Annotated in this window: 55 protein-coding genes and 1 pseudogene (2 of these 56 running past the window's edge); 29 read left to right on the forward strand and 27 right to left on the reverse strand. The window is 51.0% G+C overall.

The annotated features are described in order from the left end of the window. Positions 1–105: the start of a TMEM165/GDT1 family protein gene (locus tag IC617_RS00765; RefSeq protein WP_191143074.1), read on the reverse strand. 492 nt of this gene lie to the left of the window's left edge; the window shows 105 of its 597 coding nt (coding positions 1–105); the start codon lies at positions 103–105; the stop codon falls past the left edge of the window. 137 nt (positions 106–242) lie between these two features. Here IC617_RS00765 and IC617_RS00770 point away from each other — a divergent pair, with 137 nt between their 5' ends. The 12 genes and pseudogenes from IC617_RS00770 to IC617_RS00825 all read left to right on the forward strand — a co-directional run bounded on the left by IC617_RS00770 (position 243) and on the right by IC617_RS00825 (position 16,092). Beyond that, complete coding sequence (locus IC617_RS00770) at positions 243–1,415, forward strand: NnrS family protein (RefSeq protein WP_191143075.1); 1,173 nt, start codon at positions 243–245, stop codon at positions 1,413–1,415. Between the two features lie 206 nt (positions 1,416–1,621). Beyond that, positions 1,622–3,742, forward strand: a pseudogene (nrdD, locus tag IC617_RS00775) (anaerobic ribonucleoside-triphosphate reductase); the annotation flags it as partial. 101 nt (positions 3,743–3,843) lie between these two features. After that, on the forward strand, positions 3,844–4,335 hold the full coding sequence (gene nrdG, locus IC617_RS00780) for an anaerobic ribonucleoside-triphosphate reductase-activating protein (RefSeq protein WP_191143077.1): 492 nt from the start codon (positions 3,844–3,846) through the stop codon (positions 4,333–4,335). Positions 4,336–4,373: 38 nt separating this feature from the next. After that, positions 4,374–4,931 (forward strand): GNAT family N-acetyltransferase, encoded by a 558-nt coding sequence (locus IC617_RS00785; RefSeq protein WP_369410344.1) that lies wholly within the window; start codon positions 4,374–4,376, stop codon positions 4,929–4,931. A 97-nt stretch (positions 4,932–5,028) separates the two neighbouring features. Then, on the forward strand, positions 5,029–8,556 hold the full coding sequence (locus tag IC617_RS00790; protein ID WP_191143078.1) for a VCBS repeat-containing protein: 3,528 nt from the start codon (positions 5,029–5,031) through the stop codon (positions 8,554–8,556). Between the two features lie 266 nt (positions 8,557–8,822). Further along, positions 8,823–9,560 carry a hypothetical protein gene (locus IC617_RS00795; protein ID WP_191143079.1) on the forward strand — a complete coding sequence of 246 codons (738 nt, stop codon included), beginning with the start codon at positions 8,823–8,825 and terminating at the stop codon, positions 9,558–9,560. A 33-nt stretch (positions 9,561–9,593) separates the two neighbouring features. Then, a complete protein-coding gene (locus IC617_RS00800) occupies positions 9,594–10,181 on the forward strand; it encodes an anthranilate synthase component II (protein WP_191143080.1) in 588 nt (195 codons plus the stop codon). Between the two features lie 71 nt (positions 10,182–10,252). Continuing rightward, on the forward strand, positions 10,253–11,281 hold the full coding sequence (locus IC617_RS00805) for a hypothetical protein (RefSeq protein ID WP_191143081.1): 1,029 nt from the start codon (positions 10,253–10,255) through the stop codon (positions 11,279–11,281). A gap of 197 nt (positions 11,282–11,478) precedes the next feature. Next, positions 11,479–12,702, forward strand: a complete 1,224-nt coding sequence (locus IC617_RS00810; protein ID WP_191143082.1) for an aspartate aminotransferase family protein — start codon at positions 11,479–11,481, stop codon at positions 12,700–12,702. Positions 12,703–12,718: 16 nt separating this feature from the next. Further along, positions 12,719–13,744, forward strand: a complete 1,026-nt coding sequence (astA, locus tag IC617_RS00815) for an arginine N-succinyltransferase (protein WP_191143083.1) — start codon at positions 12,719–12,721, stop codon at positions 13,742–13,744. 23 nt (positions 13,745–13,767) lie between these two features. After that, positions 13,768–15,252 (forward strand): succinylglutamate-semialdehyde dehydrogenase, encoded by a 1,485-nt coding sequence (astD, locus tag IC617_RS00820; RefSeq protein WP_191143084.1) that lies wholly within the window; start codon positions 13,768–13,770, stop codon positions 15,250–15,252. Between the two features lie 33 nt (positions 15,253–15,285). Then, the gene (locus IC617_RS00825) at positions 15,286–16,092 is read left to right on the forward strand and encodes a DUF1338 domain-containing protein (protein WP_191143085.1); all 807 of its coding nucleotides are present in this window, start codon (positions 15,286–15,288) and stop codon (positions 16,090–16,092) included. A 17-nt stretch (positions 16,093–16,109) separates the two neighbouring features. On the opposite strand, the gene IC617_RS00830 is transcribed toward IC617_RS00825, so the two are convergent. Both IC617_RS00830 and crp read right to left on the reverse strand, forming a co-directional pair. Continuing rightward, entirely contained in the window at positions 16,110–16,364 is a 255-nt protein-coding gene (locus tag IC617_RS00830) for a hypothetical protein (RefSeq protein ID WP_191143086.1), read from the reverse strand. A gap of 58 nt (positions 16,365–16,422) precedes the next feature. Beyond that, on the reverse strand, positions 16,423–17,058 hold the full coding sequence (gene crp, locus IC617_RS00835) for a cAMP-activated global transcriptional regulator CRP (protein ID WP_087504174.1): 636 nt from the start codon (positions 17,056–17,058) through the stop codon (positions 16,423–16,425). Between the two features lie 582 nt (positions 17,059–17,640). Between crp and IC617_RS00840 the strand changes: the two genes are divergently transcribed. Beyond that, a complete protein-coding gene (locus IC617_RS00840; RefSeq protein ID WP_191143087.1) occupies positions 17,641–19,641 on the forward strand; it encodes a methyl-accepting chemotaxis protein in 2,001 nt (666 codons plus the stop codon). 63 nt (positions 19,642–19,704) lie between these two features. On the opposite strand, the gene IC617_RS00845 is transcribed toward IC617_RS00840, so the two are convergent. The 4 genes from IC617_RS00845 to IC617_RS00860 form a co-directional block, all read right to left on the reverse strand. Next, the gene (locus IC617_RS00845; RefSeq protein WP_087504176.1) at positions 19,705–20,583 is read right to left on the reverse strand and encodes a phosphoribulokinase; all 879 of its coding nucleotides are present in this window, start codon (positions 20,581–20,583) and stop codon (positions 19,705–19,707) included. Between the two features lie 55 nt (positions 20,584–20,638). Further along, positions 20,639–20,875 (reverse strand): YheU family protein, encoded by a 237-nt coding sequence (locus tag IC617_RS00850; protein ID WP_191143088.1) that lies wholly within the window; start codon positions 20,873–20,875, stop codon positions 20,639–20,641. A gap of 79 nt (positions 20,876–20,954) precedes the next feature. Continuing rightward, positions 20,955–21,443, reverse strand: a complete 489-nt coding sequence (locus IC617_RS00855; protein WP_191143089.1) for a hypothetical protein — start codon at positions 21,441–21,443, stop codon at positions 20,955–20,957. An 89-nt stretch (positions 21,444–21,532) separates the two neighbouring features. Continuing rightward, a complete protein-coding gene (locus tag IC617_RS00860) occupies positions 21,533–23,431 on the reverse strand; it encodes an ATP-binding cassette domain-containing protein (RefSeq protein ID WP_191143090.1) in 1,899 nt (632 codons plus the stop codon). Between the two features lie 147 nt (positions 23,432–23,578). Between IC617_RS00860 and IC617_RS00865 the strand changes: the two genes are divergently transcribed. After that, a complete protein-coding gene (locus IC617_RS00865; RefSeq protein WP_191143091.1) occupies positions 23,579–23,773 on the forward strand; it encodes a YheV family putative zinc ribbon protein in 195 nt (64 codons plus the stop codon). A gap of 24 nt (positions 23,774–23,797) precedes the next feature. Here IC617_RS00865 and IC617_RS00870 read toward each other — a convergent pair whose 3' ends face one another. After that, on the reverse strand, positions 23,798–24,022 hold the full coding sequence (locus IC617_RS00870) for a SlyX family protein (RefSeq protein WP_191143092.1): 225 nt from the start codon (positions 24,020–24,022) through the stop codon (positions 23,798–23,800). Positions 24,023–24,031: 9 nt separating this feature from the next. Continuing rightward, on the reverse strand, positions 24,032–25,048 hold the full coding sequence (locus IC617_RS00875; protein ID WP_191143093.1) for a WD40 repeat domain-containing protein: 1,017 nt from the start codon (positions 25,046–25,048) through the stop codon (positions 24,032–24,034). Between the two features lie 131 nt (positions 25,049–25,179). Between IC617_RS00875 and bamJ the strand changes: the two genes are divergently transcribed. Further along, positions 25,180–25,995, forward strand: coding sequence for a BamJ family beta-barrel-assembly machinery protein (bamJ, locus tag IC617_RS00880; protein ID WP_191143094.1), 816 nt, complete (start codon positions 25,180–25,182; stop codon positions 25,993–25,995). 67 nt (positions 25,996–26,062) lie between these two features. Here bamJ and rsd read toward each other — a convergent pair whose 3' ends face one another. After that, positions 26,063–26,518, reverse strand: a complete 456-nt coding sequence (gene rsd / locus IC617_RS00885; RefSeq protein ID WP_191143095.1) for a sigma D regulator — start codon at positions 26,516–26,518, stop codon at positions 26,063–26,065. Between the two features lie 513 nt (positions 26,519–27,031). Between rsd and hemE the strand changes: the two genes are divergently transcribed. Then, a complete protein-coding gene (hemE, locus tag IC617_RS00890) occupies positions 27,032–28,099 on the forward strand; it encodes a uroporphyrinogen decarboxylase (RefSeq protein ID WP_191143096.1) in 1,068 nt (355 codons plus the stop codon). Positions 28,100–28,188: 89 nt separating this feature from the next. Here hemE and IC617_RS00895 read toward each other — a convergent pair whose 3' ends face one another. From IC617_RS00895 to IC617_RS00910, 4 genes are all read right to left on the reverse strand, one after another. Further along, entirely contained in the window at positions 28,189–28,368 is a 180-nt protein-coding gene (locus tag IC617_RS00895) for a hypothetical protein (RefSeq protein WP_191143097.1), read from the reverse strand. Positions 28,369–28,471: 103 nt separating this feature from the next. Next, entirely contained in the window at positions 28,472–29,377 is a 906-nt protein-coding gene (locus IC617_RS00900; protein WP_191143098.1) for a D-hexose-6-phosphate mutarotase, read from the reverse strand. A gap of 124 nt (positions 29,378–29,501) precedes the next feature. Then, positions 29,502–29,804, reverse strand: coding sequence for a hypothetical protein (locus IC617_RS00905; RefSeq protein WP_191143099.1), 303 nt, complete (start codon positions 29,802–29,804; stop codon positions 29,502–29,504). After that, a complete protein-coding gene (locus tag IC617_RS00910; protein WP_369410345.1) occupies positions 29,792–31,237 on the reverse strand; it encodes a protein adenylyltransferase SelO in 1,446 nt (481 codons plus the stop codon). Before IC617_RS00910 ends, IC617_RS00905 begins: the two co-directional genes overlap by 13 nt. A gap of 139 nt (positions 31,238–31,376) precedes the next feature. On the opposite strand from IC617_RS00910, the gene aqpZ reads away from it, so the two are divergent. Continuing rightward, positions 31,377–32,075: an aquaporin Z gene (aqpZ, locus tag IC617_RS00915; protein ID WP_191143100.1), complete on the forward strand. Its 699-nt coding sequence runs from the start codon at positions 31,377–31,379 to the stop codon at positions 32,073–32,075. Here the strand turns inward: aqpZ and recQ are convergent. Continuing rightward, positions 32,072–33,901, reverse strand: a complete 1,830-nt coding sequence (gene recQ, locus IC617_RS00920) for a DNA helicase RecQ (RefSeq protein WP_191143315.1) — start codon at positions 33,899–33,901, stop codon at positions 32,072–32,074. The two genes, aqpZ and recQ, sit on opposite strands and share 4 nt — an antisense overlap. Before the next feature lie 119 nt (positions 33,902–34,020). Here recQ and IC617_RS00925 point away from each other — a divergent pair, with 119 nt between their 5' ends. Continuing rightward, positions 34,021–34,908 carry a fructosamine kinase family protein gene (locus tag IC617_RS00925; protein WP_191143101.1) on the forward strand — a complete coding sequence of 296 codons (888 nt, stop codon included), beginning with the start codon at positions 34,021–34,023 and terminating at the stop codon, positions 34,906–34,908. A 39-nt stretch (positions 34,909–34,947) separates the two neighbouring features. Here IC617_RS00925 and IC617_RS00930 read toward each other — a convergent pair whose 3' ends face one another. The 4 genes from IC617_RS00930 to IC617_RS00945 all read right to left on the reverse strand — a co-directional run bounded on the left by IC617_RS00930 (position 34,948) and on the right by IC617_RS00945 (position 38,517). Beyond that, positions 34,948–35,757 (reverse strand): ion transporter, encoded by an 810-nt coding sequence (locus IC617_RS00930; RefSeq protein WP_191143102.1) that lies wholly within the window; start codon positions 35,755–35,757, stop codon positions 34,948–34,950. 83 nt (positions 35,758–35,840) lie between these two features. Next, on the reverse strand, positions 35,841–36,812 hold the full coding sequence (locus IC617_RS00935) for a GGDEF domain-containing protein (protein WP_191143103.1): 972 nt from the start codon (positions 36,810–36,812) through the stop codon (positions 35,841–35,843). 89 nt (positions 36,813–36,901) lie between these two features. Continuing rightward, the gene (locus IC617_RS00940; protein WP_191143104.1) at positions 36,902–37,795 is read right to left on the reverse strand and encodes a LysR family transcriptional regulator; all 894 of its coding nucleotides are present in this window, start codon (positions 37,793–37,795) and stop codon (positions 36,902–36,904) included. Next, positions 37,795–38,517, reverse strand: coding sequence for a lipoprotein intramolecular transacylase Lit (locus IC617_RS00945; protein WP_191143105.1), 723 nt, complete (start codon positions 38,515–38,517; stop codon positions 37,795–37,797). Before IC617_RS00945 ends, IC617_RS00940 begins: the two co-directional genes overlap by 1 nt. Before the next feature lie 117 nt (positions 38,518–38,634). Here IC617_RS00945 and IC617_RS00950 point away from each other — a divergent pair, with 117 nt between their 5' ends. From IC617_RS00950 to IC617_RS00975, 6 genes are all read left to right on the forward strand, one after another. Then, positions 38,635–39,240 carry an FMN-dependent NADH-azoreductase gene (locus IC617_RS00950; protein ID WP_191143106.1) on the forward strand — a complete coding sequence of 202 codons (606 nt, stop codon included), beginning with the start codon at positions 38,635–38,637 and terminating at the stop codon, positions 39,238–39,240. Between the two features lie 9 nt (positions 39,241–39,249). Continuing rightward, a complete protein-coding gene (locus IC617_RS00955; RefSeq protein ID WP_191143107.1) occupies positions 39,250–40,113 on the forward strand; it encodes a pirin family protein in 864 nt (287 codons plus the stop codon). Between the two features lie 115 nt (positions 40,114–40,228). Next, the gene (locus IC617_RS00960; RefSeq protein ID WP_191143108.1) at positions 40,229–40,693 is read left to right on the forward strand and encodes a thioesterase family protein; all 465 of its coding nucleotides are present in this window, start codon (positions 40,229–40,231) and stop codon (positions 40,691–40,693) included. 84 nt (positions 40,694–40,777) lie between these two features. Further along, positions 40,778–41,680 carry an EamA family transporter RarD gene (gene rarD, locus IC617_RS00965; RefSeq protein WP_369410346.1) on the forward strand — a complete coding sequence of 301 codons (903 nt, stop codon included), beginning with the start codon at positions 40,778–40,780 and terminating at the stop codon, positions 41,678–41,680. A 10-nt stretch (positions 41,681–41,690) separates the two neighbouring features. Further along, positions 41,691–42,125 (forward strand): DUF805 domain-containing protein, encoded by a 435-nt coding sequence (locus IC617_RS00970; RefSeq protein WP_191143109.1) that lies wholly within the window; start codon positions 41,691–41,693, stop codon positions 42,123–42,125. 222 nt (positions 42,126–42,347) lie between these two features. Then, a complete protein-coding gene (locus IC617_RS00975; RefSeq protein WP_191143110.1) occupies positions 42,348–44,021 on the forward strand; it encodes a methyl-accepting chemotaxis protein in 1,674 nt (557 codons plus the stop codon). A 17-nt stretch (positions 44,022–44,038) separates the two neighbouring features. Here IC617_RS00975 and uvrD read toward each other — a convergent pair whose 3' ends face one another. The 7 genes from uvrD to lptM form a co-directional block, all read right to left on the reverse strand. Further along, a complete protein-coding gene (gene uvrD / locus IC617_RS00980; protein WP_191143111.1) occupies positions 44,039–46,204 on the reverse strand; it encodes a DNA helicase II in 2,166 nt (721 codons plus the stop codon). Positions 46,205–46,283: 79 nt separating this feature from the next. Then, complete coding sequence (locus IC617_RS00985; protein ID WP_191143112.1) at positions 46,284–47,009, reverse strand: HAD-IA family hydrolase; 726 nt, start codon at positions 47,007–47,009, stop codon at positions 46,284–46,286. Then, positions 47,009–47,968, reverse strand: a complete 960-nt coding sequence (xerC, locus tag IC617_RS00990; RefSeq protein ID WP_191143113.1) for a tyrosine recombinase XerC — start codon at positions 47,966–47,968, stop codon at positions 47,009–47,011. Before xerC ends, IC617_RS00985 begins: the two co-directional genes overlap by 1 nt. Next, positions 47,961–48,665 carry a DUF484 family protein gene (locus tag IC617_RS00995; RefSeq protein ID WP_191143114.1) on the reverse strand — a complete coding sequence of 235 codons (705 nt, stop codon included), beginning with the start codon at positions 48,663–48,665 and terminating at the stop codon, positions 47,961–47,963. The genes xerC and IC617_RS00995 overlap by 8 nt, the downstream gene beginning before the upstream one ends. Next, positions 48,662–49,492 carry a diaminopimelate epimerase gene (gene dapF, locus IC617_RS01000; RefSeq protein ID WP_191143115.1) on the reverse strand — a complete coding sequence of 277 codons (831 nt, stop codon included), beginning with the start codon at positions 49,490–49,492 and terminating at the stop codon, positions 48,662–48,664. The genes IC617_RS00995 and dapF overlap by 4 nt, the downstream gene beginning before the upstream one ends. Before the next feature lie 35 nt (positions 49,493–49,527). Continuing rightward, the gene (gene lysA, locus IC617_RS01005) at positions 49,528–50,781 is read right to left on the reverse strand and encodes a diaminopimelate decarboxylase (RefSeq protein WP_191143116.1); all 1,254 of its coding nucleotides are present in this window, start codon (positions 50,779–50,781) and stop codon (positions 49,528–49,530) included. A gap of 33 nt (positions 50,782–50,814) precedes the next feature. Then, positions 50,815–50,988, reverse strand: a complete 174-nt coding sequence (gene lptM, locus IC617_RS01010) for an LPS translocon maturation chaperone LptM (protein WP_191143117.1) — start codon at positions 50,986–50,988, stop codon at positions 50,815–50,817. Positions 50,989–51,074: 86 nt separating this feature from the next. Between lptM and cyaY the strand changes: the two genes are divergently transcribed. Continuing rightward, positions 51,075–51,389 carry an iron donor protein CyaY gene (cyaY, locus tag IC617_RS01015; protein WP_191143118.1) on the forward strand — a complete coding sequence of 105 codons (315 nt, stop codon included), beginning with the start codon at positions 51,075–51,077 and terminating at the stop codon, positions 51,387–51,389. On the opposite strand, the gene IC617_RS01020 is transcribed toward cyaY, so the two are convergent. Beyond that, on the reverse strand, positions 51,386–53,887 hold the full coding sequence (locus IC617_RS01020) for a class I adenylate cyclase (protein WP_191143119.1): 2,502 nt from the start codon (positions 53,885–53,887) through the stop codon (positions 51,386–51,388). The two genes, cyaY and IC617_RS01020, sit on opposite strands and share 4 nt — an antisense overlap. A gap of 189 nt (positions 53,888–54,076) precedes the next feature. Here IC617_RS01020 and hemC point away from each other — a divergent pair, with 189 nt between their 5' ends. The 4 genes in view from hemC to IC617_RS01040 are tightly spaced (at most 18 nt apart) and all read left to right on the forward strand, a layout consistent with a single transcriptional unit that may run on beyond the window. Continuing rightward, complete coding sequence (gene hemC / locus IC617_RS01025; protein ID WP_191143120.1) at positions 54,077–54,997, forward strand: hydroxymethylbilane synthase; 921 nt, start codon at positions 54,077–54,079, stop codon at positions 54,995–54,997. 18 nt (positions 54,998–55,015) lie between these two features. Further along, positions 55,016–55,756 (forward strand): uroporphyrinogen-III synthase, encoded by a 741-nt coding sequence (locus IC617_RS01030; protein ID WP_191143121.1) that lies wholly within the window; start codon positions 55,016–55,018, stop codon positions 55,754–55,756. Further along, on the forward strand, positions 55,753–57,117 hold the full coding sequence (locus IC617_RS01035; protein WP_191143122.1) for a uroporphyrinogen-III C-methyltransferase: 1,365 nt from the start codon (positions 55,753–55,755) through the stop codon (positions 57,115–57,117). The genes IC617_RS01030 and IC617_RS01035 overlap by 4 nt, the downstream gene beginning before the upstream one ends. Next, positions 57,114–57,671, forward strand: the beginning of a protein-coding gene (locus IC617_RS01040; protein ID WP_191143123.1) for a heme biosynthesis HemY N-terminal domain-containing protein. 609 nt of this gene lie beyond the right edge of the window; 558 of the gene's 1,167 nt are visible here — the first part of the coding sequence; its start codon is at positions 57,114–57,116; the stop codon falls past the right edge of the window. The genes IC617_RS01035 and IC617_RS01040 overlap by 4 nt, the downstream gene beginning before the upstream one ends.

Here is a 57,671-nt window from a genome sequence, read left to right on the forward strand (position 1 = left end):
CCTTGGCGGTAGTCTGGCAGCCAAAGCCATACAAACCAGCTGGCTCTTGTCTCCCATTTCCGCCAAGGTGACGATTAAAAAGCTAATTGAAAACGCTTCGAACATATTCGGCCTACCGCCGCACCTGCAGCTACTTTTTGTTGCAAAATTAATGAAGTTTAACGCCAGTGTGATCTAAGTCATGTCTTGTCCCAGCTAAACTGATAACTATTAGCATCAAGACTTTTTGTTAAATCGCTGTTATGCAAATTACCGATCGAGCCATTGAAGAAAAAACCATCCCCTTGTTTCGCCTCGCCTTCAGGCCGCTATTTCTGTTCGGTACCGCCTACGCGGGCTGGTTGATGCTGCGTTGGATATTAACCTTAACAGGCGTTTTAACATGGACCCATCCGGTCGCTTTATTTACCTGGCACGGCCACGAAATGCAGTTTGGCTTTGTCATGGCGATCATCATCGGCTTTCTATGCACCGCAGCGCAAAACTGGACCGGTATTCCCGGCCTGCGCAGTTGGTCGCTCGGCATCATCACCGCATGCTGGCTCGGAGGCCGCATTGTAGCCAATATCGATCCCAGTTCAATGGCGTTATATGTGTTTGATGCCGCCTTTATTGGCCTGGGTGCAACTGCCGTTGCGCGGCAACTTGTTCTGTCTGGCAATAAGCGCAACTTGATATTTTTACCCATCCTAGCGGTCTTCCTTGCCCTTCATCTAGGCCAAGTGTGGGCCATGCAATCAGCGCCACAATATGGTCAGGCATTAGGATTTGCCGGTATTTGGTGGATTGCGCTGCTGGTCAGTTTGCTGGCTGCCCGAGTCGTGCCCTTCTTTATCGAACGCCGGCTAAACGACAAACTACCCCGCGATCCGGTGTGGTGGCTAGCAGGTGCTCAATTCAGCCTGTTGGCGCTGGCGCTACTCAACGTTTTCTCTCAACCGGCGATTGCCATGCAATTGGCTGCGCTCATCGCCTTGGTATTCCAGCTACCACGATTATGGCGTTGGTACCGCGTCGGGATTTGGGCCGAACCGCTGTTGTGGTCGCTGTATTTAAGTTTTGCTTTCCTTCCCGTAGCCTTGCTAATGCTTGCTGCCACCGGCACTGACTATCTCAGCATGGTGATGCATTTACTCGGCGTCGGCCTGATCGGAGGCATGATTATGGCGATGATGGCTCGGGTCAGCCTCGGCCACACCGGCCGGATGCTCAATGCGCATCCATTAACGGTTTTTGCCTTTGCCGCCATGCTGTTGGCTGCAACCGCCAGAACGCTATTACCAGCGCTAGGTTTTGAATGGACTCGCTTCGGTTATCAGCTCTCGGCAATTGGTTGGATGCTGTCTATTGGCTGCTTCTTGTGGGTTTACGCACCTATTCTGTGCAAGGCCCGCGCTGACGGAAATCCCGGTTAAAGTGCAACCAAAGTGCTGCTTCACATAACAAAAAAATAACATGGATAGTTATCCCTCAGACCGAATATAAGCTTGATCCAGATCAGTATTCATTGGGGACAAATCTCGCCTAATACACCAGATATAGTGCCAAGCACACATGCACAACCACATATATTGTGCATAAAGCTAAAATAACCTGTGTATAACGTTGAGAGGAGACTACTGTGAAACCTGTGGTGATCAAGCGCGATGGCTGCCGAGTACCTTACGACAGCGAACGCATCAAGGAAGCTGTGATCCGCGCCAGTATTGCGGTCAATTGTAAAGACAACGCATACGCCGATCTGGTAGCGCACGCCGTGACATTGGAATTCGAAGATCACGACGAAGTCGACATCAATGAGATTCAGTCAGCAGTCGAAAATCAACTGATGCAAGGCCCTTACAAGGGCTTAGCTCGTGCTTACATCGAATATCGCCATGACCGCGATATGATCCGCGAACGCCAAAGTCGATTAAACAACGAAATTCAGGGCCTGGTCGAGCAAAGCAACTCCGACTTGCTCAACGAGAATGCCAACAAAGACAGCAAAATCATCCCAACGCAGCGTGATTTGCTTGCTGGTATCGTCGCCAAGCATTACGCCTTGCAATATATGCTGCCCAAGGAAGTGACCCGCGCCCATCAGCTCGGTGATATTCACTACCACGATCTCGATTACGCGCCATTTTTCCCCATGTTCAACTGCATGCTGATTGACCTTAAAGGCATGCTAACGAACGGCTTTAAAATGGGTAATGCCGAGATTGAAACGCCAAAATCGATTGCCACGGCAACAGCGGTCACGGCTCAAATTATTGCCCAAGTAGCGAGCCACATTTATGGCGGCACTACCATCAACCGCATTGATGAAGTACTCGAGCCGTATGTGCGTGCCAGCTACAAAAAGCATTTAGTCATTGCTCAAGAATGGCAGATTGCCGACGCCGAGGCCTTTGCCCGCGCTCGCACCGAGCAAGAATGTTACGACGCATTCCAATCATTGGAATATGAAGTCAACACCTTGCACACTGCCAATGGCCAAACTCCGTTTGTCACCTTCGGCTTCGGCCTAGGAACAACGTGGGAAGCCAAGCTGATTCAGCAGTCGATTCTGAAAAACCGCCTCGCCGGTTTGGGTAAGAATCGCCGCACTGCAGTCTTCCCGAAACTGGTCTTTGCCATCAAAGATGGTTTGAATCACAAGCAAGGTGATCCCAACTACGACATCAAACAATTGGCGCTGGAATGTGCTTCCAAGCGGATGTACCCAGACATTCTCAATTACGAGAAAGTCGTCGAAGTCACCGGCTCCTTCAAGACCCCAATGGGTTGCCGCAGCTTCTTGTCAGAATACAAAGATGAGAACGGCGAGCAAATACATGAAGGCCGCAACAATCTCGGCGTAGTTAGCCTTAACTTACCTCGAATCGCCTTGCAGGCTAAAGGTGACGAGAAGCGCTTCTACAAGCTACTAGAGAAACAGCTGAAAGTGGCTCGCACGGCGCTGGATACTCGTATTGAGCGTTTGCAAGATGTCAAAGCCCGTGTCGCTTCGATTCTTTATGTTGAAGGCGCCGCCGGTGTTCGGCTTAATCCAGATGACAGCATTGCTGAGATCTTCAAACATGGCCGCGCATCCATTTCACTTGGTTATATCGGCATTCACGAAACCATTAATGCCCTGTATGGCAACAGCAAGCACGTTTATGACGATGCCGAGCTGCGTGACAAAGCAATTGCCATTGTTCAGCATTTGCGCGACGCGGTGGATCGCTGGAAAGCAGAAACCGGCTATGGCTTCAGCTTGTACAGCACGCCAAGTGAGAACTTGTGTAGCCGCTTCTGTAAACTCGATGCCCGCGAATTTGGCGTGATCGATGGAGTCACCGACAAGGGTTACTACACCAACAGTTTCCACCTCGATGTGGAAAAGAAAGTGACCCCATACGAGAAGCTTCAATTCGAGCAACAATATCCGGCAATCGCTAACGGCGGCTTCATTTGCTACGGCGAATATCCCAATATTCAACACAACGTTGAAGCCTTGGAGGACGTTTGGGATTACAGCTACAACCGCGTACCATACTACGGCACCAATACGCCAATTGATGAGTGCTACAAATGCGGCTTTACCGGCGAATTCCACAGTTCAAGCAAAGGCTTTGTTTGCCCGCAGTGTGGCAACTCCGAACCAGAAACCGTATCGGTAACGCGCCGCGTTTGCGGTTACCTCGGCAGCCCAGATGCACGGCCATTCAACCATGGCAAGCAAGAAGAAGTGGTCCGTCGGGTCAAGCACTTGGATGAACAAACCACGGCGCCAGCGAGCGGGCCAGAGTATGTTCCTGAGTTGCAGCCAGTAGAGGCGAGCACCACAGCGCAGCAAGAGATCACCGCCTCGGCATGAACTACCACAAGTACTTCCCGGTCGACGTGTTAAACGGGCCGGGAACCCGCTGCACTTTGTTCTTGTCAGGCTGTGAACATCATTGCCGTGGCTGCTACAACCAATCCACCTGGTCACCTACCTCAGGGCATCGGTTTGATGAGGCGCTGCGCCAGCGCATTATCGATGATCTCAATGATCCTGAGATTCGCCGTCGAGGACTCACGCTGACAGGCGGCGATCCGCTGCACCCAGCCAACGTTGACGAAGTAGCAGAGCTGGTGACATTGGTTCGGGAACATTGCCCAGGCAAAGACATTTGGCTGTGGACTGGCTATACCTTGGCAGAGTTAAACCCGAAACAACTGGCCATTGTTGAGCAAGTGGACGCCTTTGTGGATGGCAAGTTCGAACAAGAGCTGGCCGATCGTCGCTTGAAGTGGCGCGGCAGTAGCAATCAAGTGGTTTATCGCGTTAGCGATGGCGATATTAGCGTTGTCGAAGTCTAATCAAACGAAATCGGCACTATAATCCAACGATTAAAACCGTGAAAACGACTGCGCCTGTGATGAACTTCCACTCCTTCGACCAACAACAAGCGGCAGATGTCGAACAACTGTTCGGCCAAGTCTTTAGCGATTCTGAAGGCGAAGCAGAGGGTCAACTGCTCGCCACCTTGGTAAACGAGTTAATCACCACAACCAAGGCGGCAGACCTAAAAGGCTTTGTCGCCTCAGACGATCAACTACTGATCGCTGCCATCTTCTTCACCCCACTGAAATTTCAGCAGCCGATTCAGGCATTTTTGCTATCTCCGGTGGCCGTGAAAACGAGCCATCAGGGCCAAGGCATCGGCCAGCAACTGATCAAATTCGGTATCGAGCAACTAAAACAACAAGGCGCCGAATTGTTAATCACCTACGGTGACCCGAACTTCTATGGCAAAACCGGCTTTCAGTCGCTACCTGAGTCAGTGATTCAAGCGCCACTGGCACTGAGCTATCCCCATGGCTGGCTCGGCCAATCACTTCTATCGGATACCATCCCCACCATTTCCGACAAACCAAGCTGTGTGCAAGCGCTAAACAACCCAATTTATTGGTGAATGCTTCTTCTGGGCAATCGGATATCCACAAAGCATCACACATTCGGTATACTCGCCTCGATACGGATATAGCTTTAAATTTAGTCAAGGAGAGACCATGTTCAGAACATGCTTATTTGTCATGTCTTGCGTTTTGCTGTCAGCTTGTGGCGGCGGCGGCGGAGGTAGTAGCAGTACGCCAAGCAATGGCAGCACAACCCCACCAAAAACTCAGCCTTCCTCCAAATGGGACGTTAGCAAGCCCAATTACTCTGGCTTAAGGAGCAATTACCCCATTGATGAGGTCAACGTAGTTGAGACCCTCTACTCAACGCTCGAGTCGATCGACTTGCTAACCTCCATGGCCTTTTCATCAAGTAAGCGCTTGTACTTCATTGAAGAGGATTCCTCCAGCGCGTTAACTGGCGATGCACAATGTGAATCTGGCTCGTTTACGGAGAAGGAAGTAGAGCCATCTAAAAAGCTAGAACTGACCTTTTCAGATTGCCGCACTGAAGGAGCAGAGATTGATGGCACAATCCGAGCCGTCGTCGAAAATGACGACTCGATAAGCGCCATTCTCGATTTGTCGATGAAAGATCTAGAATCGGCAGAAACGGTCACATTCAGCGGATACTACAATTTGTCGTCGCGCACCGAAGCTACTTTTAATTTGATGTTAGAAGCCAGCGATGGCGAGCAGTTGTGGTTTGACGGCCTATCGTTATCACAGTCAATGAGTGGAGACGCCTTTGGCACATACATTGACGGCAATATATACATTTCCGACTTGGGTAAATTGCGAATAAGCACGATCTCCCTTGGTAAGCAGCCGACCCCGAACGATATGGAATATGCTTTTACTCAACTTCAGATAGAGGGGGATAAAAGGGTAACCTTTGACGTTGAGCTACAGCATCAATTGAAATTGCTTTACAGCGCCGACGTACTGCCAGTGGAGGTGCCGCTCGATTCCAGTGTAGTTTTCGACTCGAACAAACCAAATTCCAGCCCAATTGCTAAAACAGAACAGGATAATTTTGTCACGAGTCGTTCAGAAACGATAAAAATATCAGCCACCCCATCAACTGATCCTGATTATGATTTAATAAAAGCTAGCTGGGAAATATTGAATCAGCCAGAAAGTAGCAATGTCACCTTGGTTCAGGGAAATACGTTATCATTGAGGGCAGAAATACCGGGAAATTACACCATCAGATTGACGGTATCTGATACTCAGGGAAATCAATCCCACAAAGATGTGGATTTGTACGTCCGTCGCAACGCTCCCACCGGCACCATTAACAATCTTCATGACTACCACATTTCTGAACAAGTTAAGGCCCAAGTGTCGCTTGAAAATGACGAATTTGATGGTCCTTTCAGTTACCACGTTAAATATGGCCCAGCCAACATGTCTATTGATAACTCCGGTTTGATTAGCTGGGATGGGGCGATACCTGATTACGGACATGATACAGAAGTCAATTTTGCAGTTGTAGCGAGTAATGCTGACGCTTACCAAACATTGGAGCATTCGCTGGTCATTCAATCGAAGTCAAAACCGACCATTAATAAACGAACTAATGCGAGCCTCGCAAAAATCCCTCTACATCAAGGCGAATCTGGAAAATGGTACTATTTCGACAATCCAACTACTGAATGGGTTGTTGAAGATAATTTAATTACCGAAAAATACCATAATTTCATTATCCCCGGAATGAAATCAGATATCGAGCATCAAGCGACCTCTGATGTAAACAACGATGGAAATGATGACTTTTGGTATTCGAAATATGATCAGGAGAAAAACCAACACCAAATCTATTGGCAAGATGGACTAACTACTGAATCCAACCTTTTCATCACTCTCGATAAAAACACCGACAGCGCCGTCAATATTTACGCTATAGACTACGACCAAGATGAAGTGCGCGAAATTGTCGTTCAAGACGAAAGCCAAGGCTATCGCATTTATGAGCCACAGACTGGTGAGTTGGCCATAGAAGTGAGCTCCGAAATCAACATCGATTTTTCTGCTGTTCACCTCTGCGACTTCAACAATGATGGCTACCTAGACTTCTTCAATGAACTCTCTAAACGGGGAAATCAATTAGGCGTCAACTCTATAACTGGTGACGCTTTTTCAGGTATGTCAGTTGGCGACTGGTACCTGACTGCGGAAAAAGGAACGACTTACGCCCAGTTTGTCGACACGGATGATAAACCAACTTGTGAGTACTTGATTAGCAATGATGACCAGTTGATCTACCTTAGTACAAAAACAACTGAAGGTATAACCCTTCTGGATCAATCTGATTTATTCAGGGAAGCAGTCAATGTTGCAGATATTGATGGCGACGGTGAGCAAGAAATTCTCGTTTACGGTCAAACTTCCTCTGGTGGGCAAATAAAGCAAGCGGCTTACATTATCAATAGAGATTCCGGCAACCAATTCAGCACTAAACAAACCCCGTTTGACATGCCAATCTACGATCACTTGAGGTTTAATCACTTGCGAGTGCTGGATATTGATCACGACGGTACCGATGAGTTAGTAACCTTCGAATACATATCCAAAACTCTCGATGATGGCACGTATATTTCTAACGTGTCAGATTCACACGGCACAGTAAATCCGGTATTCGTTCAATACAAAGCCTATAACATTGAATCTGACACATTGGTGTTGGTATCACTTACTGAGGAACACGCCGAATGGGTAACGTATGAGCTCGCGTATTGGAACGACGATGGCGCATTATCACTCTTTGCTGAGTTGCATCGTGGCTTGGCAATCAATACAGACATTACTCTCAATAGCGATGTTACCTATAACGGATTCGACTTTTCCACTACTTACGATTTTGCCATAGAGGACTCTAGCCCCGTTTTTTATCAGGGTGGAGCACCAAGAGGCACGATTAATAAAACCGATCAATTTGGCAATATACTTTGGTCTCAAGATCTCACATCGAACGGCTATGATGTTGAACGCATTAGTGCGCTAGGCAGCGGCCCGATATTTGTAGAACAAGATAACGCGTCGAGCATACTTCACCCTGAATCTGGCGAAGTATTAGCGACAGATGCCGGATATAAGCACATTCGTGGAAGCCACTTTAGCCATTATCAAAATGCTGATGGCAGTAGCCTCTTTGCGTCGCTTCTAAGCGGGCGGCTATTCAAAATATCCAGAACGAACTCAATCAGCAGCATTGATTTGCAAGCCCTTGAAGCACCTTTTAACTATTACTACTATGCGTTTGCCCAAATCGATGATGATCCACAAGCGGAGTTAGTTGCTTACAGTCGAAATCTACAAAACTACAGTGTCATCGACACTGAAAGCTTAATTGAACAAGAGGCTGGTCGCTATTTTTCAGCAACTAGCGAGCTTTCAGAAGAGATATGGGAATCCGTTTTTTTGCAATGCTTTGAATGGGACTCAAAATGCAAGAATTTCGTCAGCATCTCTAACGATGATGGCTCCAGCTATCAGGTTATTGACAAGTTGACAGGTAAAACGATTTGGAAAAGCCCTGTCTTAGCGACCTCTGGTAGTAAATTCTTCTTCAAACGCCAAGATAGCTCTATCAAGACATTGGTTAGCTCTCGTGGAGAACAAATTTTTACCATCGAATAGAGAATCATTCCCCCATAAACTGGGGTTCAAAACACGAACCCCAGCTTAACTCCCTGTAGATACTCTCTCTTTTTCCTTCGCTCATGCCTTATTTTTGTGGGCTTCCACAGCCGATTGAATCATTAGATACAAAGCTGCTTCTTCAGTGCCGGTCAATTAGGGTAAGATGCGGCAGGAGAAGTCATCAGCTCCCGTTTTAATGATTAGCTGCGCTGATGGCCTTGAGTCTTTGTCTCGAATTCACCGGTAAAAAAGCAGCACGTTATATGTCTCGTAAAACCCCTCGTATTGAACCCACACTTTTTGGTGATGGTGAATCGCACGAACCTATTGTCACAGACGAGTATTCGCCGAAAGAGTCTTACTCTGATGAGCGCAGCGATACTGCCCAGTTTGCTGACTCGGTTAAACAGACACTGAATCGAAGCTACCAAAGCGCCCGTCAAATTGTCCGTGACCATATTTTAGCGAGCCGCAAAAATACTCTGATCGCCAGCGGCATATCATCCATTTTGGTGTTGGCGGTGTTAGTTAGTTTGCTAAGTTTGTCAGAGCATGAGGCAATCGAGTCGCCTCCACAAGAGCAGTCAGTCGAGACTGATTCGCCACAGCACAATGCCGCTAACGTGACTGTGTCTCGCTCTCACCAAGTGGAGTTTCCTGACAACTTTTCACTATGGGCGACAGCGCACAACGGCATGGTGATCAGCTGGAAAGCAGAACAAAGCTCAGAAACGAAAATCTGGGATATCGCCACGGCAGAAGGCGATCAAACCTGCGAGCAGATGATCTTCAATAACGGCGACAGTTACCGCTCGTTAGATGTGTTGATCGAACACGGCTCCCACTATTTCGCCAGTTTCTCACCGCTTGATAACGTTGCCATCGTAAACAATATTGCCCTACGAGGCAGTTTTAAGCTCTGTGGTTATCAGTTTTCGCTAAAAGGGAGCCAAGCTATCTTGAATAGGCATCCTCACTACAGCGAATTATTGACCAATTAAGTGCCCGAATAGCAACCAAGGCTTAATGTAACAATGCTCCTGATGATCGATAATTACGACTCTTTTACCTACAACCTGGTGCAATATTTCCAGAAGTTGCAGCAAGAAGTGGTGGTAAAACGTAATGATGAAGTCGATATTGAGTCGGTGGCGGCACTCAACCCTGGCTATCTAGTGATCTCTCCAGGCCCGTGCAGCCCTAACGAAGCAGGGCAATCGTTGGCTTTAGTGAAGCACTTTGCCGGCAAGATCCCACTACTCGGCGTCTGTTTGGGCCACCAAACCATCGGACAGGTATTTGGCGCCAGCGTCGTTAAAGCATCGAAAGTCATGCACGGTAAAACCTCGTTAATCGAACATGCCGGCACCGACTTATTTCAGGGGCTGCCCAATCCATTGCGAGTGACCCGCTACCACTCGCTGTTGCTGGAGCCAGAGTCAATGCCAGCTGAACTGGAAGTAACCGCATGGCTCGACGATCCGATGACCAAACAACGGCAAATCATGGCCCTGCGTCACCGTGAACTCCCCGTCTTTGGCGTGCAATTCCACCCAGAATCTGTCCTCACCGAACAAGGACATGCGCTACTCAACAATTTTTTGCAACAAAGGCTTGGCTAACGCCCGCTAGCAAGCGATAGTAAAGGCCTAAGCGCATTATAAAAAACCAGTGAGTTGCAGCAGTATCGAACATGAGTACCTCCGCGACATCTTTTTCCGACCAGACCGACAATCAGGGATTGTTCTTTGATCATCTGGTGCGTCAGCAATTTACTTGGTTCAGTAATCAACAGCAGGGTCACACACCTTCTGCCATCGCCAACCGCCTTGCCGAACATTTAGAGCTTGCTTTAAACCAATCGTACGACAATCCCAAGCGGATGCTGTTTGTGCGCCTGACCATGGGCGAGCAACTGCCCGAAATGCTCGATTTAGTACTCGATCAATCTGATACCGATGATCCGCTGCGGCGTACCATCAATAGTGAAAGCTGGGTTGCTAAAGAGCTACTGCAATGGGTCAATGCACCACGTTTTCGGCAGGTGACCGGCATGGCGCCAGAGTATGTCAGTTCGTTGAACCAAGCACTGGAGCAGTTTGACGGTAAAATGCTCGCTCGGCGGCTGGTTGAATTTGGCATGATCCAAGCTGCTGGCCGCAAAGTCCCCTTTTGCCAATTGATGAATCGGCGGATCCTCGAGTGGTCTCAAGAAATGGCACAATGCGCCAGTTTGCTGGCTACACAGCGCGAGCAATGCCCTGCACTGTCCTCACTGGCGGCGCTGATTCAAGGGCTGGCTCCGCTAGCCATTAGCCAAAGCTTTGTTCATTTATTTGATAACCAGATCAAAGCCGCGCTCGAGAAATCGCGCAAGACGGCACAAAAACAAGTGTACGACCAAATCAATAGCATTCGGCCTCCGGTTTCGATATTAGCCAGCCATCTGGCGCGCTCGTCGGCATTGCAACACGCATTGCTCAATGAGCTTGGCGCCACCGGCCGGATTTTGGCTTCAATCACTCGCGAAGCCGATGCTGATTTACCCGTTGATCAACTCTCCGAACTCGGCCAAATACTGCGTCAGGCCAGAGGCTACTGCCAATACCGCTGGCTCAATGACGCCTGCGCTCTCACCCCACATCAAAGCCACTCATTACTTGCTGATCTGTCATTGAGCGAGGATGAAATGGCCGAATTATCGCGCTTGCGACGACGATAAATAGTTCAACAAAAGTCGAAACATTTCTTAAGCCATGCATCAAATATGCATTTGAATGCAGTTTTATATTCACTTTATGAATAAAAATTTAATTTTTATTCAAAATTGTACAATCTCGATCGCCTTGAAGATAATGACTATCACTTCGGCTGAAGGCCTCATTATCCTTGCTGGGCACAACTGAAAAGGAAGCTAGCATGAACCAAACAGAACAGATCACTCGGCAAACCTTCGATCAGGTAATGGCACCGAACTACGCACCGGCAGCGATGATTCCGGTCCGCGGCGAAGGCTCTCGCGTTTGGGATCAAGAAGGCAAGGAATACATCGATTTTGCTGGCGGCATCGCCGTGAACTGCCTCGGTCACTGTCACCCAGCGCTGGTCAGCACATTGCAAGAGCAAGCCAGCAAACTATGGCATGTGAGTAACGTCTATACCAACGAGCCGGCACTAACCCTAGCCAAACAATTAATCGATGCGACATTTGCCGAAAAAGTGTTCTTCGCCAACTCAGGCGCAGAAGCCAACGAGGCGGCACTGAAGCTGGCTCGGCGCTACGCCAATGAGCATTATGGCGAGCAAAAAGATCAAATCATTGCCTGCCATCACGGCTTTCATGGCCGCACATTCTTCACCGTCAGTGTCGGCGGTCAGGCCGCTTATTCCGATGGCTTCGGACCAAAACCTGGCGCCATTGAGCATATCGCCTACAACGACTTAGCCGCACTCGAAGCGCTGATTTCCGATCGCACCTGTGCCGTGATGATTGAGCCGATGCAGGGTGAAGGTGGCGTCATTCCGGCCACCGACGAATACTTGGCCGGCGTTCGCGCCCTGTGTGACAAGCACAATGCCTTGCTTATTTTCGATGAAGTACAAACCGGTGTTGGCCGGACCGGCGCCTTGTTTGCGTACATGAATTCGCCGGTTGTCCCTGACATCCTAACCTCAGCCAAATCACTGGGTGGCGGTTTTCCTGTCGCCGCCATGCTCACCCGCAGCGACATCGCAGCCAGCCTGAAAGTCGGTACCCATGGCTCCACTTATGGCGGCAACCCGATGGCATGCGCCGTTGCCTCAGCCGTGCTCAATGAAGTGAATACGCCGGAAATGATGGCCAATGTCAGCGCCGCCGAAGCGCAAATCCGCCAGCGTTTGGCCGACATCAACGACAAGTATCAGGTGTTTGCCGAAGTTCGTGGTAAAGGCTTGCTGCTGGGCGCGGTAATGAACGACAAGTACCAAGGCAAAGCGCGAGATTTTCTGACTGCGGCGGTTGCCGAAGGATTGATGATGCTGGTTGCCGGCCCCAATGTGCTGCGTTTTGCGCCAGCCCTGAACATCACTGAATCAGAAGTCGCCGAAGGCATGGACGCACTTGAGCGAGCCGTCGCTAAAGTTTGCCAGTCGAGCGAATAAGCCAAGGAGTGACACCATGCTAATTGTCCGACCGATTGAGAAAAAAGACTTTTCAGCGTTACAAACGATCGCAGAGCAATCCGGCATAGGTTTCACTTCGTTGCCACAAAATGATGATTTGCTGCGAGCGAAAATTCATCGCTCGGTCAATTCATTTGCTGCCGACACCGATCAGCCAGGCGATCAGGGCTATTTGTTTGTCGCCGAAGATACCACCACTGGCGAAGTGGTCGGTACCGCCGGTATTGAGGCATCGGTCGGTTTGTCCGATGCCTTTTATCATTATCGACTCGGCAGCGTGGTCCACTCATCGCCCGAACTCGGCATTCACAAAACCGTCAAGACACTCAGCCTGTGCAATGACTACACCGGCGCCGCCGAGCTTTGCACGCTGTTTTTAAAAACCAGTCACCGCATCGGTGGCAACGGCCGTTTACTGGCAAAAAGTCGTTTTCTGTTTATGGCCAGCCACCCAGAACGGTTTGGCGAAACAGTGATCGCTGAAATGCGCGGCGTCTCTGACGAAGAAGGTCGCTCGCCGTTCTGGCAATGGCTGCAAGAACACTTTTTCGATCTGGATTTTCCCACCGCCGATTATCTTACCGGCATTGGTGAAAAGCGCTTTATTGCCGAACTGATGCCGAAATACCCGATTTACGTGAATTTGCTGTCAGCACAAGCGCAAGACGTGATCGGTCAGGTTCATCCCGCGACCGAGCCTGCCATCGCCATGCTGAAAAAAGAAGGCTTCCGCTTCAAAGACTATGTCGACATTTTTGATGCTGGGCCAACGGTGGAATGCCCACTCGATCAAATCGAAACAGTTCGTCAGAGTCAGTCGGTCATTATCCGCATCGGTGAATTGGCTGCGACGCCAGTGGACTACTTACTCGCCAATACCCAGCTGTCGAACTATCGTGCCGGATTGGTCCGCGCTCACCTGCATGATGGTGAGTTATATCTCGACGCCGAGCAAGCCAGCATTCTCGGCCTTTCCGATGGCGACGCCGCCCGTTGCGTTGCCATTCCTAGCAGTCAATAACTACCAACCAGAGGTTTGCTACCATGTCGGACACTATTCAAATCACCGGCCAATCGTTTATTAATGGCCAATGGCAGCAGGGCCAAGGGCAGCCCCTAGCATCGATTAGTCCTTCCAATGAGCAGCAAGTCCTTGCCGGTTATTGCGCCACAACTGAACAAGTCGATGCCGCCATGCAAGCAGCGCGAACAGCCAGTTATGATTGGGCCAACCGCACTGTGGCAGAGCGATTAGCTGTGATTGATCGATTTGCTGAATTACTCACCGAGCACAAAGTAGCGCTGGGCCAACTGATCGCTCTGGAAACCGGCAAACCACAATGGGAAAGCGCCACCGAAGCGGCGGCGATGATTGGTAAGGTCGCTATTTCTAAACAAGCGTATGACGAGCGCACCGGCTCGCGCAGCTCCGATATGCCTGTGGGCAAAGCCCACTTGCGCCACAAACCACATGGTGTGGTGGCAGTCTTCGGCGCCTATAACTTTCCTGGCCACCTACCCAACGGCCATATCATTCCAGCATTAATTGCTGGCAACACCATTGTTTACAAGCCCAGCGAACAAACCCCTGCGGTTGCCGAATACTACGTCAAGCTCTGGCAGCAAGCCGGCATCCCCAACGGCGTATTAAATCTGCTGCAAGGCGCTGTCGCCACCGGCAAAGCCATTGCCCAACACCCTGCCATTGACGGTTTATTCTTTACCGGCAGCTCCAGCACTGGTCACAAGATCCACGAACAATTTGCCGCTCAGCCGGGCAAGATTCTGGCGCTGGAAATGGGCGGTAATAACCCACTTATCGTCGCCGATGTTAATGACATTGATGCGGCAGTGCACGACATCGTGCAATCGGCATTTATCTCAGCCGGCCAGCGTTGCACTTGTGCCCGTCGTTTGCTGTTACCCAGTAATAGCCAAGGCGATGCCATATTGGCTCGTTTAGTGGAGGTCTGCCAGCAGCTTGTGGTCGATCGCCATGATGCTGAGAGCCAACCCTTCATGGGCTGCGTGATCTCAGTTCAGGCTGCCGATGCAGTATTAGCTGCACAGGATAATTTGTTGAATTTAGGCGGCAAAGCGCTGCTCAAAGGCGAGCGCCTTGCGCTCGGCGATGCCTTTATTAGTCCGGCAATTATTGACGTCAGCGAAGTCGCAGATTGCCCAGATGAAGAGTACTTCGGGCCCCTGCTGCAAGTCTATCGTTACCACGATTTTGAACAAGCGCTGAGTATTGCCAACAACACCCGCTTCGGCCTGTCAGCAGGCTTGCTGGCTGATGATGGCGATCTGTACGAGCTATTTTTCCGCCACATTCGAGCGGGTATCGTCAACTGGAACCGCCCCATTACCGGCGCCAGCTCGGCAGCGCCCTTTGGTGGTATTGGCGACAGCGGCAACCACCGTGCAAGCGCCTACTATGCGGCAGATTACTGTGCCTACCCAGTTGCTTCGGTGGAAGCCGACAGCTGCCAATTACCAGCGACATTAAGCCCAGGTTTAACGTTCTGATTGTGACTTTCTAATCGCAAAGGAGGTGCCGACATGAGCACTGCAACACCCAACTGGCAACCGCTATTTGACGCCCTGTGGCAGCAGTATCTCGAAGTGACTCCGTCGGCATTGGCGATTCATCAATTGCTCAGTCACGATGGCACCATTAACAATGACCACATTGCCCTGCGCACCTTCAACAGTTCGCCGGTGCAGCTCGAAGCATTGGCCGCGCCCTTTGAAGCACTGGGTTATCAAGCCAAAGGCGATTATCAGTTCAATGCCAAAAAACTGCGCGCAAAGCATTATGAGCATCCTGATCCGCTCGCACCAAAAGTCTTTATTAGCGAATTGTTAGTTGAACAATGCTCAGCGCAATTACAGCAAATCGTCGCCGGATTGGTGAATCAGCTTAGTCCCGAGATGACAGCAAGCCATAGCTGGGTTCATAGCGGGCGGCCATGGCAGGTGTCTACGGCGCAATATCAGCAACTGATCGCAGAAAGTGAATACGCCGGCTGGCTTGCTGCTTGGGGGTATCGTGCCAATCATTTTACCGTCAGCGTTAACCAATTACCCGACAATCCGCCACTTGCTGCGGTCAATAACCGATTGCAGGAAGCCGGCTTCGTGCTCAATAGTAGTGGCGGTTTGATCAAGGGTTCGCGTGCTGATTTACTCGAACAATCCAGCACCATGGCAGACCAAGCCATTTGTCAATTTAGTGATGGCGAATTGACCATTGCCAGTTGCTTCTACGAATTTGCCAAGCGCTACCCAAAGGCAGACGGTACCTTATATTCGGGTTTTGTTGCCGCATCGGCCGATAAGATTTTTGAATCGACCCATCAGTCGTAACTGAGCGCCGACAACAATCAGCGCCGCGATAAATATTGCTTGATGAGATTGCGAAAGGGTTGGTCAAACAAATAAAAGGCGAGATAGTAGGCAAGGTAGCCAACAACAATTGCCGCTTCGTTGACCATCAAACTAGCAGGATAAGCGGCACCAAAACCCGCCAATAAAGACAATGGTAAATGAACAGCAAAGGTCCGAAATGGCATGCCTTGCTGTTGAGTCGCCGATGCAATCAACGGCGCAAGCAATAAAAACGCCAGCACGATCTGCATTCGCAGTACTCCACAAATAGAAAAACACCCGCCGGAGCGGGTGTTTTATCAGAAGCCTTTAGCGAGTGCCAAACACCACGATAGTTTTACCATGGGCATGGATCAGCTCTTGCTCTTCGAGCATCTTCAAGATCCGGCCAACGGTTTCACGCGAACAACCAACAATCTGGCCGATTTCCTGACGCGTGATCTTAATTTGCATGCCATCTGGGTGCGTCATGGCATCTGGTTGTTTAGCAAGGTGCAGCAAAGTCTGTGCAATTCGACCTGCCACATCCAAGAACGCCAAGTTACCTACTTTCTGGCTAGTGCTCTGCAGACGGCGCGCCATCTGCGATGATAAGCGCATCAGAATTTCTGGATTGACTTGAATCAACTGACGGAATTTCTTGTAAGAAATTTCAGCAACTTCGCACGCCGCTTTGGCTCGAACCCAAGCGGTACGCTCTGGCTCTTCCTCAAACAAACCGAGTTCACCAATAAAGTCGCCTTGGTTAAGGTAAGACAGGATCATTTCTTTGCCTTCTTCATCCTTAATCAGAACGGCAACTGAACCTTTGATGATGTAGTAAAGCGTATCGGCTTTTTCACCTGCGTGGATAAGTGTGCTTTTTGCTGGATACTTGTGAATATGACAATGAGATAGGAACCACTCCAAGGTTGGATCCGGTTGTGGTTTCGCAATAATGGCCATATGAGCTCCTTATAATTTTGATGGTTTCCCCCGAGCGCCGCCATCATTTGTGCTTCATGCATCAAGATAACGACTAGTGAACCATGGCTCGCCTAGCCACTAAAACTATCACAGTTATTCATCAGCAAACCAGCCTAAAAGCTGGAAAAAGTTGATTAAATTGTCACTTAATTAACCGATCCGCATAAAACCTTAATAAACACGAGTGAAAAGCACGCAAGCAGCGCTCTATTCTGTGTATCGCGTTAAAAATAACGCCAAGAATAGAGTTTTTACTCTTATTTTCCGTGAGCAAATTGCTAGCACAACGTACCTTTAAGTTAAGGCGTTGTAAGCGGGCAAAATCGGGAAACCGGTTTTTACAGGCCTCAGTTCACACTATTACAAAGCACTACTTCATTTCATTGAACAATCTGCCGACTAATTTCAGAATCGTCTTTAAATGAGTTAGTTAGTTCTCAGTTCCTGACTCAAAAAAAGCGAATATTTACTTCTGTACTAAGCTTCCTCTGTAATCGGAAAAGTATTGCAAATACGTCAACTTGATGACGTCGGGGTATATTGGTTGAAAGGCAATAAATCATGAATATGACGTTTATTCAGCGCACCTACCTGAGTTTTGGTGTACTGGTACTTATTTTGATCCTGACAGGTTTGGTGAATTACTACCTCCTGTCACGCTTCAACGATGGCGTAGAGCAAATTGCCCGCGAAGAAATTCCGAGCCTGAAATCCGGCTATAGCTTTTATAGCTTGCTTCAAACCAGTAACCAAGTCGTCTCGGATGCGCTGGCTGAAAACACCGTAGAAATGCTCGAACAGTCAAAAGCCTCCTACGACACGGCCAGTGAGCAAGCCGAACAAGAGCTTGAGCAACTCTCGCAGCAAGGTAGCAGTGAACTGCTCACCAGCCTGCAAACAACCTTGCCCGAGTTGCAACGTATTTCTGAACTTATGCTTGGCGAGCACGGCAAGCAAATTGAGCTAGAAAAGAAAAATTCCGAAGCAATTCGGGGCATGCTGTTAGAAATGGCGCGCTTCAAACAGCATCTGCTAGCCAAAAGTTATGAAATAGGGGACGACTACGTTCGCTGGAGCTTCAATGAATTGCTCAACCCGTTCGAGCAGTCGGAAGTGTTACTGATGAAAGCAGTGAACGCGGCCAATCAAAAATCCATTAGCTTTACCGGTGGCCGAATCGAGAAGCTAGCCCCAGTGCTCGACGAAAAGTTCAATAACCTAATGGATGAAATGGCCATTTATCAGGACTCACGAACCGACTACAAAGCCGAATTTGAACCGAGATGGCAAGCCATTAAGAAAGACATTGTGTTATCCCAAGGTGGCGCGTTTGGTCAGTTCCAACAGCTGGTTGAAATGCGCGACAAAAATACCCAACACAAACAACGTTTATTTGAGCTTCAACAACAAGCTGGCGATGCCATCAAACAGCTGATCGCAGAAGCCGATGGCCGCGTTGACAAAGCATCCGCCAGTGTCGCTAAACAATACGTTCGTGGCATTAGCATCACAGTAATTGCCGTACTCGCGTCGGTAGCGATTGGCTTACTGGTAGGCTTCCGTATCAGCCAATTGCTGCGCCGCGCTGTTCGCAATGTTGGTGGCGCGCTGGAAGATTTAAGCAACGGCGACATGACGGCCCGCTCAAACTACACCGCAGCCGATGAGTTTGGTGTCATTGGTGATGACGTCAACCAACTCGCCGAGCGCATGCAGCGCTCGCTCAGTGAAATTTCTGCCACCTCGGCACGTCTGAGCGAGTTGGCCCAGAGCAATAGCCATTTGTGTACCGACGCCGAACAACGGCAAATGAGCCAGTCGCAAAACATTGCCATGCTCGCCACCGCCATGGTCGAGATGGAGGCATCATTTGCCGAAGTCGCGCAACTGGCTTGTGATACCGCCGAGCAAGTTGCCAGTGTTGAGAAATCGGCAACCTTGGGCAGCGAAATCATGGCTCAAACCATCCAGAGTACCAATGTGGTTTCTGGCGAGCTGGAAAGCAGTGTTGAGCGGATCCGCGATGTGGAACACTACAGCGAACAAATCGGTGACATTTTAAGTGTGATCCGCGGCATCGCAGAACAAACCAACTTGCTGGCCCTAAACGCAGCCATTGAGGCTGCACGAGCCGGCGAGCAAGGGCGCGGTTTTGCCGTTGTAGCTGACGAAGTGCGTCATTTGGCGCAACGCACCGCTGAATCAACCACGGAAATTCAACAGCGCATTGAAAACTTGCAACAGAGTATTGATGGTGCCGGTAAAGTGGTGCGTGATGCGCAGAACAGCATGGAACGCAACCTAGAGAAAGTTTCCGATGCCGACAGCGCCATGGGCACCATTCAAGCTGCGGTTTCTCAGATCACCGATATGGCCGCACAAATCAGTGCTGCGACAGAAGAGCAGCGCGTCACCTCACAAGACATGACTCGAACCGTCAATGAAGTCAGTGATACTGCCGATGCTAACTCGCAATTAATTAGTCAAGTCAGCAATGCCAGCGAACAACAGGCAACCATGGCCGAAGAACAGCAACAGCTGGTCTCGCACTACAAGGTATAACGCCAACTGCAGAAAGCAAAAACGGCCCAAGTGGCCGTTTTTTTGTGGTTGAGGATAAGCCCCTTAATATTCCATTGCCTGACGTTTCTTTTCCAATAACTCATCAAGCAATGGCGTTAAGATGAGCTCCATGGCAAAGCCCATTTTGCCGCCAGGCACCACCAATACATTCAGTCGTGACATGAACGAACCATCGATCATCTGCAGCAAGTAAGGGAAGTCGATGCCGCGGGTTTCCTGAAAGCGGATCACCACAAAACTCTCATCCAGCGATGGAATATTCTTGGCTGCGAACGGGTTTGAAGTATCCACCGTTGGCACCCGCTGAAAGTTGATATGAGTGCGTGAAAACTGCGGTGTAATGTAACGCACGTAATCTTCCATACTGCGCAAAATAGACTGGGTGACGGCCTCTCGCGAATGGCCCCGCTCGGTGGTATCGCGAATGATTTTCTGGGTCCACTCGAGGTTAATAATCGGCACCATGCCCACCAGCAAGTCAACATGCTGAGCAACATTGTGCTGCTCGGTCACCACGCCACCATGAAGCCCTTCGTAATAAAGTAAATCGGTATCTTCGGGTAAATCTTCCCACGGCGTGAATGTTCCCGGCATCTGGTTATACGGCACCGCTTCGTCAAAGCTGTGCAAGTAACGCCGCACCTGCCCCATGCCACTGTCGCCATAGCTTTTGAAAAATGTTTCCAGTTGGCCGAAATCATTTGCTTCCGGACCAAAATAGCTAATGTGTTTGCCTTGTTCTTGCGCTTTGCGGATCGCCATATCCATTTCGGCGCGAGAATATCGGTGAAAGCTGTCGCCTTCCACTAACGCCGCGTTGATGTTGCGATGCCGAAACATGTGCTCAAAAGCGGTACTGGTGGTGGTGGTGCCAGCGCCAGAAGAACCGGTGATGGCAATAATGGGGTGTTTAACCGACATAGGAGGCCTTGTGGTCGAGAGTCAGGCTTTATTGTTGACAGCGCAACAAGGGAAATCAAGTGTCCAATGATTGCTGAGCTTTGAGTTGCTCAGCAGGAATAATATCAACGCTCTCATGCAACTCGGAGTAGAGCAGCACCGCGGAGCCTTGCCGCAGTTGCTCGAGGACTTGTTCCACCTTGTCGGTCAATGACGCTTCTTCATCGCCATAATCGGTACCCTCACGCAGCACGAAAGATTCAGCAATGGCATAAAGCGTTTCAGAATTGAGTTGATCGATGGGGATCTGCATGAAATGAAAACGGGTAGTGATGAACCAGCAACAACACTACCCGATTGTCAGGCGCAGCGATAGCAATATCGCCGGCCGTTTAAATTTGATTGTCAATAATCTGGCCCAATGTAGGATTGGCCTCAGAACCTTGCTGCGTTGCATTGTAGAGCGATGTTGGCGTTTGGTTGCCGCTGGCAATGCGATATTGCTGCTCGGTCACTTGAATGTCATCTGGGCTAATCGTATTGCTGTCGCGCGACGACTCACCATTGGTTGCCGAAGTGACGTAAGCGTCAATAACTCGCTGGGTCTGGTTATAATCGGCAACCGAAGTGGCAGCTTGACGCTTGGCGTCCTGCACATTTTGCTCACGTTGAGCGATCTCATTTTGCCGCGCCTCAACGCGATCAATCAACTCACGCTGCTGCTCAGGGCTGAGCTGCGGGCGCTCGTTTTCTGGAATTCCAACAATAGGGTTTTCGACCTGAGGGCGCTCTGGGGTCACAGCAGGTTGCTGACGATTAGTCGCAGCAGTTTGTTGTTGCGTGTATAAAGCGGCGCTACTCGCTGATGAAATGCTGGTCATGATAACTCCTAAACTGCAGGTTTGTGCCAATTCGACTTTCAAGTATAGAAAAGGTTCCTTCAACTAGCACAAATTTGGCTAAAAAACGATCAAACCTCACCTGCATGCTGCTCACTTAACTGCTCTAATTCTGCACTAGCGGTCAGCCATTGCTCCTCGTGCTGATCCAGCTGTTTTTGACTTTTAGCCCGTTGCTCAATCAATTGCGTTAACTTTGCCTTGTTGGCATCATCATAAATGGCCGGATCAGCAAGTTGCTGCTCCAACTCGGCCACCTCGTCAGTCAACTTCTCCATTGCTTTTTCGTGGCGCTCGATGGCCTGTCGCAATGGTCGAGTTTGCTGTCGGAACTCAGCATCACGGCGCTTTTGGTCTTTGCGGTTTTGCGATACCGAAGGCTTATCGGAGGCCGTGTCAGTATCGGGTTGTTGAATCAGTTTTTGATAGTCGCCCAAATCACCTTGGTAAGGCTGCACTTGGCCGTTGGCAACCAGCCAAAGCTCATCCGTGGTTGAAGCAATCAAATCGCGGTCGTGCGAGACCACCAGCAATGCTCCCTCATAGCCTTGCAACGCCAATTCAAGGGCGTGGCGCATTTCCAGATCCAAGTGGTTGGTTGGCTCATCGAGCAACAGTAAGTTGGGCTTTTGCCAACAGATCATCGCCAACACCGCGCGCGCTTTTTCACCGCCGGACATGCTGGCCAGTTGTCGCAGCGCATCATCACCATGGAAGTTGAAGCCACCCAGATAATTCCGCAAGTTCTGCTCGGTTTGTTCCGGACTCATTGCCATCAGGGCTTGCAGCGGCGATTGCTCCCCATTGACCTGCTCGAGCTGGTGCTGGGCAAAGTAGCCGACGGTTAATTTCGAGCTGGTGGCCTGCTCACCACTCAGCACGGCCAACGAGCCTGCCAGCGCTTTGATCAAGGTACTTTTGCCGGCGCCGTTGGGACCAATCAAACCCACTCGAGAGCCCGGCACTAATGACACATTGACCTGCTGCAGGATTGTATTGTCGCCATAGCCCAAATCAGCTTGCTCCAGAGTCACCAACGGATTGGGTAGGTGGGAAGGGCTTGGAATGGAAAATGAAAATGGGCTGCCAACATGGGCTGGGGCGCTGGCTTCAAGACGCTCCAATGCTTTGATCCGACTCTGGGCTTGGCGGGCCTTAGTGGCTTTGGCACGGAAGCGATCAATGTAAGACTGTAAGTGCGCTCGCTGACGTTGCTGCTTTTCAAACACCGCAGCTTGCTGGGCAAAGCGCTCAGCCCGCTGCCGCTCAAAGCTGCTGTAATTACCCGAATAGCTGGTAATGGTCGCTTGATCGATATGGGCAATCTGGCCAACAACGTTATCCAAAAAGGTCCGGTCGTGGCTAATCATCAGCAAGGTGCCATCAAAACGTTGCAGCCAACTTTCAAGCCATAACACCGCTTCTAAATCTAAGTGGTTGGTCGGCTCATCGAGCAACAATAAATCGGCACGACAAATCAACGCCTGAGCCAAGTTCAATCGCATCCGCCAACCGCCGGAGAAATCACTCACAGGACGCTGTTGTTGCTCGTGGCTAAATCCCAAGCCAGATAACATGGCGCCAGCTCTGGCGTGAATACTATAGCCATCAATGGCCGCCATTTTGCCATGGAGTTCCGCTTGCTTGGCGCCATCGTGCGACTGCTCGGCGGCGGCAAGCTCATCGGCCAGTTGTTGGTATTCGCGGTCACCAGCAATGACGTAATCCAACGCCGATATTGGCAGCGCCGGCGTTTCCTGGGCGACATGACCAATGCGCCAACCCGGTGTGATACTGAAATCACCTTTGCTGGTTTCCAGCTTACCTAGTAGTAACGCGAACAAGCTCGACTTGCCACAGCCATTGCTGCCCACTAGGCCAACTTTGTGACCGTCGGGAATATGCAGGTTCGCATCGGTCAACAGTACTTTGTGACCGCGCATTAATTCGATTTCCTGACATTGGATCATCAGGGTTACTCCGCGCTACAAACTAAAAATGAAGGGCGCCAATGGTAACTGACATTAGTCCTAAGCCCAACCAATTCAGCTGGGCAGAACGCGGCGGGCTGGTTACACTAGGCGGCACAGAGCAACCAATCAACGATCGAAAACCACATGAGCAAACCAACCAGACGCTTTATCGCTGGCGCTAGCTGCCCTAAATGTAACGAACAAGATAGTTTGGCAATGGTGATGACCGACGATTCCAGTTATGTCGAATGCGTCGAATGCGGACATGTGCAGCATGAGCCGGGTAGTGACAATCAAACACCAGGGTTAATTGCCACGTTCAACCCGAATCAGGACTGATATTGCGGTTAACTGATATTGCGGTTAATAATGTGGTGGCGGTGTTTCTTCTGATTCACTGGCCATGTTCGAGCCTTTCAGGTCGTGGATCTGGCTGAACATTAATTTGACCTGAACTTGAAGCTTATCAATGAGCTCACGATGCGCGCTCAACTCCTGATTCAAATCATTCATCGTAATTTCCTGAAATGCCAGCTTGGATTCCAGCTCATCAATCCGAGTCTGTAACGCGTTGTCATTGGCGACCATCAGGTTTCCTTATTGCAGTGCTTGTTGGGGCAACGGCCAAGCTTCGGTGTAGCCAGATGAGCTAACACTGAACAACCAGCGGCCGGAAAAGGCGACATCATACACCACTGCGCTGCGCCAGCGATTATCGGTTTGCTTGGCAACTTGCCAATCGGCGATTTTTTGCCCCGTTTCGACATGCCAGAGGATCAACTGGCGTGACGGCGATCCCGTTGCTAGCCATTGACCGTCTGCTGAGAACCGCGCTGCGCTGAATACTTGCTGGCGAGACTTGAAATTCAAGTTACTGACCATATCACCAGAGGGTATACGCCAAATTCGGGCTTGCTTGAGGCTATCGGCAGTGAACACGTAACGACCTTGCTGATCAAAACGAACTTGAGTAACTCGGCTTGGATGATTGAACTGTTGGATGATTTGCGCGGTCTCAGTACTCCAGAGCTTGGCACTATAGTCGCTGCTGCCGGTGATGGCATAAAGGCCATTGGCCGACAAGTCGACCGCATTGATTTTTTCTTGATGACCAAGGAACTCGAGGCGCCGGCCGCTTTCGCGCTCAAGATAAACCGCGCGACCATCGGCAAGGCCGTAGAGAATACCGGTTGCTTCATTATCAATGGCAATATCGCGAATGCGACTATCAGGAATGGTATACCAGCCAACGGATTCACCGCTGGTCACTGACCAAATCGCAATTTCGCGGTCAGAAGCAGTGACGACATAGTTGCCATTTGGCGAAAAACGGGTCAGATAAACCGGATTAGATTGCTCTCCCAATTGCCATTGGTAGCGCAACCCTTGTGTTTCATTGTCCCAAAGCGCTAAGTTATGGTGAATGGTGGCGTGGATGGCCCAACGGCCATCGGCAGATAACGCGGCGGCAGAGCTACCCTCTGCGGCTTGCTCAATACGTTCAGCTGGCTGACTGATGCGATCACAGCCACTGAACAAGGCGGCCATGCTGATCAGCACGACGACAGCTCGAACTTGGCAGTAGGCGCGCTTGAGCGCGTTCGTAAGGTTCATGGCAACCCTATTTTTTTGGCCCTAACGGCATGATAGCGTTAGTAATCTTGTTTCGCTATTGGCCACTTGGAATAACCGAGATATTTGTCATCAATGAGTGATGACGATACACAATCAGGAGTATCTATTTAATGAAACGTCTTGCATTAGGCACCGCAGTGGTAGCGGCTATGCTGACTGTCGCTTGTAATTCAGAAAAAGCAGCAGCGCCAGCAGCAACCGAAGCAGCTCCAGAGCAATCTGTTGCCGCAGCAGCTAATTTTGCCTCAGACCGTGAGAAGCAATCTTATGCGACAGGTGCCTTCATGGGCCAACAAATGATCCGCATGGTTGACGCCTACAAAGAATTGGGCATCGAGCTGGATGCTGGCCAATTGGAAAAGGGCATCATTGCAGGCATCAACGGCACCAGCCAATTGGATGAAGCCGCGCTACAAGAAGTGCTAACCGCACTAGAAAGCGAACGCATGACTGCTGTTCAAGCATTGCAAGCGAAAGCGCAAGAAGAGCAGCAAGCAAAAATGGCAGAAGCGAAAGCCGCAGGCGAAGCTTTCCTAGCGGAAAATGCCAAGAAAGACGGTGTGACTGTGACTGAGTCTGGCTTGCAATATGAAGTGATTGCAGCCGGCGAGGGTGATTCACCAGCGGCAACCGATCAAGTCAAAGTGCACTACACAGGCACCCTGATTGACGGTACTGAATTTGATAGCAGCCACAAACGTGGTGAGCCAGCAGTGTTCTTCCTCAATCAAGTGATCCCTGGTTGGACCGAAGGCGTGCAACTGATGAAGCCTGGTGCGAAATACAAGCTGTATATCCCATCAGAATTGGGCTACGGCGAGCATGGTGCCGGTGCCAACATCCCAGGCAACTCTGCTCTCGTATTTGAAGTTGAGCTCATTGAAATCAACCCAGATGCTGCGGCCAAAGAAGCTGCTGCAGAATAAATTGTGGGTTTGACTCAAGACTAAAAAGGCGCCGTTGGCGCCTTTTTTATTGATACACGAACCGGTATTAAGCCGAAGCCGATGCGAGATTTTCGATCAGTGAATCTTCTAACTCAAAGCGCTGTGATAATGCTTCCCCGAGCTGACTTAAATCATCATCCAGCGACGCTAGTTCGTCATCAGCGGTGACCTCACCGTAGCGATCATTGAAGTTCAGCACGATATCCGTGCTGGCGTTAATGCCGGGATAAACCTTAGCCGCCAGTTGCTTAGCCTCTGGGTTTTCCTCATCCACTAACTTATCGTACATCTCAAAGTGACCCGCCGAGGTATAGTCCAGCAGTCCAGCACAAAAGTCTTTTAACGACACCGCATCGGGTAACTGGCGCTCGTGTTCGAACGGCTTCAGCCCGGCGAGTTTGCAATATTGAACAAGGACGCTTTCTCGGTCAGCCAACCACTTGTCAATGGCAGAGTCAGCACCACCCCAGGCGGCCTGAGCCTTTTCCAGTCTTGTAAGCATTTGTCATTCTCCGCACATTTTTTGGCATCAGGGAGCCAAGGTTTGATGGCTCTTTTGTATTACACAAAGCAATGACAGCAGTATGGCAGGAGTAAAACGAAAATGCCCGAAGATCTGACCAGATCATCGCGCCAATCACAGTGTAATCACGAAATTCAGGCAATAAAAAAGCCCCACTAAAAGTGAGGCCCTAATCTGCGAAGGTACAGTCTCGTTCTAACGAGCTTCTTGGTTGTTTTTCGCTAGCTCGAGACACTTTTTAACACTGCCGTTCGCTGGTCTCAACCAGATAACCACAAAACTATGCAGGGCTTCACACTAATCAAGTAACCGGTCTCTTTGAGTACTACCGGCATCACTGGTTGCGCATTATTCACTTGCTTTCCAGATTAACTTTTGAGCGCTCAAACTCGATGGAACGGCAGTCAAATTTCGTTTAGTTCTACCTAGCGGTTCCGATTCGACAAAAAATAGACATATAATCGCAGCAACCTCAGCTAAAAAAGACCCTACATGAGCCAGTTAGAAAACGATCGATACCTAAGAGCTTTACTTAAGCAACCAGTGGATCGCACCCCGATTTGGATGATGCGTCAAGCCGGCCGATACCTTCCAGAATATCGCGCTACCCGAGCCGAAGCCGGCGACTTTATGTCGCTCTGTAAGAATGCCGAATTAGCCTGTGAAGTGACTTTGCAGCCACTGCGCCGCTTTCCACTTGATGCCGCCATTTTATTCTCAGACATTCTAACTATCCCAGATGCAATGGGCTTAGGTTTGTACTTTGAAACCGGCGAAGGGCCGAAATTTAGCAACCCTGTTCGCACAGCGGCTGACGTTGCCAAGTTGGCTGCGCCCGATCCCAACCAAGAGCTGCAATATGTGATGAATGCGGTCAGCACTATTCGTCGTGAATTAAAAGGCCAAGTGCCACTGATCGGCTTCTCGGGTAGCCCCTGGACTTTAGCGACCTACATGGTTGAAGGCGGTTCGAGCAAAACCTTTAGTAAGATTAAAGCGATGGCTTTCGGTGAGCCAAAGCTTATGCACCAACTACTCGATACGGTTGCCGACTCGGTGATCAGCTATTTGAATGCCCAAGTTGAGGCGGGTGCGCAAGCATTGATGATTTTTGATACTTGGGGAGGTTCGTTATCAGGCCCTGCTTATCGCGAATTTTCACTCGCATACATGCAGAAAATTGTCGATGGTTTGGTCCGTCAGGCCGATGGCCGAACCGTGCCCGTTACCTTATTTACTAAAAACGGCGGTCAGTGGCTCGAGCATATGGCAGAAACGGGCTGTGATGCATTGGGACTGGACTGGACAACCGAATTGGGCGATGCCCGTGCTCGCGTTGGCGATAAAGTGGCACTGCAAGGCAACATGGATCCATCAATGCTCTATGCGCCAATCCCTGCCATTGAGCAAGAAGTGAGTCGCCTACTGGCTTCTTATGGTCATGGCAGTGGTCATGTCTTTAATTTGGGCCATGGCATTCACCCTGATGTCAATCCTGAACACGCTGGCGCATTCATCGCTGCGGTGCAGGCGCAAAGCGCTCAGTATCACCAAGATTGAGTCATCCGATGACAGCCAGCCGACAATAAAAAAAGCAGCTAACGCTGCTTTTTTTATTGCTCTGCAAGTCGCTTGGTGCAGCGAGGAATCTAGGCGTAGTACTGCTTAAATTCCTTCAGGTGGCGTTTCAGCCCCAGTAACTGCAATTCAGAAATGACAGCTTCTTCGGTTTGATGCAGGCATTCAATCAAGCCTTGCAGCACCGTGTCGGAGATACTTTCGTAATTAGGGTTAGCGCGAAGTAGGGCAAATGCTTCCGAGGTTGTCATCGCCTTCAAACTCCCTTCTAAAGACATTGAGCAAAAATTAGTCGCCCGCTAAGCTAACGTCATCAGCAACAAAATGCAACCCCATCAACCAGTTATTCGTTTTCTAATCAACTAGGTAGATGGTTTGGGTCAAACAATGGCTTTGCCCTGGTAATAAAGTGTGACAGTCATCACCTGCATTCACCGCCTCAATACACACCATGGTTTGATAGCCCTCATCATTGAAGTCAACCATTGCTGCCGCTTTATCAATCCATGGATTCCACACCACAGTGGTGCGACTACCTTCTTTGGCCACCGCAATCACCCGCTGGTTACCCTCATCCTGAATTAAACAAGTGGCCAAAGTGTCGAGGTAAACCCGATCGACTTCTTCATCAACAATAATATCGCCACGCTGAATGATGCCTTGTTGGTCAGCAACTTTGTCGTCGTAGCTCACTTGGTCCAACCCGCGCACTCGCGTTTGGGCAATGCTCGCCACCTCAAAGTAGCTGTGCAAGGCTCCGCCAACAGTCATCGCCCGATCGCCGGTATTGGTGCTCATCAATTCCATGGTCAATTGCTTAGCGACGGTGATTTTCAAGGCTAATTCAAAGGCATGGGGCCACACCTGACGGGATGCTTCGGTATCGTTCAAGGTCAACAGCAACTCGGTCGCACCATCGACTAACTGCATAGCATCGCTCAACTGCCACACTTGATTGCGAGCAAAGCCATGCTGCGGCAAATCAGAATTGGTCGGATGCGGGCCAAACCAAGGCCAGCACACGGGGACGCCGCCACGGATCGCTTTACCCGGCTTGAATTCAACATCCTTGCTTAACCACAACAGTGGCTGCTGACCGCGAGGCTGAAAAGCGCAGACGTGGGCACCATGGAGGCACACCGCCGCGCTGGCAAAATCGTTATTAATTGTCACCATCACCAAGCCCGAGTCGGTTTCAGCAAACGATAGCTGGGCTAAGTTTTGATAGCGGGATTGGAGCTGGGTTAAAACGTCGGACATAAGTCAATGGCTTCCATGGCTGACAAAAAGGCACTTTGAGCGCGCTCTTCGGCGACTCAAAGGATGATTTCAATGGCGGCTATGTTATCGACGTAACAGTGTTACAGCCACCGCTAGATGGGCATCAGCGTTTACTGCACGCCGCCAGAGGCTTTAGTTTGTCGAGTAGTGAATGCCAGGCCGTGACATCAGCGGCCAGCAACCCAGTGGGCTGCAACCAAAAACCACCAACTAACCAATCATAATGAAGCTGAACGAGGCCTTCAGGAAGTTGTAAACAGGCAAACCAAACATCGGCGCCTAAACTCTCATCAGACAATGTGCCACCAGCGAGTTTAGCGAGCTGCTGGGCCAGCTCTACAACCTGCTCTTCTTGCTCACAGCTAATGGCTAGAAACTCACTGCTGGGTTCGTCTAACTGCTGCATGAAATCTCCAAATGCTGACTCCAATCAGGCGGCAGTGCGGCATATTGTTCGAACTCAGGCTGTTCAGCAAACGGCTTGGCTAGGACTTGCTGCAACCGTGCAATTTCATCAAATCGGCCAGATTGGGCCTCCTCGATGGCCTGCTGCGCCATGTAATTACGCAATACATATTTGGGGTTGGTCGCCAGCATCTGCTGCTGCCAATACTGCGCGTCGCCCTGTGCAAGTCGGCGCTGACGATAGGCTTGCCACCATTGGCGAAAGCCTTCTCGGTCCACCCAGTTATCTTCCATTGGGGTTCGTTGCTCGGTCACATCCTGATGGCTCAATTGACGAAAGGTGCGGGTTAAGTCCTGCCCTTCAGCTTGCATCAGGGTGAACAAGCCATTGAGCATTTCACCATCGTCCTGCTGAATTTCATCAAGGCCGAATTTACCCGCCATTAACTGACTGTAGCGCCCTAGCAGCGCTGTTTGATAGTGCTCCAACGCAAGTTGAGATTGCTCCTTACTGACTAATGGCGACAACGCCAACGCCAGACACTGCAGGTTCCAGTGACCAATACCCGGCTGCTGGGCATAGCTGTAGCGGCCGCCATGATCCGAATGATTGGGAATATAACCGGCCTGATAACCATCCATGAAGCCGTAAGGGCCGTAGTCAATGGTCAGCCCGAGCAATGACATGTTATCGGTATTCATCACTCCATGGGTAAAGCCGACGGCCTGCCAATGAGCAATCAACTGCGCCGTTTTGACCACCACCTGCTCAAACATCGCGGCGTAAGGCGCAGGCTGTTCGAGGCATTCCGGAAAATGATGGCGCAAAGCAAAGTCGGCAAGCTGCTTTAATTTATCGTGCTCGTTGCGATGATAGAAATATTCAAAATGTCCGAAGCGCAAATGGCTGTCAGCAATGCGCAAAAGGGTCGCCGCCGATTCCAATTCCTCTCGTTGCACCGGCGTGTCGCTGCCAATCACACACAGCGCTTGGGTTGTAGGTATTGCCAAGCCGGTCAACGCCTCCGAGGCAAGAAACTCGCGAATGCTGGATCGCAACACGGCTCGGCCATCACCAAATCGAGAGTACGGCGTTTGCCCTGCGCCTTTGAGGTGTAGATCGACCAAATCGCCCTGTTGATTGCGGATCTGGCCTAACAGCAAGCCGCGACCATCACCTAGCTGCGGCACATACTGACCAAATTGGTGACCAGCATAGACTTGCGCGATAGGTTCACTACCGGGCAGCAACGCTTGGCCAGAAAAATAGCGACACAAAGCGTCGGCGTCGGGTTGCTCGGCTAATCCCAATGACTGCCCAGTTTGCTGTGAGTAGGCCACCAGCACTGGGTTACTAATGGCGTCAGGCGACACTTTGGAGTAAGTGCCTGCTAACTCGTTAAACCAAGAATTTTCAAATTGCCACGCTTCCACCCACAGACTCCCTGCAATTTTATTATCGTCCAACAGTGATACGACAAAAAACAACGGACTGATTAAATCATGTCTACACTTGGCGACGAAATACTTCTTTTTTCTATCTTCATACTCCCGCTTACAAAAGGACTTCGTTATGCCATTGTCAAAAAAGCTCCTCGCTGAATTTTTTGGTACGTTTTGGTTGGTGCTCGGCGGCTGCGGCAGTGCCGTTCTTGCTGCTGGTTTTCCCGATGTCGGTATTGGCTTGCTCGGCGTCAGTCTCGCATTTGGCTTAACCGTGCTGACCATGGCGTATGCCATTGGCCACATCTCAGGTTGCCATTTGAATCCGGCAGTGTCGGTTGGCTTGTGGTTGGGTGGCCGTTTTTCTGCTGCTGAACTCGGCCCTTACATCATTGCTCAAGTCATTGGTGGGGTTGCCGGTGGTGCCGTGCTATATGCCATCGCCTCCGGGTCGGCTGATTTTTCCGTCGCTGGCGGCTTTGCTTCCAACGGTTTTGGCGCCCACTCGCCAGGTGGCTACGGCATGACCGCAGCAATCGTCTGTGAAGTGGTGATGACCATGATGTTCCTGTTTGTCATCATGGGCGCAACGGATAAGCGGGCGCCAGCAGGCTTTGCGCCAATCGCCATTGGCCTGTGTTTAACCCTCATCCATTTGATCAGTATTCCGGTCACCAATACTTCCGTGAATCCAGCTCGCAGCACTGGTGTGGCGCTCTTTGTCGGCGATTGGGCAGTGGCACAATTATGGCTATTCTGGCTGATGCCAATTATCGGCGGCGCTTTGGGTGGTTTGATCTACAAGTTTGTGGCCAGCAGCGACGATTAACGCTCCAACAGGTAGGCACAAATGGCGGTGAGAAATTCATCGCCATATTTCGCCAGCTTGGTTCGACCAACGCCAGAAATGGCTAGTAGCTGGCTGTCATTGGTTGGTTTTTGCTCCGCCATTTCCACCAGCGTGGCATCCGAAAACACCACATAAGGCGGCACGCCATCACGATCGGCAAGGGTCTTTCGAACGCCACGCAAACGCTGAAACAGCGGCCGGTCTTCATCGCTCAAGCCAAGTTGCAATGAACGCTTATCTTTCACCCGCATACGCGGTACCGCCAGCTGCAATGGCTGCTCAGCACGCAATATTGGCCTTGCCGCCTCTGTCAGCATCAGTGCGCCATGGCGGGTGACATCCTGACGCAAAAAACCCAAATGCACGAGTTGCCGGATCACCGACAGCCATTGTTCATGGCTATGCTGCATGCCAATGCCATGGGTGCTAATTTCATGATGCCCGAAACGGCGAACTTTTTCGTTATCCGAGCCTCGCAAGACATCGGCAATATGATGAGCGGTATGACTTTGCTCCGTGCGATAGACACAACTCAGCGCCATTTGCGCATCTTTCAGGCCATCGTAAAGCTTGGGCGGATTCAAACAAACATCACAGTTGCCACAGGCTTGCTGCGCCGGCTCGTCAAAGTAGTTCAGCAACACTTGGCGACGACAGGTTTGCGCCTCGCAAAAAGCACCAATGGCATCGAGCTTGTGTTGCTCGACTTTACGTTGCTCGGGGTTTTCGATGTTAGCGATGAAACCCACAATACGCTGACGATCGGCCGGGTCATAGAGCATCAAGGCTTCTGAAGGCAGGCCATCACGGCCAGCACGGCCGGTTTCTTGGTAGTAAGACTCGATATTTTTCGGCATGTCGTAGTGAACAACAAAGCGCACATTGGACTTATTAATTCCCATGCCAAAGGCAACTGTCGCAACGACAATTTCAACTTCATCGCGCAAGAATTGCTCTTGTACCCGATGGCGAACTTCCGGCTCTAAGCCAGCGTGGTAAACCGCACTGTTGATGTTGTGATTACCCAGACGCTCCGAGACTTGCTCACAGCGTGCTCGGCTACCGCAGTAAATAATGCCACTTTGGCCCCGCCGCTCATTGAGGTAATCAACCAACTGTTTCAGTGGCCGATACTTATCTTCTAAGGTGTAGCGAATATTGGGGCGGTCGAAGCTACCCACGTGCAGTAGAGCTTGATTGAGCTGCAGACGCTGAACAATATCTTGCTGGGTGGCGGCATCGGCGGTGGCCGTTAGCGCCATCACCGGCAAATTGGGATAACGCTGTTTGAGCTGCCCCAAAGCAGCATAATCAGGCCTAAAATCATGTCCCCACTGGGAAATACAGTGGGCTTCATCGACGGCAACAAAGGCCAGCGGCAACTCGGCTAATCGCTCTAGAAAACGGTCGCGCACAATTCGCTCTGGCGAGACGTAGAGCAAATCCAGTTCGCCATGATGCGCTTCATTAAGGGTTTGAATTTGTTGCTCTCTGGGAATATCGCCATACAAGGCAGCTGCGCGAATGCCCATGTTCTGCAGCGAATCGACCTGATCTTTCATCAGCGAGATCAATGGTGAAACCACCAACACCAGGCGCTTTTGTACCAGCGCAGGCAGCTGATAGCACAATGATTTACCCGCTCCTGTTGGCATGATCACCAGTGCATCTTGACCCCGACAAATGGCGCTGATGACATCGTGCTGACCTGGACGAAACTCACTGTAGCCAAAAACACTTTGCAGAGTTCGCTGAAGTTGCGGCAATAAGTCATTGGCGGGATGAGAAGTGGGATCAGCGAGCATGGAATCCAAAACGGCTATCAGCACAAAATTGTCGAATGCGCTATTGTACCGGTTGCTGATCAGCCAGCAATGACAAATTTGAGGGCATCAGGCTCTAGTAAGCGCAGGAGGCAAAGGGTATGCAATGGCAGGACATTGAGCACACGCTCAAGTCAGCCCTTGGTTCTGGCTTGAAGCTGGGTCAGGCTGAGGCTGTTAGCGGCGGCAATATTAATCAGGCATTCAAGCTGCACAGCAACCGTGGCGAGCTATTTATCAAACTCAACCATGTCAGTTGCTTTGATATGTTTGTCCAAGAATCCGCCGGCTTAGTCGCCATCGCGGCGACCAATACCATTCGCACCCCCAACGTTATTATCGCCAATCACACCCAACATCATGCTTTTTTGGTGCTCCAGTACCATGAGGCCAAGAACCCCCAGCCATCAGACTGGCAGTTGGCTGCAGAGCAGCTGGCAGCAATGCATTCAGCTTCAACAATGGCAACCGTCACCGGCGAGCCATTCGGTTTCAGTGCCGATAACTACATCGGCAGTACTCCGCAACCAAACTCGCCAACCCCAAGCTGGAGCGAATTTTTCGCTCACCAACGGATCGGTTATCAATTATCGTTACTCAAAGGGCAATTGCAGCTGCCCATATCTGATGCTGAGATATGCCAACAAATTGAATCAATATTACAAGTTGACCCCATCCAGCCATCATTACTGCACGGCGATCTGTGGCGCGGCAACTTAATGTTCGATAAGCACGGGCCGCTGCTCGTCGACCCAGCCTGCTACATTGGCGATGCAGAAGCCGATATTGCCATGACGGATTTGTTTGGCGGCTTTCCTGCGGCATTTTATCAAGCCTATCGAAGCATCAAAGCGGCACCAGAATCATTGAGCCTCCGACATGACATTTACAACCTCTACCACTTGCTTAATCATGCCACTTTGTTTGGTGGTCATTATCTCGATCAAGCCGAACAATCAGTTAAACGCTTGATCGAAAACGGCAGCTAAAGAGCTGCCGTTTTGTCTTCATTCGGTGCTTAATCGCTGTTAACGGGAGCGTTGTTGCTCGGTCAATTGCGCTTTCAACGCCAGCAACTCTCGGTGAACATCTGCGATGGTTGGCTCGCCGGCATGTTCAGCAGCATCGGCTTCTTTGTTTTCCTGCTCGATGACATTGACCACGATACCAATCACCATGTTCAAAAAGGCGAATGCGGTTAAACAAATAAACGACAAGAAATACATCCAGCTCCAGCCATGCACCGCCATGGTTTCGTACATCACGTCTGTCCAGTCTTCAAACGTCATCACTCGGAACAACGTCAGCAAGGAGATCGCGATATCGCCCCACAATTCGCGGTTAATCGAACCGAATACCGTAGTGCCGACCGCCGCATAGATGTAAAAAATCACAAACATCATCAGCAACACATAACCGAGCTGTGGCAGCGCTTTGAGCAAGGAGTTAATGAGCATTCGTAGCTCAGGGATAATCGACACCATCCGCAGTACTCGGAACACTCGAACCAAACGTGCAATCAACGCCATGTCGTTATTGCCAACCGGAATGAGCGACAAAGTCACCACAAAGGTATCGAACAGATTCCAGCCGTTTTTGAAAAAGTCACGCTTGCGCGGCTCGCCGATAAAGCGAATGCTGATTTCAACGAGAAAGAAGATAGTGACGGCCCAATCGAGTACCGATAAGCCAGTATGCAGCCAACTCGGAATCTCAAAGGTCTTCACCCCGATCATTAAGGCGGAAAAAATAATGACAGCAATAACAAGGAGTTCGAACAGCTTGTTTTTACGTAGCCGGTCAAACTTGCTTTGAATAGAGTCGAAGTGGGTGGTCATTTCGCTTTGGTCATAACATCATAATAATGGCGCGATTGTACAAAGCCTTGACCACCGCTGACTAGCCCGAAAATCGACTGGTCTTAGCTGAACAAGTGTTGTAACGAGCGCTTGTTGTGATACATCAGCTCATCACCTGCCGCCAGCAAGTCATCCACCGTTGGATGCTGCAGCGGATCATACTGCACCGCGCCGCATGAAAACTCGAGCTCATAGCCACGATTACTCTCAGCGTTGTGAATTTTGATGGCGTCAGCAAACTTCTTGAGCACCGTCATGGCCACCTGGCGACGGGTATTGGTGAATAACACGACAAATTCGTCGCCACCAATTCGGGCAAACAAGTCAGATTCGCGGAAATTTTCCCGCATCGCTTCGGCAAAGCACTGCAACGCCACATCGCCTTCGGCATGACCAAAAGTGTCGTTGATTTCCTTGAAGTGATCTAAGTCGAAAAACACCAGAGTGGCTGGGATGTGCTCGCGCGCAAACACCTTCATACTGTGCTCAGCAAGGGTAGCAAACCCTCGGCGATTACTAATGCCGGTCAGTTCGTCGGTGGTCGCCATCTGAAACGCCGATAATTCTCGTTCCACCATGGATGCCAGATCAACCAGAGTTTCCATTTCTTCTGTGCAGAAATCTCGCGGCCTAGTGTCGATCAAACACAAGGTGCCCAGTCGTGCCCCGGAAACTGCCCGCAGCGGACAGCCAGCATAAAAGCGGATCCCCGGCTCGCCGGTCACCAGAGGATTATCGAAAAAGCGCTCGTCCTCCAGCGCATTCGTCACCAGCAGCACTTTCGAATCGAGAATGGCATGGCCGCAAAAAGATACATCCCGTGGCGTCTCTGATACCTCGAGGCCAACGCAAGACTTAAACCACTGGCGTTGGTCATCAACCAAAGACACCACCGCAATGGGTACATCAAAGACGCGTTTGGCCATTCGAGTGACGCGATCAAAGCGCTCTTCATTGGGCGTATCCAGCACATCTAAAGAACGCAACTCGACTAATCGAGCCGCTTCATTATCAGGGCTAGCGGGCTTTTTCACTGCTGTCTCCAAGGCAACATATGGCTAAGCGCTAAGTATAGAAAGTCCCGTCTGGATCAACCGAACAATGAATCAATCTGTGAGCCGGATTACGAAGCGCGGGCAAAACAGTCGTCAATCGCATTAGCTAGTGCCACGACCGCTGGATTGGCCTGCTCTTGTAATGCCAACACTCGGTTCACCACCAGCGATTTTTTGGCATCAAATGCCAGCGGCACGGCCACTAACTCGGCGTCTTGTAATTCCTTACGGATATGCGAAGTCGGGATAAATGCAAAGCCAAGCCCTTGTTTCACAATATCAATCGCCGTACCGAAGTAAGTCACTGTCCAACGCTGCTCGGCCTGTAACCAACCGGCATCAACCGGACGCCGGACACCTGAATCGCGGATCACCAATTGTCGATGTTGGCGCAAATCATCGGAGCTTACCGAGCGATTGAGCTGCGTTAACGGATGGTTGGGGCTAGCAACACAAATCATCGAGCTGGTCGCCACCGGCTTACCAAGAAAGCCCGGCAGCACCCGCACGGCGTACACCACATCTGCCTGACGTTCCAACAAGGCATCATCGGTGGCCGACAGGGTGGTTTCTAGAATTCGAATTCGAGTGTCCGGATGGGCTTGTGAAAAGGCCGCAATCCCCGCAACAATGGGTGCCATATCAACCACGGCGTCGACCGCAATGGTCACCTCCGCCTGCCACCCCGAGGCCAAATAACTGGCATGTTGCTCCAGCGCCTGAGCTTGCGCCAGCAAGTTACTGGCGTGGCGATAAAGTACTTCACCAGCTTCGGTCAACACTGCTTTTCGGCCTCGTTGCGTCAGGGCTGGCGTGGGTAATTGCTGCTCCATTTTGCTGATGATGTAACTCACCGCTGACTGGCTTTTGTTGAGCTTTTCAGCGGCTTTGGCAAATGAACCACAATCAATCACAGCCTGAAAGGTCGCCCATTGTTCTAACGAAATTCGCGGCAATGGCATTATCTCACCTTAGATTTAGTTCGGCGTTGCACGGCCATCAGCGCCGCAATACAGATGATCAGTGCCAAGCCACCAATTTGCGCCGCCCAGATAGCAAATAAGTCAGGTGCTTTGAGTAAAGTGGTCATCAGCGATTGATGATAGTCAAAATACCATTGGTGCTGAGGGGGAAACACAGACTCATGGAACAGCCGGTACAAGTCATCAAACCCGACCATCCAATAGCCCGTAACACCGGCCAATAAGATGACAGCAGCCACCGCTCGGCGCGTCTGAACACTGGGAAACTGCAGCCTCGACTGCCAATACAACCAAAGTAAAACCATGGCTAACGGCAAGCATAACCACCAGATCACCATGCAATCTCGCAGCAGCTGATGAACATCCTTGAGATGAATAATCTCGCTCTCAGTTAACCAAGGTTTGCTGCCACTATTGGTGGTGTATTGAATGTCGCCGAGCTTTTCGGGCTGCTGATGTACGGCCTCATTCAGCTGCTCAAAAAGCAATAGATGCTGGGACTTGTCAGTCAGGTGAAAGTCTTTGCGCTTCATCTTATTCAGCGGCGCATAGCGTTTGATATGACCATCGATGTTAATTAGCTCGTACCACAAGGGGTAGCCGAAGTGCGCTAGCCGATTGGCTTGATAGCTGATGCCAACCGCGACGACCCAGAGCAAAAGGCACATGGATAACCAAATCAGTACCCGAATGATGACCATGAACGGCAATCCATCAAATTATTCGATTAATTTAAGCAAATAATACCATCATTCAATCGATTGAATAATTCTATTATCAAGTTGTCAGTTCGCTAACCCATATTTCAGGAGCTCAGCATGAAACAAGTACTTCGTATCGATTCCAGCGTTTTTGCCGAAGCCGGTGTCAGCAGCCAGCTGGCCAATCAAATGCAACAAAAGTTGTTGTCCACCTACCCGCAGCTTAAGGTGGTCAACCGCTCATTCGCCGCAGATCCAGTTCGCCACCTCGACGGTGCTCATCTCGGTGCGCTGATGACGCCAGCGGAAGAACGCAGTGAGCAACAGCAACAAGCCGTGGCCTACAGCGATGAGTTGATTGCCGAAGTGCGCGACGCCGATGCCATCATTCTGACCGCACCCATGTACAACTTTCAGGTGCCGTCAATGCTAAAAGCTTGGTTTGATCATCTCGCCCGAGCAGGCGAAACCTTTCAATACACTGACAATGGTCCTGTCGGACTGCTCCGCGACAAGCCGGTTTATGTCATCACTACCCGTGGCGGCGTCCATCGTGATCAACCGAGTGACACCATTGAGAGCTTTGTCAAAACCATGCTTGGATTCCTTGGTTTAACCCAAGTCACCATGATTTTTGCCGAAGGCCTCAGCATGGGTGATGACGCGCGCTCAGCAGCGATCAGTGCTGCCGAAAAACAAATCGCAGCGATCGCCATTCATTAGGAGGCCGTGATGACAGCAAGAAAAGTTATTGAAGTGATCCGCGGTCGCGCCACGAGCGATGGTAATGGTGTCAACTTACTGCGCGTCTTTGGCGGCCCGCGGCCAGAACGATTCGATCCATTTTTGATACTCGATGACTTTGGCTCGGACAACCCAGATGACTATATCGCGGGCTTTCCGCCTCACCCACATCGCGGCTTTCGGACGGTGACTTATATGCTACAGGGGCATTTTGAGCATCGTGATCACATGGGCAATGTCGGCGGCATTAAAGACGGCGGCGCTCAGTGGATGACGGCCGGAAGGGGCGTGATCCACTCGGAAATGCCAAAGCAAACCGATGGTAAATTACGCGGCTTCCAACTTTGGCTTAATCTGCCGAGCAAAGACAAAATGATGGCGCCCGACTATCAAAACATCGAATCCGGCCAGATTGCCGAAAACCACATCGATGGCGTCTCCATCCGCGCCATTGCCGGCGCCGGTCAAGTCAACCAACAGGTCGTGAACAGCCATACAGAAATTGCTGATACCGAGCCGCAGATCTGGTATCTCAGCCATTCCGGTAAGACGGCAAAATCACTCACCATTAGCCAGAAGTCGGGCCGTAACGTGATGATTTACATCGCCCAAGGTGAGTTGGCCGTTGAGGCATCGCAATGGCGCGGTACCGCCGGTTCATTGGTTCGCTTTGAACAGCAAGGTGATGTGCAAATCAGCCTGGGCCCTGACAGCGAAATTCTGTTGCTGGCAGGCCAGCCATTGCAGGAGCCCATCGTGCAATACGGGCCTTTTGTTATGAATAGCCAAGCGCAAATCGACCAAGCCATTACCGATTACCAAAACGGCGCCCTGACAACACCGGCGGTCTGATCGTGGCCGCCTGAATCACTGCTTGATTCACAATTTTGTCGGTAGTGACTGGACATAACTGGTCGGTCCACTAGTCTCGTCCGGTATCAATCTGTATTTCTAGGACGAGCTTGCCATGGATCTAATCAATCCCGCCGACCACCTCGACAAAGTGGCCGAGCTATTCGATCAAGGTATGGCCTTTGACAAAGTCATCGGCCTTAAAGTTGAACAGTATGATCCCACTGGGGCAAAACTGACCTTTGCTGCCAAACCGGAACTCATTGGCAATCCCATCCATAAAATCCTCCACGGAGGGGTGATCGCCACGGCTCTCGATGTCGCCGGGGCAGCAGTGACCTTCGCGGCGGCATTGGCACGAATGCCAGCCATGACAGAACAACAGTTGAACGACAAATTAGCGCGCATGAGCACCATTGATTTGCGGGTTGATTATCTGCGCCCGGGCTGGGGCGATCACTTCACCGTCACTTCCCATATCATTCGCACGGGTACTAAAGTCGCCGTGGCCCGAATGGAGCTGCACAATGAGCAGGGCACTCACATCGCCTTCGGTACGGGCACTTATATGGTGGGTTAAGCAGCAACCCAGTCATGATTTACATTGCGATCGGCTTTGACGCCGCGTTAAACTCGCGCGGCAATCACTAGCGGAAGCGACATCGTGCAATCAGTAGCACGCCAAGGGGCAATTTTTGCTGTCTTGGCATACACCATGTGGGGCATTGCGCCCATCTATTTTAAATCGCTGCAACAAATTCCAGCCCTCGAAATGGTCAGTCATCGGGTGGTGTGGTCGTTTGTATTACTGCTGGCAGTGCTAACATGGCATGTTGGCTGGCACGCCATCAAACAACTACTTAAAGAGCCTAAAAAACTGGCCCTGCTGGGGTTAAGCTCAGCCCTCATTGCCGTCAATTGGGGCGTGTTTATTTGGGCGGTCAACAATGATCGCATGCTTGATGCCTCGCTGGGCTATTACATCAACCCGCTCGTTAACGTCGCGCTCGGCATGGTGTTTCTGCAAGAGCGGCTGGCCCGCTTACAGTGGTTTGCCATGGCACTCGCCACCGTTGGGGTACTGATCCAAATTATCAGTTTTGGCTCAGTGCCATGGGTGGCGCTGATATTGGCGGTAAGCTTTGGCTTTTATGGTTTGCTGCGAAAACGAGTTCACATAGATGGCGTGTCCGGCTTGTGGGTTGAAACAGCCCTGATTGCGCCACTGGCGATCTGGTATCTGGTCTCAGTCAGCAGTAACGGCCTGCCGATGGCTGATCACAATGCCATGATCAACGGCCTGTTGATCGCAGCAGGGGTTGTCACTACCGCCCCGCTGCTGTGTTTCATCGCTGCCGCCAAACGATTACCGCTGTCGCATTTGGGATTTTTTCAATATATTGGCCCGAGCTTGATGTTTATACTGGCAACCACCATGTACGGTGAAGCCATGACCATTGATAAACTCATCACATTTGCCTTTATCTGGGGCGCATTAGTGGTGTTCAGCTGGCATGGCATTCGCGCCAGTCGTTTAAACCGACAACGAAAGGCTCTAACTGAGTAAGCAACAATCAATGAACTACTTTAACTGGCTTTTGTTTTCATTCCGCGGCCGCATCAACCGTAAAACCTTTTGGCTCTGTCAAGTGGCGATGCTGGCGATCAGTACCTTGTTGTTACTGAGCTTTGGCGGTGAGGTATTAGAGCGCTTTTCCCGCAACCCAGAAGACCAAGCGGCATTGGATGCGTTAATGAGCTTCGGTTGGAAAATCAATTTGGTGTTGCTGTGGCCAAAACTCGCCATCGACATCAAACGCTTTCAGGACCGCGATCGACCTTGGTATTGGGTACTGATCCAGTTTATCCCGCTGATTGGTCCAATCTGGTATCTGATTGAAGCCGGCTTTATGCCCGGTACCGCGGGACCAAACCGCTATGGCCCCGGCGATCAAAACAACCAGAACCCACCATCGAATTCGAACGACAGCAACGGTCATTTCGAAGCCTAATATCATGGCCGGATGGCCTCATCCGGTCGGACCTTTAATCCACACTCAATGTGCGTCAAATCAAATTAATGACTGATCGCGCTGCCATTTCTGATGGCTGACATATTGCCCTGATGATCCGCTGCTAGACTCCAGTGAGTTGTGTTGCATTTGTGTTAAAGCACCTACCTTTAGCCTATAGGTGAGGCCGCTTTGGCTGCGTCTGTGTTACCCGAGGTCACTATGTCAGTTCGTATAAAAGTCATTCTGCTTGCCACCATTCCCGCTTTTTTAGTGTTCGTCGTCGCCACCATGTTGACGATTTATGAATTAAAAGCCGTCGCGGAAAAAGAGCTTGAGACCACCCGAGCAACCTTGGAGGCCGCCGAAAAACTCAAATTAAAGTCATTGGTTGAGGCCAGCGTCAGTAGCCTCGATGACATTGTGCTCAATAACAGCCTGAGCAAAGAACAAAAGCAACAGCAAGCCTACCAGCGATTTTCCTCCGTGAAGTTTGGTACCGATGGCTATATTTTTGGCTATACCCCAGAAGGCGTGCGAGTGCTACTCGGCGCCAGTACTGCCGGTCTGAACGACAACTTTTTGCAATTGAAAGATGCCGATGGCAATACCTTCATTCAGCACATTGTTAGGGAAGCCCAGAATGGTGGCGGCTACACCCATTACAGCTTTCCCAAGCCGGGACAAACTCAGGCAGAACCGAAGCTGAGCTATTCCATGTACATCCCACAACTGAACTGGGTGGTAGGGGTTGGTATCTACATCGATCACATTGAACGACAAATCGCCAAGGCGCGGGCGCAAGCAGACGCTTCAGTTATCGCGGCGGTGTGGTGGTTTGTTGGCATTGCCGTGGTCACTCTGGCGATTATTTCGCTAGCAGCGTCGTTATTCGCCAACAAAATGATGGGGCGGATTATCAATGTTCAACAAAGTTTGCATGAAATATCCCAAGGCGATGGCGATTTAACCCAGCGTCTGGTCATTCAGAATGACGATGAAATTGGCAAGTTGGCCCAGTCGTTCAATGAGTTTGTGGACAAGATTCATCAAACCATTGAATCGATTTTAGGCGTGGTGAAGGAGCTGGCTGAAACCGCCCAGCAAATGGCTGAATCGGCGTCAGGCACCCATAATTCGGTGCAAACTCAGCGCACCGAAACCGATATGGTCGCCACCTCGATGAATGAAATGAGCGCATCAGCGGTCGAAGTAGCACGCAGTGCCGAAGAAGCGGCACAAGCGGCAAACAAAGCCAGCTCTGACGGCGCTCAAGCGCACGGCGTAGTCAGCCAAACTTCCGACACCATCGATCGTCTCGCCCAGGAAATCGATCAAAGTGCCAGTGCCCTCGAGTCGCTGGGCAATGATGTCAATTCCATTGTGTCGATTCTTGATGTCATTCGAGGCATTGCCGAGCAAACCAACTTGCTGGCCTTAAACGCAGCGATTGAAGCGGCCCGCGCAGGAGAGCAAGGCCGCGGGTTTGCCGTAGTGGCCGATGAAGTGCGCTCGCTGGCCAGTCGAACTCAGGAAAGTACGGAAGAAATTCAGTCGATGATTGAACGCCTGCAACAAGGCTCGACCGATGCTATCGCCGCCATGACGCAAAGCCGCGATAGTGGCCAACAGGCGGTCGAAAATGCCACCAAAGCGCAAACCTCGTTGGACGAAGTGGCCCATGCCATCAGCCTGATCAGCGCCATGAATGAGCAAATTGCCAGTGCCTCAGAGCAACAAACGAGTGTCAGCGAATCCATCAACCTCAGCATTACTCGAATTTCTGACTCGGCTGGCGAAACCGAAAACCACGCCGCTGCAACGACTGCAATGAGTGATAATCTGGCGCGCCTAAGTGAACGACTCGGCCAATTACTTGCCCAATTTAAGGTGTGATGAACACACCCTCATTGCTAAATGGCTGATAATCGCGCATAGGCAATGACCAACCACTTGCTGCCAACATCATCGAAGTGGATCTGGATCCGAGTTTGCGGACCGCTGCCTTCATAGTTGGTGACGGTGCCATCGCCAAATTTCGGGTGATTAACCCGCTGGCCCAAGTAAAAGCCGGCATCGTCAAAGCGCTCGGCCTCCTGATGAAAGCGATTGGGCATGGTCGGCTGACTCACCTGAGTAGTGAGCTTGACTTGATTAACCAACTGAGCCGGTATTTCTCGTAAGAAGCGCGAGGGCCGATTAAAGCTTTCTTTGCCATACAAGCGGCGGCTTTCAGCATGGCAAATCACCAGCTTTTGCATCGCTCGGGTCATGCCTACGTAGCACAACCGGCGCTCCTCTTCGAGGCGTTCTGGATCTTCACCAGATTGCATACTTGGGAACATGCCTTCTTCAACGCCAACCATAAAGACCAACGGAAATTCCAAGCCCTTGGCCGAATGGAGCGTCATCAGTTGTACCGCATCGTCAAATTCATCAGCCTGACCTTCTCCGGCTTCGAGCGCGGCATGGCTCAAAAACGCATCGAGTTCGGTCATCTCCTGCTCGTCTTCACTCGGAACAAAGGCTTTGGCGGCACTCACCAATTCCTCAAGGTTTTCTACCCGAGCCTGACCTTTCTCACCCTTTTCAGCCTGATACATGGCCAATAAGCCGGAGTGGCGCATGGTCACGTCGGTTTTTTCGTGAAGCGGCTTTTCAGCCACCTGCTGATCAAGAAATTCAATCAGATCAACGAAACGCGCTGCCGATGTAGCTGCGCGACCTTTCAGGGTTTTCGCCTCTAACATCATCAGCACCGAGTGCCACATGGAACAACCGTGCTCACGAGCATTCAGACGAATCTTTTCCAGCGAGGTATCGCCAATGCCTCGTGCTGGGGTATTGACCACCCGCTCAAAGGCAGCATCATCACGGCGATTACTCAGCAACCGCAGATAGCCCATGGCGTCTTTAATTTCTTGCCGCTCGAAGAAACGCACGCCGCCATAAATTCGGTATTTCACACCAGCTTGGCCAATGGCCGACTCCAGCACTCGAGACTGGGCATTGGAGCGGTATAAAATGGCACAGTCTGTTAGGGCATTGCCTAATTGTTGCCACTGCTGGATCTGGCCAACAACATAGCGCGCTTCATCGAGCTCGTTATAAGCTTCATAGATTGAAATCGGTTCGCCATCTTCACCATCCGTCCATAGCTCTTTGCCGAGCCGGTCTGAGTTGTTGGCAATGACTGCATTAGCAGCCTTCAAAATGGTGCTGGTCGAACGATAATTTTGCTCCAGCCGAACCATCCGAGCGCCCGGAAATTCATCGAGGAACTTCTGGATATTTTCCACCCGAGCACCACGCCAACCGTAGATCGACTGGTCATCATCGCCAACAATCATGACATGGTTGTCTTCACCCGCCAGCAGCCGGATCCAGGCATATTGAATACGGTTTGTGTCCTGAAATTCGTCGACCAGAATGTGGCGAAAACGGTCTCGATAGTGACGCAACAATGCCGGATTTTTAAGAAATAGTTCGTGGGCGCGCAGCAGCAATTCGGCAAAGTCGACTAATCCCGCACGATCACACGCCTGTTGATAGGCTTCGTATACTTGCAGCCAGGTTTTGGTGGTTGGATCACCATGGCTATCGATGTGCTGGGGGCGCAGCCCCTCATCTTTGTTGCCATTGATAAACCAGCTGGCTTGCTTGGCGGGCCATTTCTTGTCATCAAGACCAAGGGCTTTAATTAAGCGCCGCAGCAGCCTGAGTTGATCGTCGCTATCGAGAATTTGAAAGGTTTGCGGTAAACCCGCTTCTTGAAAATGGGTTCGCAGTAATCGATGTGCTAGCGAGTGAAAGGTGCCAATCCACATGCCATTGAGCTGGCCACGCAGCAGACTCTCTGTCCGGCCGCGCATTTCCGCCGCCGCTTTGTTGGTAAAGGTTACCGCCAAAATGGAGAACGGCGAGGCTTGCTCAACTCGCATCAACCAAGCGATACGGTGGACCAGTACTCGGGTTTTACCAGAGCCGGCGCCAGCTAACACCAATTGGGTACATGCCGGAGCGCCAACCGCTTCGCGCTGGGCATCGTTTAAACCATCGAGTAATTCACTGACATCCACGCCTTGAGTACCTTTGCTGCAATCGAAAGCGGCAGTATAGCGGTTTTTAGTGGATGAATATACAGTACATAATAATGGCTTAAGCCATCAGCACGGTAACTAAATCGGCCAGTTGTGCATACTCAAAATGAGGCAGCGCCAGCGCCCGCTGTCTGCCCGTCAAAGGAGTCGCCGCAGGGTTAAACCAACCAGCATGCCAGCCCGCCCCGAGGGCACCAGCAACATCGGAAATCAAGTGATCACCCAAGTGCAGCCCTTGATGCGGTTTGATAGCCAGTTGCTGCTCGGCTAAACGGAATAAGTCAGCATGAGGTTTGGCCCGGTATTGGCCGGCCTGCGGGTAAAACACATGGTCAAACACCTGATCGAGGCCGATGAGATGCGGCTGCGCATTGCCGTTGGTAATCGCCACTAGACGATAGCGAGACTTGAGCTGCGTCATCAGAGCGACGATATCTCTGGCAACCTCGAATTGGTTGCGGTGATGCAAAAACAATTCAAAACCTTGCTCTGCCAATCGCGTGGTCGCTTCGCTATCAAAGCCGCGCTCAGCAAACGCCTGATGCAACGCCGCTCGGCGCAAAGCGGTCATGTCATCGCCCAAGTGACGGTGCTGCAATGCTACCTGTCGCCGATAGTTCGCCCAATCGGCTACTGACATGGCGGCAAATTCCGGATGCTGCTCAGCGAGCCAAGTTTGCAATACCGCCTCGGCGTTGACCATATTGGGGCCGTTATCGTAAAGAGTGTCATCCAAATCAAAACTAATGGCTAGCGGCCGCTGCCAACGTTTATAAACCCGCACTAAACATCTCCTTGGCGTTCGTTGCTATCGCTGTTGTCGTCACCACCTTGTCCTTTGACCTTGGTGCGTTTGGCCCGCGGATGCGCCTGATCGTAAACTTTGGCCAAATGCTGAAAGTCTAAATGCGTGTAGACCTGGGTAGTCGACAGATTGGCATGGCCCAATAATTCCTGAACCGCGCGCAGATCGCCACTACTCTCAAGCATATGCGTGGCAAAGGAATGACGAAGTTTATGAGGGTGGACTTTGGCATTAATCCCTTGCTCGATGCCAGCTTTCGCCAACCGCCCTTGCACCGAGCGCTCGCTGATCCGCCGTCCTTGCTTGCTGACAAACAACGCAGGCTCATCAGCCGGCGCCAAGCCATTGCGAAACGGCAACCAACGCTCAATCGCCCGAACCGCAGCCTGACCCAGTGGCGCCAGACGCATTTTGCTGCCCTTCCCCGTAACCGTTGCAACACCGCTGTCAAAATCAACATCGGCGATGTTCAGTGCGGTCAGCTCAGAGACTCGCAAACCACCGCCGTAGAGTACTTCCATCATGGCGACATCGCGGGCACCAAGTGGATCGTCACTCGCCGCTTGCAGCAGTTGATTTACCTGATCGACATCGAAGTTTTTCGGCAGCGGCCGATTAACCTTGGGGGTTGTCACTCCTTGAGTGGGATCGACATCTAACCACTGCTGCTTCACCCCATACAAAAACAAACTGCGCAGCGTCGACATTTGTTGCGCCAAAGTTCGAGGCTTTTTACCTTTGCGATGCTGGGCAGCCAACCATTGTTCAATATGAACATTGAGCACGTCGTCCAGTTGCGCCAGCTGGTGTTGCTCAGCCCATTCGCAAAATTGACTCAGGGTGCGGCAGTAACTATCCAAAGTGCGGGGGCTGTAACGACGCTCCACCCGCAGGTGTTGCAAAAAGTCGTCACAGCATTGCCGCAAAGAATTAGCCATGGCGACGTTCGCGTAATTGCTTGAGTACCGCACTTAACAACAAGCGCAGCTGATCCAGCAATAAGACATCGAGGCTAGGGTTAAAATGACTGGCATCGGTGCTACCAAAGGCCAGCAGAATGGACTCATCTTCTAACGTCATCAACGCCGCAGACTCGACCGGCTGTTCATCAAACAGCAAGGCTTTGTCCACTTCGTTGAGTCGACCAAAATAATAGGGCTGATGACGCAAACGTCGCTCGGCCAGCGCTTTGAGCGCTTCATGCTCGACAGGTTTGCGGCGCGGCACCCAATCTTGCTGACCCGACAAGGGCCACATGGTAATCGCACTCAGGCCGAGCAAGTCGCTCAAAATGTGTTGCACTTTCTGATGGATCTCATTGATCGACTGGCACGGCAATAACGCCACATAGAGCTGGCAGAAACTGTTGTAAATCGATTCGTTATGCTTAGCGATAGCCATAAGCTCAGTAATTTCTTCACGCAACAGATTGTTTTGCTCACGCAACTTGTCGAGCTGTCGATCCACCAGCGAGATACTGCCGCGCTGAGGATGCGTAAAACGCACATTGGCGAGCCAATCACTGTGCCGCTCAAAGAACTGAGGATCGGCTTCTAAATAGGCTTTGACCTGTTGATCAGCTAAATCAGCTGGCAGTTGCTCAGCTGCTGATTCTGACGTCGCATCGTGACTCATATGTTAATGGTTCCATCGTAAACATGCTTCGCCGGGCCGGTCATACGGACAGGGTGACTGTCGCTATCGCAACGGATCTGCAAGGTACCACCGGGCAAGTCAACTTTCACTCGTTTATCGAGTAAGCCAAATTTCTGGCCAACCACCACCGCAGCACAAGCGCCGGTGCCGCAAGCGAGGGTTTCACCAACACCGCGCTCATACACCCGCAAACGGACGTGGCCACGATTCATCACTTGCATGAAGCCGGCGTTGACGCCTTCAGGGAATCTGGCGTGGCGTTCAATCGCTGGCCCAAGGGTCTCGATATCAAGGTTTTTTAGGTTTTCCACCACAGTGACGCAATGGGGGTTGCCCATCGACACCGCACCCACTTTCAATTGCTGACCGGCAACATCCAGCATGTAATGCTCGGCCTGAGCATCGGCTTCAAACGGCACCTCTTTCGGTTGCCAAATGGGTTTACCCATATTCACTGACACCGTGCCATCGCGCTCAACCTGTAGCAGGATGTTGCCTTTGGCCGTGCTAACGCCAATACGGTGTTTGCTGGTCAAGCCTTTGATGCGGACAAAACGGGCAAAACAGCGGGCACCATTACCGCATTGCTCCACTTCAGAGCCATCGGCATTAAAAATTCGGTAGTGGAAATCCATATCTGGATCATAAGGCGGCTCAACGACCAGCAACTGGTCAAAGCCAACGCCGAAATTGCGATCCGCCAGACGGCGGATCTGATCGGGCGATAGGTACTGGTTCTGGGTAACGTTGTCGATGACCATAAAGTCGTTACCCAGACCATGCATTTTAGAAAATTCTAGCGGCATGAAAGCATTGTTCTAATTCAATCAATGGCGCTAGTTTACGGCAGCACTACCTCTCCTTTCCATAGTTCTGCGTAGGTTTCGCGTCGCCGGATCTCAATTGTTTCGTCGCCGTCGACTAAAATCTCTGGCGGACGGGGTCTCGAGTTATAATTCGACGCCATACAAAAACCGTATGCACCAGCCGAACGTACCACCAGCAAATCCCCTTCTGCAATGGCTAACTCTCTGTCTTTACCCAAGAAATCACCGGTTTCACAAACAGGGCCAACGACGTCGTAAAGGGCAGCGTCACGTTCTAAGCTGCGATCGACTGGCGCAATGGCCTGATACGCGCTGTAGAGCGACGGCCGAATTAAATCATTCATGGCGGCATCGACAATAGCGAAATGCTTGGCTTCAGTAGGCTTGAGGAACTCAACTTTGGTCACCAAGATACCGGCATTAGCAGCAATCGCCCGACCCGGCTCAAATACCAGCTTGAGATTCGGCCGGTCGGTCAAGCGTTGACGTAACGCGGCAGCATATTCACTCGGGTGCGGTGGTTGTTCGCCATCGTATGGCACACCTAAACCGCCACCAACATCCAAATGCTCAATGACAATGCCTTCTGATGCCAGCTGATCAATAAGCAGTAGCAACCGATCAAGCGCTTCTAAAAACGGCGCCAATTCGGTGAGCTGAGAACCAATATGGCAATCGACGCCAATCACTTTCAGCTGCGGGTATGCCGCCGCTTGGCGATAAACAGACGGCGCTTGCTCGATGGCAATACCAAACTTGTTCTCTTTCAGGCCCGTTGAGATGTAAGGGTGAGTGCCCGCATCCACATCTGGGTTTACCCGCACCGAAATTGGCGCTACTTTGTTCAAGCGCTCAGCAACTTTAGCGATGCGGTGCAACTCAGGCTCAGATTCAACGTTGAAACAGCCAACACCAACTTCAAGGGCGTATTCAATCTCTTCGACCGTTTTGCCAACACCCGAGAACACTACTTTGGTTGGGTCGCCACCGGCTTCCAGCACTCGTGCTAACTCACCACCAGAGACAATATCAAAACCAGAGCCTAGCTTGGCCAACACGCTCAAAATCGCTAGATTGGAATTTGCCTTTACCGCATAACACACCAAATGCGGATGATCGCCAGCGGCATCATCAAACGCTTTCCAGTGACGCTCTAAGGTCGCACGCGAATAGACATAACAAGGGGTGCCGTAAGTTTCGGCAATAGCGGCAACGGGAACCTGTTCGGCAAATAGCTGGCCGTTGTCCTGATAATTAAAATGATCCAAAAAATACTCCTTGAGATTCTGGGGCCAGCCGGGTTATTGCCCTGTTGCTGGCTCGGTCGCTGGTTGCTCAGGCTCGTCAGTCGGCTGAGGTTGTTGTTGAGGCTCTTCAGGCAAGTAAAGCGGCCCCTTTTGACCACAGCCTGCAAGACTAAACATGAAGGCCAGCAAAGCTGCCCCTACCAGTCGTGACCGCAGATTGTTCCGCATCTGTTTCCACTCTCAGTTATAGAATTTGTCAAAATGGCCTCTATAATCGCACTCAAATCAACAATTGCAACCATTGTGACGGATCTATGAACGACAGCGAATTTCACTCCCTGATTGATCAGCAGCTGAATGCCATTGAAGAGCAACTTGACGAAATCGATGCCGATATCGATTACGAAACCATGGCAGGTATTTTGACCATTGATTTTGCCGATGGCTCCAAGGTGATTATTAACCGCCAAGAGCCGGTGCATCAGCTGTGGCTAGCGACTCGCAAAAACGGCTATCACTTTAACTATGTTGATGGTGCCTGGCTGGATGATCGGACCGGCGAGAATTTTCTCGATATTTTCAACACAGCTTGCAGCGAACAAGCTGGCGAGCCGATTGAGATTCGCTAAAGGTTGACTGACTGCGCCACGCTGCCGCCGGCACCATAAGGTAGGATGTGCTTACTGCCGTTACGTTCGACGATTTCGTAGAACTGCGGCAGATTGAAGTTCACTTTTTGCTCTTCATCATCGCTTTGCTGCTGTCTTGATGACGAGTAGAAGCGATTGACGCTCTGTACCAACTCTTCTTTTGAGCCTTTGAAATGCTCATACAGCTCGACCTGATTGGCCTCATCAACCACATAGATGTTGAAGCCTTCTAAGCCTTGCTCGAAGAAAAATTGCACTAACCCTTCACTGGCATGGTTTTCGACGATAGTTGGCGCCACACTATCGGCCGACTCGCCAGAAGCATGATCACGACCACCAATTTTGTTGTGGGAAATATGGCGATAAAAGTCGACTGGGTTTTCAAGCTTGTGCTTGTAGACTGAGCGTCGCTCGAAGAACAAGCCGTGGCGTTCCCCGCCGAGGGTAAACAACCGGTAATCCGAGCCGGAGCCAGAGCGATCCAAACGCATGGTCATACAGTCGAGCAGAACCTGCCGCACTTGCTGACCAATCAGGTTTGGGTTTTGCTGTGAGTAACAGAACACATCGCTGCGCATCGGGATATTGGCCTGCTTGTGCATCTTGGATGTCAGCATCACCATGCAATCAAGAATCGCTTCATTGCCGGCAAAATGGTAACTGTGGATCTCATTCCAGCTACTGACGAACAGCATGTCGATGCTTTGCACCAAATTTTCTTCATCATCGCCGAGACTAAAGATACTGTGACTCTCTGGCGTGGCATCGAGTGGCAACTCGTGGTCAACTCGAGCCTGCGGATGAGACAGGTTCACGAACAACATCAACTGACGAATTTCGCTGGGCTTACTCAGCTCTTCTTTGCGGGTAGCGGCAAAAGTAACCGGCATCGCCGAGCTTAAATCACGCACCATACGACGCACAGCATCGACCGTAATGTCACTAGCTGGCGCATGAATGTTGATTTCCGTCGTGGGATTGACGATACCGTTGAAATAGGCCCACGCTAGCAGCTTGGATAAATGATCGGTGTGCTTCTGATGTTTCGCGCCAATCATGCTGCTGGCGCGCAGCGGGGTTTTATACAAATACCAACCGGCAGGATTATTTCGCCCTTCTGGCACCTGCACCAAGGTGATCACCGGCTCAAATAAACTCGGCGCAATGTTAGGGTTAATCAGATCAACCTTGCTCGGCGTCATCTCAAACGATGCATACAACTTGCGCGAGAGCACACCGATATCTTCGGGGTTGATGGCTTCACTGATTTGATTACGGCGAGCAAATTCAATCAATTTGCGGAAGCCAACCATTAAGGCTTCGAGCACTTCGCGGTAGGCTTTTCTAACGTGCTCGACTTTCCATTGTTCGCGGCGATCAAGCTCGGCCAGTAATTCCGGCGGCCAGTGCCAGTCGGACATCAAATAACGCAGACCAACTACTTGCCAGTTGAGTTCTTCTTGCGGCTGACTCAGCAGCATGCAGGTTTTCAGATAAAAACAGCGACGCGCTAAATCCAGTCGCGCCCAATCATTTTGTTCACGCAGGTAGTCGCTCACGCGATCCAGCACCAAACGATAGCTATCTAAGCCGAGTGGATCGCAGCAGCCATCCATCCAGCGCTGCTTAAACTGGTGACACAACAAGCTGGTATTCGGATACTCGTGGGAATAACACTCAAGAAGCAAGGTCTTGAGCACCGCTTTAAATGGCGAATCAATCCCTTTGTAGAGTTGCCACAACGCCGCGCCAAAGTACTCTTCTGCGGGGACGCGGGCAATGCCGCCCAAATCGACCCAGTCGCGCGGGTCCATTAATTGCTGATCAAATAACGCCGCAACATACTCCGAATACTGCTCTTCGCAATCCACCGGCACCAAGAACCAAACCAGATTACAGCCGGCCAAGCGAACGCAAGAGCGATAGAACTCGTCGAGTAGCAGCCAGTTCTGAGTCGAGCCACAATTGTCTTTTGTCACCACTTGTTGGCGGCTGCGGACAAACTGCTCAGGGTCGACTAAAAAGAAATTGGCTTCGATTCCCATCTGAGCAGACCAGGCCGTGATCTTCTGACACTTCTGCTCCAACAACATCCGTTGGTGGGCATTGAGGTTCGAGTCGTAAATCACCCAGACATCGAGATCGGAGTCGCAGCACTGCCCCAGCGACGCTGTACTGCCCATGCAAAAGACGCCAAGAATAGCGCTGTCATCGGTCAGCTCAGGACGAAAATGCTCCCACTCAGACAAATAGCGACGTTGCACTTCCATCAAATGATAATTTTGAATACCAGCCGGACAGCTGCCGCCAACATAACCGGGCAAATCAGGATGATTGAAATGCAGTAGTGGCGCAATCAGCTCAAAAACTTTAAGGCCGGACTCGGTGAGGATAAGGCGCGCACGATTGAGGCGCTGCTGATTAAGCGCTTCGAGACGAGCGATACGTTGCTCGATTTCAATACCATTGGTATCCATCAGTACACCACAACCTGGCGACAGGGATGACTAACAAAACGGCAACAAAACGGCGACATGAATAGGCTGGTACCTTGGGTAAAACGTGATCATGCTAGCAACTTAACTCCCCAAGGTAAACTCTGCCAAAGCTTGGGTCTGGGTAAGGGCAGTGATAGCATGTCGCTATGACGTTAAATGGAAACTTATATGTCTTTGATCCGCATCGCCACTCGCAAAAGTCCGTTAGCCTTGTGGCAGGCTGAATATGTAAAAGCACAACTCCAGCACTACCATCCACAATTGCAAGTCGAACTCGTTCCCATGGTCACCAAGGGCGATAAAATTCTCGATACCCCGCTTGCCAAAATTGGTGGTAAGGGGCTGTTTATCAAAGAGTTGGAAGTTGCCATGCTAGAAGGTGAAGCCGACATCGCCGTGCATTCGATGAAAGATGTGCCGATGGAGCTACCCGAACCTTTCTGCTTGCCAATTATTTGCCCGCGAGAGAACAGCGCTGATGCATTTGTTAGTAATAACTACCAAACCATCGATGCATTGCCACACGGCGCCCGTGTTGGCACCTCTAGTTTGCGCCGTCAATGCCAGCTCAAAGCAGCTCGTCCTGATCTAGAGATCTTAGACTTGCGTGGCAATGTCGGCACCCGTTTAAGCAAGCTCGATGGCGGTGAATATGATGCCATTATTCTCGCCAGCGCTGGCTTGATTCGGCTCGAAATGCCGCAGCGAATTAATCAACACTTGCCCCACAGCTTATGCCTACCGGCGGCTGGCCAAGGTGCCGTTGGTATTGAATGTCGCGAAGACGATCAAGCCACCCAAGCGCTGCTAGCGCCACTGCATTGCGAAACCACCGCCTTATGCGTTCGCGCCGAACGAGCCATGAATCGCCATTTAGAAGGCGGTTGTCAGGTTCCGATCGCGGGCCAGGCCGAGCATCATGGCAGCCAGCTCACCCTCACCGGCTTGGTTGGCAGCATGGATGGTCAAACGATTCTTCGCTGCGTATTAACCGGACCTGCTTCAGAGCCGGAAGCATTGGGCGTACAAGTAGCTGAAAAACTGTTGGAACTAGGCGCTAAACCATTACTCGAAGGCTGTGCCAGCTGAGCCTTTAATGAGCCTAAAATGACAAAAGTACTGCTGACCCGGCCCGAGCAAGAATGTCAGGCGCTACAACAACTGCTGGCAGCGGACAACATTGAGGCAATGTGCCAACCACTGTTTGCCATTATCCCCGGGCGGCAGTTGTCATCACTGGCCGAGCAGTTAGCCGTTGCTGACATCGTGATAGCCGTCAGCAAACATGCCGTATCGATGGCTAGTCGGCAGCTCAATCAGCAATGGCCAAGCCACATTCGTTGCTTTGCCGTTGGCCAAGCCACGCAACAAGCTTGGCAGCAAGCCGGCGTTGAGGCGATAGCGCCACAGCTTGAAACCAGCGAAGGCTTGTTAGCTCTGCCGCAACTGGCAAATGTGGCAGAGCAGCGCATTGTCATTCTGCGTGGTCAACGTGGACGCGAATTACTCGCGGAACAACTTCACCAGCGCGGCGCAGATGTCAGCTATTGCGAGTGCTACCAACGTGAGGCAATTACTTTAAATTCCAGTCAGTTGGTTCCATACTGGCAACAACAAATAAGCTATCTGATAATCACCAGCGGTGAGCAGCTCAATCGGTTACAGGCTCTGTGCGATGAATCACAATTGCCATGGCTATACTCAAATACGCTGATCACAGTGAGCCAACGACTGGCCGATCTCGCTCGGACAATGGGTTTCAAGCAGATTTTGGTCAGTGCCAGTGCTAATAATCAGGCATTAAAAGCAACACTGCTTACCGCGATGAATAAGGCTAAATCAAGATGACAGAAAAACAGCAAGCGGCAGTCACCAACGACAACGAGCAAGAGCCGCTCGAGCATGCCACTGACTCGTCCGCTGAACAGACGCAACCCGTCTTGACCGAGGAGCCAGAGCACAGCGCGGCCGAAGAGCCAAATAAAAAATCGCGCAATGGCGTTGCTGTCACAGCCTTAGTGTTCAGTCTGCTGAGCTTTGCTGCCATCATTCTTGGCCTGTTTGCCGTCACCATGGTTTGGCCAGAATGGCAGAAAAACCAGCAGCAGTTCGCTGAATTTAGCGAGCAATTCCAACAGCGTCAGCAAGCCTCAGTTCGAGTATTCGAGCAACTCACGACTACGAATCAAAATCAGCAACAATCTCTCGATCAGTTTCAAACTCAACTGGCCGACAGCATGCTCAGTCAGCAACGCATGGAGCAGCGGTTGCAGCAGCTCGATGGCCGCAAATCCAATGAGTGGTTGTTGGCCGAGGTCGATTATCTGATCCGACTGGCAACTCGAAAGTTATGGATGGAGCGCGACGTCAACGGCGCCAAAGCGCTGCTCAAGAGTGCCGATTTGCGCGTTGCTGAATTGCGCGATCCCCAGCTGTTATCGCTGCGCCGTAGTCTCAGCAATGACATTGCCACGCTTGGCGCCCTGCCTCGAGTTGACATCGATGGTATTGCGCTGACCCTTGATGGCCTGATTAGTCAGCTCGACATGCTGCCACTGAATGCACTTGAGATCCCGGACAGCGTTGGCCCGCAAAACGCCCAAACGGTTACCAATGATCCATCCGACTGGCGCCAAAACCTGATGCAAAGCTGGCGTCATTTTGTTGATGGCTTTATCGCCGTTAACCGCCGCGCCGACGGCGCCACGCCGTTACTACCACCAGAGCAACGTTGGTACCTGCGCGCGAACATTCGCCTGACATTGCAGCAAGCCCAACTAGCGGCGCTGCGCAATCAGCCGCAGCTGTATGCCAATGCCATTAATCAAAGTGATGATTGGCTCAGGGAGTATTTTGACAATAGCGACAGCGCGGTTCAGTACGTAAGAGAAGCCTTGGCGGAATTGGCCATCTCACCGGTGCGGTTGCAACTACCGGGTGACTTAGAAAGCCGCCAGTTGATCCGCAGTTTATTGGCAACCGAACACGACACCAGCGGTGTCACCAACACACCGGCTGATGAGCAGTCTGATGAACAAGCGCCGCCGCAACAAACAGAACAGAGTGATGGCGAGCAACCAGTAGCGGAATCAAGCGACGTTGAGCCAACACAACCAGTTGAAGCAGAGCCCGAATCAGCGCCCGCGTTAGAATCAGAGCCGGAGCCGATGCCAGAGCCTGCCGCCACGGATTCGGAGGGTAGCCTATGATTCGGGTGATCATACTGCTCATTGCTGCCGCCGCAGCCATGGTGTTTGGTCCGGTCGCCAGCGGCAATAAGGGCTATGTGCTGATTGCCTTGGGCGAGACCACAGTGGAAATGACCGTGGTGAGCTTTGTCATTAGCCTGATTGGTGTGTTCGTGGTGATTTTCGTCACCGAATGGCTGGTGAAAAAAATACTTCGGATCACCAATCAGTCCGTCCTCTGGCTCAGTAATCGCAAACAACGATTAGCCCTCAAACACACCGCCGACGGCTTAGTTGCCGTCGCCGCCCAAGACTGGAAAAGCGCCGAGCGACTGCTAGCCAAAAGTGCCGAGCATAGCCACAGCCCAGAGCTCAACTATTTGGTCGCAGCCGAAGCCGCCAAGCGCCTCGGCAATGACAAGCGCAGCCAAAAATATTTTGCTCAGGTTGGCGATGCGGGCCGCAACTCGTTGGCCATTGCGATGACCAAAGCGCGACTGGCGGATAATCCGCAAAGCCAGCGGGAAGCCTTGGGTTTACTCGAGCAATGGCATCGTCACAACCCCAAGAATGCG

It is taken from the genome of Neiella litorisoli (genome assembly GCF_014773395.1).
GTDB classification, from domain to species: domain Bacteria; phylum Pseudomonadota; class Gammaproteobacteria; order Enterobacterales; family Neiellaceae; genus Neiella; species Neiella litorisoli.

Excerpts from the sequence above, each read along its gene's own strand:
- IC617_RS00770 (WP_191143075.1), top strand. The coding sequence starts at position 243 with ATGCAAATTACCGATCGAGCCATTGAAGAAAAAACCATCCCCTTGTTT.
- nrdG (WP_191143077.1), top strand. The coding sequence starts at position 3,844 with ATGAACTACCACAAGTACTTCCCGGTCGACGTGTTAAACGGGCCGGGA.
- IC617_RS00790 (WP_191143078.1), top strand. The coding sequence starts at position 5,029 with ATGTTCAGAACATGCTTATTTGTCATGTCTTGCGTTTTGCTGTCAGCT.
- IC617_RS00795 (WP_191143079.1), top strand. The coding sequence starts at position 8,823 with ATGTCTCGTAAAACCCCTCGTATTGAACCCACACTTTTTGGTGATGGT.
- IC617_RS00800 (WP_191143080.1), top strand. The coding sequence starts at position 9,594 with ATGCTCCTGATGATCGATAATTACGACTCTTTTACCTACAACCTGGTG.
- IC617_RS00805 (WP_191143081.1), top strand. The coding sequence starts at position 10,253 with ATGAGTACCTCCGCGACATCTTTTTCCGACCAGACCGACAATCAGGGA.
- IC617_RS00810 (WP_191143082.1), top strand. The coding sequence starts at position 11,479 with ATGAACCAAACAGAACAGATCACTCGGCAAACCTTCGATCAGGTAATG.
- astA (WP_191143083.1), top strand. The coding sequence starts at position 12,719 with ATGCTAATTGTCCGACCGATTGAGAAAAAAGACTTTTCAGCGTTACAA.
- astD (WP_191143084.1), top strand. The coding sequence starts at position 13,768 with ATGTCGGACACTATTCAAATCACCGGCCAATCGTTTATTAATGGCCAA.
- IC617_RS00825 (WP_191143085.1), top strand. The coding sequence starts at position 15,286 with ATGAGCACTGCAACACCCAACTGGCAACCGCTATTTGACGCCCTGTGG.
- IC617_RS00830 (WP_191143086.1), bottom strand. The coding sequence starts at position 16,364 with ATGCAGATCGTGCTGGCGTTTTTATTGCTTGCGCCGTTGATTGCATCG.
- crp (WP_087504174.1), bottom strand. The coding sequence starts at position 17,058 with ATGGCCATTATTGCGAAACCACAACCGGATCCAACCTTGGAGTGGTTC.
- IC617_RS00840 (WP_191143087.1), top strand. The coding sequence starts at position 17,641 with ATGAATATGACGTTTATTCAGCGCACCTACCTGAGTTTTGGTGTACTG.
- IC617_RS00845 (WP_087504176.1), bottom strand. The coding sequence starts at position 20,583 with ATGTCGGTTAAACACCCCATTATTGCCATCACCGGTTCTTCTGGCGCT.
- IC617_RS00850 (WP_191143088.1), bottom strand. The coding sequence starts at position 20,875 with ATGCAGATCCCCATCGATCAACTCAATTCTGAAACGCTTTATGCCATT.
- IC617_RS00855 (WP_191143089.1), bottom strand. The coding sequence starts at position 21,443 with ATGACCAGCATTTCATCAGCGAGTAGCGCCGCTTTATACACGCAACAA.
- IC617_RS00860 (WP_191143090.1), bottom strand. The coding sequence starts at position 23,431 with ATGATCCAATGTCAGGAAATCGAATTAATGCGCGGTCACAAAGTACTG.
- IC617_RS00865 (WP_191143091.1), top strand. The coding sequence starts at position 23,579 with ATGAGCAAACCAACCAGACGCTTTATCGCTGGCGCTAGCTGCCCTAAA.
- IC617_RS00870 (WP_191143092.1), bottom strand. The coding sequence starts at position 24,022 with ATGGTCGCCAATGACAACGCGTTACAGACTCGGATTGATGAGCTGGAA.
- IC617_RS00875 (WP_191143093.1), bottom strand. The coding sequence starts at position 25,048 with ATGAACCTTACGAACGCGCTCAAGCGCGCCTACTGCCAAGTTCGAGCT.
- bamJ (WP_191143094.1), top strand. The coding sequence starts at position 25,180 with ATGAAACGTCTTGCATTAGGCACCGCAGTGGTAGCGGCTATGCTGACT.
- rsd (WP_191143095.1), bottom strand. The coding sequence starts at position 26,518 with ATGCTTACAAGACTGGAAAAGGCTCAGGCCGCCTGGGGTGGTGCTGAC.
- hemE (WP_191143096.1), top strand. The coding sequence starts at position 27,032 with ATGAGCCAGTTAGAAAACGATCGATACCTAAGAGCTTTACTTAAGCAA.
- IC617_RS00895 (WP_191143097.1), bottom strand. The coding sequence starts at position 28,368 with ATGACAACCTCGGAAGCATTTGCCCTACTTCGCGCTAACCCTAATTAC.
- IC617_RS00900 (WP_191143098.1), bottom strand. The coding sequence starts at position 29,377 with ATGTCCGACGTTTTAACCCAGCTCCAATCCCGCTATCAAAACTTAGCC.
- IC617_RS00905 (WP_191143099.1), bottom strand. The coding sequence starts at position 29,804 with ATGCAGCAGTTAGACGAACCCAGCAGTGAGTTTCTAGCCATTAGCTGT.
- aqpZ (WP_191143100.1), top strand. The coding sequence starts at position 31,377 with ATGCCATTGTCAAAAAAGCTCCTCGCTGAATTTTTTGGTACGTTTTGG.
- recQ (WP_191143315.1), bottom strand. The coding sequence starts at position 33,901 with ATGCTCGCTGATCCCACTTCTCATCCCGCCAATGACTTATTGCCGCAA.
- IC617_RS00925 (WP_191143101.1), top strand. The coding sequence starts at position 34,021 with ATGCAATGGCAGGACATTGAGCACACGCTCAAGTCAGCCCTTGGTTCT.
- IC617_RS00930 (WP_191143102.1), bottom strand. The coding sequence starts at position 35,757 with ATGACCACCCACTTCGACTCTATTCAAAGCAAGTTTGACCGGCTACGT.
- IC617_RS00940 (WP_191143104.1), bottom strand. The coding sequence starts at position 37,795 with ATGCCATTGCCGCGAATTTCGTTAGAACAATGGGCGACCTTTCAGGCT.
- IC617_RS00945 (WP_191143105.1), bottom strand. The coding sequence starts at position 38,517 with ATGGTCATCATTCGGGTACTGATTTGGTTATCCATGTGCCTTTTGCTC.
- IC617_RS00950 (WP_191143106.1), top strand. The coding sequence starts at position 38,635 with ATGAAACAAGTACTTCGTATCGATTCCAGCGTTTTTGCCGAAGCCGGT.
- IC617_RS00955 (WP_191143107.1), top strand. The coding sequence starts at position 39,250 with ATGACAGCAAGAAAAGTTATTGAAGTGATCCGCGGTCGCGCCACGAGC.
- IC617_RS00960 (WP_191143108.1), top strand. The coding sequence starts at position 40,229 with ATGGATCTAATCAATCCCGCCGACCACCTCGACAAAGTGGCCGAGCTA.
- IC617_RS00970 (WP_191143109.1), top strand. The coding sequence starts at position 41,691 with ATGAACTACTTTAACTGGCTTTTGTTTTCATTCCGCGGCCGCATCAAC.
- IC617_RS00975 (WP_191143110.1), top strand. The coding sequence starts at position 42,348 with ATGTCAGTTCGTATAAAAGTCATTCTGCTTGCCACCATTCCCGCTTTT.
- xerC (WP_191143113.1), bottom strand. The coding sequence starts at position 47,968 with ATGGCTAATTCTTTGCGGCAATGCTGTGACGACTTTTTGCAACACCTG.
- IC617_RS00995 (WP_191143114.1), bottom strand. The coding sequence starts at position 48,665 with ATGAGTCACGATGCGACGTCAGAATCAGCAGCTGAGCAACTGCCAGCT.
- dapF (WP_191143115.1), bottom strand. The coding sequence starts at position 49,492 with ATGCCGCTAGAATTTTCTAAAATGCATGGTCTGGGTAACGACTTTATG.
- lptM (WP_191143117.1), bottom strand. The coding sequence starts at position 50,988 with ATGCGGAACAATCTGCGGTCACGACTGGTAGGGGCAGCTTTGCTGGCC.
- cyaY (WP_191143118.1), top strand. The coding sequence starts at position 51,075 with ATGAACGACAGCGAATTTCACTCCCTGATTGATCAGCAGCTGAATGCC.
- IC617_RS01020 (WP_191143119.1), bottom strand. The coding sequence starts at position 53,887 with ATGGATACCAATGGTATTGAAATCGAGCAACGTATCGCTCGTCTCGAA.
- hemC (WP_191143120.1), top strand. The coding sequence starts at position 54,077 with ATGTCTTTGATCCGCATCGCCACTCGCAAAAGTCCGTTAGCCTTGTGG.
- IC617_RS01030 (WP_191143121.1), top strand. The coding sequence starts at position 55,016 with ATGACAAAAGTACTGCTGACCCGGCCCGAGCAAGAATGTCAGGCGCTA.
- IC617_RS01035 (WP_191143122.1), top strand. The coding sequence starts at position 55,753 with ATGACAGAAAAACAGCAAGCGGCAGTCACCAACGACAACGAGCAAGAG.